Genomic DNA, 47,377 nt, shown 5'->3' on the forward strand with positions numbered 1-47,377 from the left:
GCCGGCCGCGCGCTGGGCAAGCTGATCCGCGAGCTCGACGCGAAGTTCGGCCAGGGGCCGGGCGCGCTGCAGGCGCGTTGGCGCGAGATCGTCGGCGCCGACGTCGCCCGGCGCACCGAGCCGGTGAAGCTGGTCCGCGGCCGCAACGGCGGGCCTTCGTCGCTGGAGATCCGGGTGGCCGGCCCGGCCGCGGCGATCATCCAGCACCAAGCCCACGAGATCCTGGCCCGGGTGAACCTGTTCCTGGGCGCCGACGCGGTGCAGAAGCTGCGCATCGTCCAGGGCCCGCTGCAGAACAAGTACGAACCCGCCGCCAAGCCGCGCCGCCGCCTGCCGCCGCTGGACGCCGCCGCGGAAGCCGGCCTGCAGACCGAACTCGCCACCGCGCCCGACGGCAAGCTGAAGAGCGCGCTCCTGGCGCTGGGCCGGGGCGTCCTGCGTCGCGCCCGCGCCACGGACTGACGAAACACCCGCGACGTCATCGCCCGTCGCACGGTTGGTGGCCCCGGATGGAATCGGGGTTTACTCAGCCCTTCGTAGGAGACCCTGTCCGCAATGACGTCGGCCCGACCCATCCTCGCAGCAGTCCTGGCGGCCGTGCTGGCGGCTGGCGGGCTGATGTTGGCCGGTTGCGCGAAAAAGCCGCTGGACCCCGCCTCGGTGGCCCAGGTTGGCGACATGAGTCTGGGCAATCCCGCGGCGCGGGTGAAGGTGATCGAATACGCCTCGGCCAGCTGCCCGCATTGCGCGCGCTGGGACATGGAGGTCTTCCCGGCGTTCAAGGCGAAGTACGTCGACACCGGCAAGGTCAGCTACACGCTGAAGGAATACCTCACCGAGCCGCAGGCCCTGGCCGCGGCGGGGTTCCTGCTGGCGCGCTGTGCGGGCCCTGGGCGCTATTTCCCGGTGCTGGAGGCTGTGTTCCGGGGCCAGGACGACATGGTCCGCACGGGCGATCCGCGCGCCGTCCTGGCTCGCATCGCCGCCAGCCCGGGCGGCATGACCCCCTCGCAGCTCGACGCCTGCATGCGCGACACCACCGCGGAAAAGGAACTGGCCGCACGGGTCGACCGCCACGTGCGTGTGGACAAGATCACCTCGACCCCCACCTTCATCATCAACGGCGTGCGCGTTGAGGGCGAGATGACCCTGCCCGAGCTCGACGCCGCCATCGCCAAGGCCGCAGGATAGGAGCCCCCATGCTGAACCGACGCTTCGCCCTGATCGCCGCCGCAGCCGCGCTCGCCGCCGGCGCCGCCCTGGCCGCCCCGGTCGCGGCGCCCGACGACATGAGCCTGGGCAATCCCAAGGCCAAGATCGAGATCATCGAATACGCCTCGCTCTCCTGCCCGCACTGCGGCCATTTCAACGACGCGGTCTTTCCGGCGCTGAAGGCCAAGTACATCGACACCGGCAAGGTGCGTTACACGCTGAAGGAAATGCTGACTGAGCCGGCCAATGTGGCCGCCGCCGGCTTCCTGCTGGCGCGCTGCGCGGGGCCGGATAAGTACTTCACCGTGGTCGACCAGGTGTTCCGCAGCCAGCCGCGCTGGACGCAGGGCAACGTCAAGCCGATCCTCGTCGAGATCGGCGCGGCCAACGGCGTCGACGCCGCCCACTTCGACGCCTGCCTGCAGAACCAGGCGGAGGTGGATGCGGTGGTGGGCCGCGCCAAGCGGGCCTCCGATCAGGACGGGGTCAATTCGACGCCGACCCTGTTCATCAACGGCAAGAAGATCGAGACTGTGCCGCTGACGCCGCAAGAGCTCGACGCGACCATCGCGGCCGCCACAAAGGGAGGCCGCTAGACCTCCGTGCACTTCCAGCGGCTGCGCCTTTCGGGCTTCAAGTCCTTCGTCGATCCGACCGAGTTCCGGATCGAACCCGGCGTCACGGGGATCGTCGGGCCGAACGGCTGCGGCAAGTCGAACCTTCTGGAAGCCCTGCGCTGGGTGATGGGCGCCAACTCCGCCAAGGCCATGCGGGCCGGCGGCATGGACGACGTGATCTTCGCCGGTTCCGGCAACCGGACCTCGCGCAACCACGCCGAGGTCTCCCTGACCATCGACAATTCCGACCGCCGCGCGCCGGCGGCCTTCAACGACAACCCGGTGCTGGAGGTGGTCCGCCGCATCGACCGCGGCGAGGGCTCGACCTACCGCATCAACGGCCGCGAGGTTCGCGCCCGCGACGTGCAGCTGCTGTTCGCCGACGCCTCGACCGGCTCCAACTCGCCGGCGCTGGTGCGCCAGGGGCAGATCAGCGAGCTGATCGCCGCCAAGCCGCAGAACCGGCGGATGATCCTGGAAGAGGCGGCCGGTGTCAGCGGCCTACATTCCCGCCGTCACGAAGCCGAACTGCGCCTGCGCGCCGCCGAGGCCAACTTGGCGCGGCTGGAGGACGTGGCGCGCGAGCTGGAGACCACGCTCGGCCGTCTGAAGCGCGAGGCCCGCCAGGCGGAACGCTATAAGAAGCTGTCGGCCGAGATCCGTGCCTTGCAGGGCGCAGTGCTCTATGCCCGCTGGGCCGAGGCCAAGACCGCGGCGGAACGCCTGGGCGCTGAGGCTGCCGCGGCCATCCGCGCGGTCGAGGACACCGCCGGCGCAGCGGCTGCCGCGACGACCCGTGCCGCCGCCGCCGAAGAGGCCATCAAGCCCCTACGCGAGGCCGAAACCATCGCCGCGGCGATCCTGCACAAGCTGGCCATCGACAAGGACCGGCTGGACCGCGAGCACGAGGCTCACGCCGCCGAGCTGGAGCGCCTGACCGGCGATCTGGCGCGCATCGACGCCGACCGCGCCCGCGAGGAACATATCGTCGAGGACGCCGGCGCGGCGCTGCGACGCCTGGCCGACGATCTCGAAGCTCTGGAAGCGGCGATCAAGGTCGCCCCGGAACGCATCCCCGAGCTGGAAGCCGCTGCCAAGGCCGCCGAAGCCGCGCGCGCGGCCGCCGACGCCGAGGTCGAGGCCCTGGCCGCCCACCTCGCCGCGCAGGAAGCCGTCCGCGAGGCTGCCGCTCATCGGGTGGAAGAGGCTCAGGCGCGCCTCTCGCGCACCCGCCGCGCTCTCGACCAGGCCAAATCCGAGCGCGAGGCCCTGGCCGTCGCTGCCAATCCGCAGGCCGCCCAGGCCAAGGCCGAACTGGACGCCGCGGAAGCGGCGCTCGCCGCCGCCCGCGCTGCCCTCGACAAGGCCGAAGACGACCGCACCGCCGCGCAGGCCGCCGAGGCTGCGGCTCGCGAGGCCGCCCGCAAGCTCGACGAACAGCTCGGCCGCCTGACCGCCGAGGCCCGCGCCCTGGCCGCCCTGGTGGCCCAGGCCAAGCGCGGCGGGTTCGCGCCGGCGCTGGATGCGGTGTCGCCGGACCGCGGCTACGAGAAGGCGCTGGCTGCGGCCTTGGGCGATGACCTGGACGCCGCCCTCGACAAGACCGCGCCGGCCTTCTGGGGCGGCCGCGACGCCGAGGCGCCGGCGTGGCCCGCGGGCGCGACTCCGCTCAGCGGTCTGGTCAAGGCGCCCGCGGCGCTCGGCGCGCGCCTCGCCTTCACGGCCCTGGTCGATCGCGCCGACGGCGACGCCCTGCAGGCGGGCCTGGCGCCCGGTTGCCGGCTGGTCTCCAAGGAAGGCGACCTCTGGCGCTGGGATGGCTTCACGGCCCGCGCCGATGCGCCCAAGGCCGCCGCCGTGCGCCTGGAACAGAAGACGCGCCTGGCGGAAGTCGAGGCCGAAATCGAAGGCCTGACGCCCAAGGTGGAAACCGCGCGCACCGCACAGAAGGACGCCGCCGCCAAGCTCGCCGCCATCGAGGAGACGCTGCGCGCGGCGCGTCGCGAGACGCCGGCCGCCGAGCAAAAGGCGCTGGCCGCGCGGACAGCTCTGGAACGCTTCGATCGCGAGGCCGCCCGCAAGGAAGCCCACGCCGCCTCCCTCGACGACGTCATTGCCCGCTTCTCTGCTGAGATGGCCGAACTCGAACAGGCGCTGGCCACGGCCGAGGCCGCCGTCACAAACGAGACCGATGGCGAGGACCTGGCCGAGCGCCTGACCGCCGCCCGTGCCGCCGCGGGCCCGGCCCGCGAGGCCGCCGCGGAGGCGCGAGCGGCCCTCGACGTGGAGGTCCGCGAGAAGGGCGGCCGCGCACGGCGCCTGGAGGCGCTGACCGCTGACCGGGAAGACTGGACCAAGCGCTCCGTCGCCGCCGCCAAGCGGCTGGAGGCCCTGGCCTCCGCCCGCGCCAAGTCCGAGGCCGAGCTCGCCAAGGCCAAGGCCGCTCCGGAGACCCTGGAGACCCGCCGCGCGACCCTGCTGGACGAACTGTCGGTGGCCGAGGCCCGACGGGCCAAGTCCTCCGACGCACTGGCCGGCGCCGAGCACGAGCGCGCCGAGGCCGACCGAGCGCTCCGCGCTGCCGAGGCCGCCGCTTCCGAGGCCCGCGAAGTCCGCGCCAGCCTGGCCGCCCATTCCGAGGCCGCCGCCGCCCGCCTCTCGGAGGTCTCCGCTCAGATCCACGAGACCGCCCGCATCGAACCCGAGGCCCTGGCCCAGAAGCTGGCCGACGAGGCGGTGGCCATCCCCACCGACGCCGGCGGCATCGAGGCGCACCTCTACAATCTGGAGCGCCAGCGTGACGGCATCGGCCCGGTCAACCTGCGCGCCGAAGAAGAAGCCGGCGAGCACGCCGCGCGTCTGGAGACCATGCAGGCCGAGCGCAGCGACCTGACGGGCGCGATCGCCCGCCTGCGTGAAGGCATCAACGAGCTGAACAGCGAGGGCCGCGAGCGCCTGCTGGCCGCCTTCGAGGTGATCAACGAGCATTTCAAAACGCTTTTCCAGGCCCTATTCCAGGGCGGGCAGGCGGAGCTGCGGCTGGTCGAGTCGGAGGACCCGCTCGAAGCCGGTCTGGAGATCTACGCCTGTCCGCCCGGCAAGCGCATGGCGACCATGAGCCTGATGAGCGGCGGCGAGCAGGCGCTGACCGCCACGGCCCTGATCTTCGCGGTGTTCCTGGCCCAGCCGGCGCCGATCTGCGTGCTCGACGAGGTGGACGCGCCCTTGGACGACGCCAACGTCGACCGCTTCTGCAACATGCTGGATGAGATGCGCCGGCGCACCGAGACCCGCTTCATCGCCATTACACATAACCCCGTCACCATGGCCCGTATGGACCGCCTGTTCGGCGTCACCATGGCTGAGCGTGGCGTGTCCCAGCTGGTCAGCGTCGACCTCTGCCAGGCGGAGGCCATGGCGGCGCAGTGAGGCAGAGCTGACGCGGGGGCAGGCGGCGCCTCGTGAGCCCAGGTCGCGGACCATGTGTCGCGACCTCACAAAACTCCTTTAAAAACAATATGATAAACTGTGTTCGCCCAGCCTTGACGCGCCGCAGCACGGTCTATAGGTTCCGCGCGACCAAAAAGCCCCCACCGTGGCGGCGACGTCGCGGTCACTAGGCCTTCCGACGTATGCCACACCCCCATGAGCCGCCAGATGAGGCCCTAGCCAGCCTCGATCAGCGCTTGGGAGCGGCGGAGGCCGCGCAGGCCCGCAAGGTGAGTCCCGAGACTCACGCGGCCATGGCGCAGGGTTACCGCTTCGTGGGGGAAGTGGTTGGCGGGGTGCTCGGCGGCGTCGGCCTTGGCTGGCTCTTGGATCACTACGCAAAGGTAACAGCGCCCTGGGGCGTGGTCGGCGGCCTGCTGATCGGCACGGGGTTCTCGATCTTCACCGCGGTCACGGCCGTGGGAAGGGCGAACAAGATAGCACTGGGCGCGAGCGGGACGGTTCCCGGCGCGACCGACGACAAGGACGAGGACTAAGGCCCTTATGTCGAACCAACCGGCCATCCAGCCGATGGAACAGTTCATGGTCCACAAGATCGTGGACCTGCCTGTCGTGCATATCGGCGGCATGGCTATCGACATGTCGATCACCAACTCCGTGGCCAGCATGATCGCCGGCGCGGTGATCCTGGTGCTGTTCTTCGCCTTGACGGCGCGGCGCGAGATCGTGCCGAACCGCGGCCAGGCGCTCGCCGAGAGCCTCTACAACATCATCGACCGCGTGTTGGTCGGGCCGATTATCGGCCACGAGGGCAAGCCCTACGTGCCCTACATCTTCTCGCTGTTCCTGATCATCCTCGTGCTGAACCTGATGAGCGTGGTGCTGGCAATCTTCAACGTCGGTGGCATGGAATTGACCTTCGCGGTGACGGCGCAGCTGGCGATCACCGCGACGCTCGCGGTCCTGACCTTCTTCAGCATCTTCATTCTGGGCTTCGTGAAGCACGGGCCGAAGTTCGTGACGCTGTTCGCGCCGTCGGGCATGCCCAAGGTCATGCTGGTGTTCATGGTCCCGATCGAGATGCTGTCCTACTTCGTCCGCCCGGTGACCCTGGCCATGCGTCTGTTCGGCAATATGCTGGGCGGCCACGTTGTGATGAGCCTGTTCGGCTCCTTCGTGGTGGCGCTGGGCATCCTGGCGCTGTCCGGCGGCGTGGCGACCCTGGCTTTCATTCCCAGCGCGCTCTCCTTCTCCATGATCGTGGCGCTCACCGGACTGGAGCTGGTGGTGGCGATCCTGCAGGCCTTCGTCTTCGCGGCGCTGGCCACTGTCTACCTCAACGAGGTCGTGAACTTCGGTCACGGCCACTAACCCAACCCGAAATCTTCAAGAGGACTATCTGACATGAACGCGGTCGCTGACTTCCACACCTACAAGCTGATCGGCGCGGGCCTCGCCGCCATGGGCATGATCGGCGCCGGTGTCGGCCTGGGCGTGCTGTTCGGCTCCTACCTGCAAGCCGCCATCCGCAATCCGGCGGGCGCCGCCAGCCAGCAGACCATGCTCTTCCTCGGCATGGCGCTGACCGAAACCATGGGCCTGTTCGCTTTCGTGGTGTCGCTGATCATCCTGTTCGGCTCCTAAGCCCGACTGTTTGAGAGGCTGATCGCCGATGGCGACCGAGACCCAAGAAAGCACGGCCCCGGCGGAACACGCGTCCGCCGGCCTGCCGCAGTTCGACTTCCAGTGGTGGCCGGGCCAGATCATCTGGTTCCTGGGCGTCTTCCTGTTCGTCATCCTGTTCGTGCGCCTGTTCGCCGCGCCGCGGGTCGGCGGGACGATCGACGCACGTGAGGGCAAGATCAGCGGTGATATCGCCGATGCTCGCCGCCTGAAGGACGAGGCTGAGGCCCAGGCCGCCGCCGCCGCCGCCGAGACCGCCCAAGCTCGTGCTGCGGCCCAGCGCGTGGCCGCGGAGGCGCGCTCCAAGGCCCAGGCCGAGGTCACCGCCAAGCTCGCCGTGGAAGAAGCCAAGCTCGCCGAGAAAGGCGCCGTGGCCGAGGCCCGGATCGCCAAGTCGAGAGACGCGGCCATGGGCAATGTCGCCGGCATCGCCGCCGAAGCGGCCGGCGCCATCGTGGCCAGGCTAACCGGCCGGGCCGCATCGGCTGCGGAGCTTTCCGCGGCCAAGGGATCGTAGCGACGATGGAACTCCTGACCTCCGCTCATTTCTGGGTCGGCGTGGCCTTCGTGGTCTTCGTGGTGATCCTGGTGGTCGCCGGCGTGCACAAGTTCGCGTGGAAGGCCCTGGGCGATGCGGGCGAGAAGGTCCGCGCCCAACTGGACGAAGCCAACCGCTTGCGCGAAGAGGCCCAGGCCCTGCTGGCTCGGATCCAGGCCGACCGCGAGCAGTCCGAGAAGCTGGCCGCCGAGATCATGGCCAACGCCCAGGAGCAGGCCCAGCGTCTGCAGGCTGAGGCCCAGGAACGCCTCGCCGAGCAGATCGAACGCCGCGGCCAGCTGGCCGAGCGCCGCATCGCCACCGCCGAGGCCCAGGCCGCGGCCGAGGTGAAGGCCGCTGCCGGGGAACTCGCCGCCCAGATGGCCGAGACCATCCTCACCGCCCGCATCGCCGGCGCCAAGAGCGACCCGCTGATCGACGCGGCCATCGGCCAACTGGCGGGCAAGCTGCAGTAGGACCGCCGCTCGGCTGAGCGCAAAAAAACGCCCTGGAGGCATCTCCGGGGCGTTTTCGTATCTGAGTACGTCGGCCGGTTAGGCCATCTTCCGTTTCATCCGCCGGCCAAGGGCGCGGCGGCTGCGGCCGGCGAAGCGGACCCGCTTGGGCAGCACCAGCCGCTCCAGACGCAGGTACTGCTGCCACATGACCGGGATAATCTCCGGGTCGCGGCGCATCAGGCGCCGGATCGGGAACACCATCTTCGGGTGGGCATGCTGCATACGCAGGAACTGCCGCTTGGCGCGGAACGAGTTGCGCAGCACGATCATCAACCCGATCACCAGCAGCGGCAGGCCGATGTGCCCCGGCAGGGGCGCGAGGATCAGGCCCGCGATCATGATGATCCCGCCCAGCCCGAGCAGCAGCCAACGCGCCACGCGCGAGGCCAACTCGCGGGCGAACTCGTCGGAGGCGCGATAGACGCGCAGGGAGGGCATGGCGAAAGTCACTGGCGCAGGAACCTGGGAACGCGCGCACGGCCCAAAGGGAGGCTCGAACCGCCGCTGCGCAATCTTGATATGCGAACGACCTTTAGAGTCGTAAAGGCGCCGGCCGGGTTAAATTTCGCTCATATCGCCTATTCGCGACGGGATGGCGCCGGCGCCACAGTTGCGATGCAAGCGGGTCACGAAATCCTCGCGCGGGACGCGACTTCTCCTTCCGTTTACGGAAAGGTCTACTCCGCGGCGAGTTGCGCGTCGGCTTCCGGCCGCCAGGTGAGCTTGGGCTTGCGGGCCGCCAAGGTTTCGTCGAGCCGGCGCAGCGGGGCGAGGTAGGGCGCGCCGGTAAACCGCTCGACATCGCCGGCCTTGGCCGCCTTGGCCAGCGCCAGCAGGGCGTCGCAGAACCGGTCGAGTTCGCGCCTGGACTCGGTCTCGGTCGGCTCGATCAGCATCGCGCCATGCACCACCAGCGGGAAGTACATAGTCATCGGGTGGAAGCCTTCGTCGATCATCGCCTTGGCAAAATCGAGCGTGGTGACGTGCGTCCCCTCCAGCCAGGCGTCGTCGAATAGCGCCTCGTGCATGCAGGGCCCGTCCGGGAAGGCCGGCGTCATCTCGGCCGAGAGGCGGGCCTTGATGTAGTTGGCGTTCAGCACCGCGTCCCCGGCCACCTGGCGCAGGCCGTCGGAGCCGTGGCTGCGCATGTAGGCATAGGCGCGGACGTACATGCCCATCTGGCCGTGGAAGGCGCACATGCGGCCGAAGGCCTGGGCGGCTTCGCCCTTGGCTTCCTCGACCAGCTCCAGGCCGTCCTCGCCGTGGACGAACCAAGGGGCCGGCGCGAAGGGGGCCAGCGCCTTCGACAGCACCACCGGGCCTGCGCCGGGACCGCCGCCGCCGTGCGGCGTGGAGAAGGTCTTGTGCAGGTTGATGTGCATCGCGTCGACGCCGAGATCGCCGGGGCGCACGCGGCCGACGATGGCGTTGAAGTTCGCTCCGTCGCAGTAGAAATACGCCCCCGCATCGTGCGTAAGGCGGGCGATTTCGATGATGTCACGTTCGAAGAGGCCGCAGGTATTGGGGTTCGTCACCATAATCGCGGCGACGTCATTCCCCAATTTTTGAGTGAGGTCGGCGAGGTCGACGCGGCCGTCGGCGGTCTGGGCGATCTCGGTGACCGAGTAGCCGACGAAGGCGGCGGTGGCGGGGTTGGTGCCGTGGGCCGAGGTCGGCACCAGGACCGTGCGGCGATGGCCCTGGCCGGCGGCCTCGTGGGCGGCGCGGATGCAGAGCAGGCCGCAGAGCTCGCCGTTGGCGCCGGCCTTGGGCGTCATGGCGACGGCGGGCATGGCGGTGAGCGTCTTCAGCCAGTGGGCGAGGCGGTCGATGAGCTCCAGGGCGCCTTGCGTGGTCGAGACCGGCTGCAGGGGGTGTAGGTCGGCGAAGCCCGCCAGGCGGGCCATCTTCTCGTTGAGGCGCGGGTTGTGCTTCATGGTGCACGAGCCGAGCGGATAGAGCGCCAGGTCGATGGCGTGGTTCATCTGCGAGAGGCGCACGTAGTGGCGCATCGTCTCGGGCTCGGAGAGGCCGGGCAGGCCGATGGGCGCCGACCGCACCAGGTCGCCGAGGTCGCTGGCGTCGTGCGCCGGCGGATCGAAGTCGACGCCGGTTTTGTCCCAGCCGCCGAGTTCGAAGATCAGCGGCTCGTCCTGCAGGAGGCCGCGGCCGCCGGTCAGGGAGGTGAAGCCTTCGGAGGAGCCTTCGCCGGGTTGCGTGGGGCGGCCCACGTTGGACATGGCCATCAGCCGATCCTCCCCTTCAGGGCGGCAGCCAAGGCCGCGATATCCTCGCTCGTGGTGGTCTCGGTGGCCGCCAGCAGCAGGACGTCGTCCATGCCGGCCTCGGGCGCGAGGCGCGAGTAGGGGACGCCGGCGACGATGCCTTGCGCCAACAGGTCCTCGACCACGTGCGCGGCGTCCGGCACGCGCACGGCGATCTCGTTGAAGAAGCGCGGGGTGAGGATCTCGACCGTGCCTTTCAGCGCACCGGCCAGTTCGCGGGCGCGGCTGTGGTTGATCGCCGCCATCTGGCGCAGGCCGGTCTCGCCCAGCAGCGACAGGTGGATGGTGAAGGCCAGAGCGCAGAGGCCGGAGTTGGTGCAGATGTTGGAGGTCGCCTTCTCGCGGCGGATGTGCTGCTCGCGGGTCGACAGCGTCAGGACGTAGCCGCGGCGGCCCTCGGCGTCGACGGTCTCGCCGCAGAGGCGGCCCGGCATCTGGCGCACCAGCTTCTCGCGGCAGGCGAAGAGGCCGACGTAGGGGCCGCCGAAGTTCAACGCATTGCCGATCGACTGGCCCTCGGCGACGGCGATGTCGGCGCCCATCTCGCCGGGCGATTTCAGGAGGCCGAAGCTGACGGCCTCGGTGGTCACCACGATCAGCAGGGCGCCGGCGGCATGGGCGGCCTCGGCGATCGTGGAGACGTCGGTGACCACGCCGAACACGTTGGGGGTCTGGACGACGACGCAGGCGGTTTCGGCGTCGATGGCGGCGATCACCGCGGCCTCGGCGTCGAGGGCCGCGGCCTGGCGGACGATCTCCATGCCCTCGGCGTGGGCGATGGTCTGGGTGACGGCGGCGTAGTGCGGGTGCAGGCCGCCGGAGAGGATCGCCTTCTCGCGGCGGGTGACCCGCTGGGCCATCATCACGGCTTCGGCGCAGGCCGTGGAGCCGTCGTACATCGAGGCGTTGGCGACCTCGAGGCCAGTGAGCGCGGCGACCTGGGTCTGGAACTCGAAGAGGACCTGCAGGGTGCCTTGCGCGATCTCCGGCTGGTAGGGCGTGTAGCTGGTCAGGAACTCGGACCGCTGGATGATGTGGTCGACGCTCGCCGGCACATGGTGGCGATAGGCGCCGGCGCCGCAGAAGAACGGACCGTCGCCGGCCGGCCGGTTCATGGCGGCCAGGCCCGCCAGTTCGCGCTCCACGGCCATCTCGCTGGCCCGGGTCGGCAGGTCGAACAGGGCCGCCTTGCGCGCCGCGGCCGGCACGTCGGCGAACAGGGCGTCGATATCGGGCGCCCCGATCACGCCCAACATCTGGGCGCGGTCATCGGGTGTCAGGGGCAGGTAGCGCATGCGGGAGTCACTTCACAGGGAAAGAGGAGGAACCACGAACCCACACGAACCCACACGAACAGGCCGGCGTAGCCGGCGATCCTGTCCTGGGGTCTTGCCGGCCTGATCGAGCCTTCGGCTCATCTGCGGCCTGTTCGTGTCCGTTCGTGTGGGTTCGTGGTTCGATCAAAGGATCAGAGCGTCTGCAGGTAGGCTTCGTAGGCGTGGCGATCCATGAGGGCGTCGACTTCGGCTCGGTTGGCGAGTTTGACCTTGGCGAACCAGCCGGCGGCTTCCGGGGCGGCGTTGACGGTCTCGGGGGAGCCGGAGAGGGCGCCGTTGGCCTCGACCACTTCGCCGGAGATCGGGGCGTAGACGTCCGAGGCGGCCTTGACGCTCTCGACCACCGCGAAGCCGTCGCCGGCCTTGACGGTCTTGCCGACGTCGGGGGTCTCGACGAACACCACGTCGCCCAGCTGTTCGGCGGCGTAGGCGGTGATGCCGACGGTGGCGACGTCGCCGTCGACCTCAACCCACTCGTGATCCTTGGTGAAGCGCATCAGTGGGACCTTTCCGGAGGCAGGTTGGAAATTAAGACCGCTCGTCCCGGCGAAAGCCGGAACCCATGCGGCGAGTCGGCTTGGACCCCGGCGTTCGCCGGGGAAATCGGAAGAGGGGTGAGCGCCGCGCGCATCAGCCGACCTTCCGCACGTAGCGATGCGGGACGAACGGCGCCTTCACGACCTCGCAGGCCTGGGGTTTGCCGCGGACGATGACTTTCAGCTGGGCGCCGGGTTCGGGGTTCGCGCCTGAGACGAAGCCGATGGCGATGCCGCACTTCAGGACCGGGGAGAAGCCGCCGGAGGTGACGACGCCGATGACATCGCCGGAGGCGTCGGCGATCTCGGCGCCTTCGCGGGCCGGGGCGCCTTCCAGGACCTTCAGCGCCACGCGGCGGCGCGGCGGCCCCTCGGCGAGTTCCTTGACGATCCGCGCGGCGCCGGGGAAATCGCGCTGCTCGCGGCGGTTCTTGTTGATGGCGAAGGCGAGGTCGCCTTCGACGGGTGAGGTGGTCTCGTCCAGGTCGTGGCCGTAGAGCGGCAGGCCGGCCTCCAGGCGCAGGCTGTCGCGGGCGCCCAGGCCGATCGGCTTGACCCGATGGTCGGAGAGCAGCTTGTTCCAGACGTCGTCGGCGGCCTCTTCCGAGACCGAGATCTCATAGCCGTCCTCGCCGGTGTAGCCGGAGCGCGAGACGATCAGGTCGACCCCGAAGGCGGTCATCAGGCGCACGTCCATGAACACCATGGAGGCGGCCTCCGGCGCATAGTGCTGGAACACCGCCGCGGCCTCGGGGCCTTGCAGCGCGATCAGGGCGCGGGTCTCCAGCCGTTCGATCTGCACCTGGCCGGCGAGTTCGCTCTCGATGACCTTGAAGTCGTTGTCCTTGCAGGCCCCGTTGACCACCACGAAGAGACCGTCGTCGCCGGTCCCGGCGGAGTTCACCGGGCGCGCGGCCATCAGGTCGTCGACGATCCCGCCGGTGCGATTCAGCAGGACTGAGTATTTCTGCTTGCCGGGCTTCATGCCTATGAAGTCGCCGGGGACCACCTCCTCGAAGGCGGCCAGCGGATTGACCCCGCGCAGGCGCGCCTGGCCCATGTGCGAGACGTCGAAGATGCCGGCGTGCTCCCGGGTCCAGAGGTGCTCTTTCAGCACGCCCTCGGTGTACTGCACCGGCATGTCGTAGCCCGCGAAGGGGACCATGCGCGCGCCCAGCGCCAAGTGCGCCGCGTGCAGCGGGGTGGTCTTGAGAGGGGCGTCGGTGGGCGACTGGGCCACGGGGAGGACTCCGGCTGACGATGGGGCGGCCAGCCAGGGCACATCCCTGGCGTCCCGCGCCCCCGCTGTCCTTGGGCCTGAGAGATTTCGGACCGCCCTGGTTCGGCGTGTCCCCTGCTCCTTCGGCGTCCCTACTTCGCTCTGGCGAGCTACGAAGGGCACTTTCCAGCGTGCATCAGCTCTTCGCGGTCCGTTTGCCTGAGCGTTTCCGGGGCGGTTGCGCCTTCGGCTCCGGGGTGGGGATTCAAGAGGCGAATCCCGTCCCGATCTCTCCCGCGAGAGTTGGCGGAGGGATGCGGGATTGGGGGTGGGGAGTCAAGGTTGGGGTGTGCCGAGGTAGGGAGTCATCGATCACGTGGGAAGGAGTATGCTTGCCGCGCAAAACTCAAGGTCACTGGGCGATGGCCACACTGTTCATGCTCTGTGGACTGCCGTGCTCCGGGAAGTCGACCCTGGCCCGCGAGATCGAGGCCGAACAGGGTGCGCTGCGCCTGCTGCCCGACGAGTGGATCGTACGCCTTGGCCTGGACCCCCGCGATCAGGGGCGCCGCTCCGAGATCGAGCGCATCCAGGTCGAGATCGCGGCGCGGGTGCTGGCGAAGGGCTGCGACGTGATCCTGGAAGCCGGCTTCTGGCATCGCTATGAGCGCCAGGAGGGCCGGGATATCGCCAAGGCCGCCGGGGGCGCCGCCAAGCTGATCTTCCTCGATGTCCCGTTGGAGGAGCTGCAGCGCCGGGCGAGGGTGCGCAACGCGGCCCTGCCGCCGAACACCTTTCCAGTTGAGGAAGGCGAACTCGAAGCCTGGCTGGCGGAGTTCGAGCGCCCGACCGTGGACGAACTCGGTTGAGCTGAGCGCGACACATTCGGGTCGGGATTGTTCCGTATTTGTTCTTGATTTCCGCGCGCGCTGGCGCGAGATTTTTGGGATCATGAGGGTTTGCGTCCTGAGCGCCCCTTTCCGCTCATCCCCGCGCAGGCGGGAACCCAGGGGTTTTGTGTTTCTGAGGGTCCGGTCGCGCGGCCTCGTTCCAAGCCAGCTCAGCTACGAAAAAGCCTGGGTCCCCGCCTGCGCGGGGATGAGCGGGGCCGTGGGTGCGGTGGCTTGCCCCCACCATCCGCTCTTCGGCGGGCGGTCCCCCCCGCCACTTCGCGGGGGAGGTAGGGTCGCCTAGCGGGGCTGCGGATCGCCGCTGGCTGCGGCCTTTGGCGGCGCCGAGGTGCGGAACACCGGGCCGCCGCTGTAGCTGAAGTAGAGCTTCCCCTGGCTGTTGGCGACATAGACGTGGTGGGCCATGAAGAAGTCCGCGCCGATCAGGACGTCGAAGTCGTTGGCGACCGACTCGCCGATCGCCAGCTTGCCGTTCTTGATCTCCTCGTCGCCGATCTTGATGCTCGCGAACGCGCCAACCCAGGTCTTGGTGTCGCCGTCCAGCCCGTGGCTTACGCCGACCAGCGTCACGCCGGGGTCGGTCGTCCTGACGCCGGCCTTGGCGGCGGCGTGGGCGGTGATGAAGGAGGTGCTGGCCCCGGTGTCGAAGTAGGCGCGCATCATCTGGCCGTTGATGGTGATCAGGGCGACGTTGTGGGCGTTGGTGCGCGCCTCGCCGTCGAGCGGGATCATCGAATAGGTCTCGCCGGGCTTCACCCAGTAGGCCAGCGCCGTCGTCTCGCAGTCCTGCGGCCGCACCAGGCGCAACAGGCCGTTCTTGAAATCGTATTCGTCGTCGGAGGTCTTCAGCAGATTCTGCCCGACCAGACCGGCGGCGCCGCCGATGTCGCGGATGGTCAGGAACCTGACGTTCGGGAAGACCGAGCCGCCGAACTCGAAGGTCGGGGCGACGACGATGCCGGTCATCGTGTCATGGCCCACGACGCCCGAGGTGACGGTCGAGGCCGAGCTCGGCACCAGGGACCCGATCGGTTTCGCCGTGATGGACGCCAGCTTCTCCTGCGCGGCGAAGGTGGCGGTGAGCGAGCTGCCGAAGGCACCGGAATCCAGGAGGAGCCTGACCGGCTTGCCGCCGATCTTGGCCGCCACCAGGGGACGCAGGCCCTCCATGGTCACCGGCACGTCGGCCGTCACCAGCCGGCAGGCGGCCTGGGCCTGCAGCGGCAGGACAAGCGCGGCGGCGAGCGCCGCGAGGGGTAGGATTTTCATGAGAGGTCCGGGCGCCCGATCAGATGTCGACAACGATCTATCACGCCCCGGGTGGGTGATTAGGACGCCGGGCGCGAGATTTCGCCATGGCGCGGTGTCTCAGGTGAGTTGGGGGTGGGTTTAAGGCGGGGTGTGTGCCCTGCGGGGGAATCTTGAGCCGCTAGCGCTTTCGGCCGGCAGTTTGAAGCGGATGGGCAGGTTGATGAACTGGCCGGGCCGGATCGTGCCGCGGTCGGCGGGCGGCAGGGTCATGAGGGTGGCGACCTGGATCGCGGCCGCGCCGAAGCCGTAGGACGGCGGGGTCTCGGAGGTCACCTGGCAGTCCTTCACGCCGTAGGCCGGGGTGACCCGGCAGCGCAGGGTGGCGTGGCCCTCGACCTTCTTCGCCACGGCGGCGCTGGGATAGTAGCCGGCCATGCGCTGGGCCAGCGGCAGTGGGACCAGGGCGCGGTAGGCCATGAGGACGGCCACCGCGGCGAACCCAGCCAGCACGGCGCTGTAGATGATGACGCCGGTCAGGAACAGGCCCGGCGAGTCTGCGTAGCGGATGACATTGCCGCGCGCCGCGAACTCACCGCGGGTGCGGGCGCGCCAGAGCTGCCAGGCGGCGACGCCCATCACGACCGGAAGGATCAGCAATTCGACGTTCGTGACGGGGCGCATGTGGCGCCGATCTTACGAAGATTTGGGGTGGGGCAGAAGGGGATGGGCTCTCCCGCCGCGCTACGCGTCGGGGGAGAGGAGGTTGGCCAACAGCGGGCGGTAGTGGTCAAGCGGCGGGACGGGGAGGCCGGGGGTCTTGCCGGTGTCGTCCCAGCGGCGCAGGCGCACGGCGTCTTCGGCGAAGCGGGTGCGGGCGAAGCGGGCGCACTGCACTGGGGTGAAGGCGCCGCCCTGCAGGGTGAGGCTGAGCTGGGACGCGGGGCTGAGGGCGGCGGCGTAGGCGGGAACGGTGGCGCAGAGGTAGCGCTTGGCCAGCACGTGCAGGGCGACGGGGCCGAAGACCTCCGGCCCGAACCAGCGGCGCAGCGCGCGGGCGCCGTGGATCTCGTGGCGGGCGTCGCGTGCCTGGTGGGCGGCGGCGTCGCCGCGGTCTTCGGAGAGGTGGCCGAAGTCGTGCAGCAGGGCCGCGGCGATCAGCGGCGGCGGCGCGGCGTCCCGCTCGGCCAGCGCGGCGCATTGCAAGGCGTGGTCGAGCTGCGAGACGTCCTCGCCGTAGCCCTCGCCGCCACGCTCGGCGAAGGCGGCGAAGATCGGGGCGAGGGGGTCGCAGGACATGGGGCGCCTCGCGGGGGCTACATCCGCTCGGGGACGGCGATGCCGAGCACGTCCAGGGCGCGTTCGAGCTGGGCGAGGGTGGTCGTGGCCAGCGCCAGGCGCGAGGCGCGGGTCGCGGGCTGCGCCTGCAGGATCGGGCAGGCGGCGTAGAACTTGGAGAAGGCCTGGGAGAGGCGGTAGGCGTGCTCCGCCACCGCGTTGGGCGCCTGGCGGTCGTAGGCCTCGGCGAGCGCGGTCTCGAAGGCGTCGAGGGTCAGGACCAGCTCGCGCTCGGCGGGTTCGGCGACGGCGATGGGGCCGGGCTGGACACCCTCCTCGGCGGCGCGGCGCAGCACCGATTTCACGCGGACGGCCTGGTAGAGCAGGTAGGGGCCGGTCTTGCCTTCGAAGCTGGTGAAGCGGTCGAGGTCGAAGACGTAGGAGGTGCCGCGGAAGTTCTGCAGGTCGGCGAATTTCAGGGCGGCGACGGCGACCTTGCCGGCGATCTCCTCGAACTCGCCGGCGGGCAGGTTTTCGCCGAGGCCGGCCTCGTGCAGGCGTTCGCGGGCCTTTTCGCGGGTCATCTCGATCATGTCGGCGAGTTTCAGGACGCCGCCCTCGCGGGTCTTGAAGGGCTTGCCGTCGGTCCCGTTCATGGTGCCGAAGCCGACGTGGTTGAGCTGGCCCTCGGTCGCGTAGCCGGCCAGGTAGGCGGCGCGAAAGACGATCTCGAAATGGTCGGCCTGGCGCTGGTCGACGCAGTAGATCACCAGGTCCGGATTGAAGCTGCGCTTACGGTCGAGGATCGTGGCCAGGTCGGTGGTGCCGTACATGGCCGAGCCTTCGGAGGAGACCACCAGGAGCGGCGGCAGCTCCTTCTTGTCGCCGTCGCGGGTGACGCGGATGATCCGGGCGCCCTGGTCGAGGGCGAGGAGGCCCTTGGCGTCGAGCTCGGCGACCATGGGGTCGATCAGGTCCTCGACGTCGCTCTCGCCCTTCCAGAGGTCGAAGTCGACGCCCAGCGCATGGAAGTCGCGCTGCAGGGCCACCTGGGTCACGTCGCGGAAGCGTTGCCACAGGGCGAAGTAGCCGGGGCGCTTTTGCTGCAGAGCTGCGGTGATCTTGCGGGCGCGGTCGCGGTAGTCGGTGTCCGCCTTCCCCTTGGCGGCGGCCTCGGGGTAGAGCCGGTCGAGGTCGGCCAGGGTCACGAGCTCGAAGACTCCGGTGTCGGCCGGCTGGCCTTCGTTGAGGGTCTCGACGGCCGCGCGGATGGCCGGCATTTCATCCATCACCGCGCCGATCAGGAGGCCCATCTGGTAGCCCCAGTCGCCGAAGTGGGCGTCGCCCAGCACGGTGTCGCCGCGGAAGCGGTAGAGCCGCTTGATGGATTCGCCGATGATCGAGGCGCGCAAGTGCCCCACGTGCATCGGCTTGGCGACATTGGGGCCGCCGTAGTCGACCAGCACGCGGCGCGGCGACGCCACGGTCTCGGCGCCCAGGCGCGGGTCGTCGGCGATCTCCTGGGCGCGTGCGGTCAGCGCTGCGTCGGTGAGCTTCAGGTTGATGAAGCCGGGGCCGGCGATCTCGATGGACGCCAGGCGCGGGTCGCCGGCCAGGGCCTCGGCGACGGCGGTCGCCAGCTCGCGCGGGTTCTGGCCCACGCGCTTGGCGGCGGCCAGCGCCCCGTTGGACTGGAAGTCGGCGAGGTCGGGGCGGTCGGAGGCGGTGACCCGGCCCAGCTCTGGCGGCAGGCCAAGGCCCGCGAAGGCGGCCTGGACCGCTTCGCTTAAGGCCGCTTTCAGGTCGCTCATTTGCGGGTCGACGTATCCCCGGCCGAAGCCACCGCGGTGACGCCGGCGTTGACGCGGAAGCGTTTGCCGAGCCGGTTGAACTCGGCCATCTGCGGCGTCACGTCGAAGCCCACCAGCACCTCGAAATTGGCGCCGGAGGTGGTGTTGGTGCCGCGCGGGATGACGATCTGGTTGATCGCGTCGTTCATGTAGACGCGGTCCTTGCCGGCCGGGAAGGTCACCGGCAGGTCGAACATCTGCCGCGTGATGACCTCGCGGTTCCGGTCGGTGATGGCGATCCAGTAGTGATAGGTCTTGGTGGAGCCGGTCGCCTGCGGGCCTTTGCCGAGCTCGAACAGGATGTCCATGGTCACCTTGATCGGCTCGTCGTCCTTGTATTCGCAGCCGGCGGAGATGCCCTGGATCTCGCCGGAGAAGCCGACATTGGCCGAGGCCTCGCGGGCGTCCTTGAACTCCACGTAGCGGCTCGCGTCGTAGAGCGTCTTCACAAAGGGGCAGGGGCCCGAGTTCTTCAGCGCCGGCAGAGCGGCCTTCGAGTCGCCCCACTCCTTGTCGCGCTTCTTCTTCTTGGCGTCGTCCTGGCCCTGGTCGGCGCCGCCGCCGGGCGCGCCGCCGGGACGGCCGCCACCGCCACCGCCCGGCCCGCCGCCGCCGCCGCCGTACTGGGCGTGGGCCGCGAAGGGGGTGGCGACCAGGGCGGCGCAGGAGGCGAGGATCAGGGAGCGGCGCATGACGGGCGTCCGTGGCTTTCGAAAGCGGCGCGCATGAGAGTGCGGGCCAGTTGGCGCCTAAGTACAGCCTGACGAGTGTGGCGGCAACGCGGCTGGCGGCCACAGCCCGGACCCCTTACCCTGGCGGCGATGTCGCCCACACTGTCCAGCCGTCCGCCGCTCACCGTCCTGCTCGCCACGCCGAGAGGATTCTGCGCCGGCGTCGACCGGGCGATCCAGATCGTCGAGCGGGCGATCGGCAGGTTCGGGGCGCCGGTCTATGTGCGCCACGAGATCGTCCACAACCGCCATGTGGTGGAGCGGCTCAAAGGCCTGGGCGCGATCTTCGTCGAGGAGCTGGAGGAATGCCCGCCGGACCGGCCGGTGGTGTTCTCCGCCCACGGGGTGCCCAAGTCGGTGTCGGCCGAAGCCAAGCTGCGCAAGATGATCTACCTCGACGCCACCTGCCCGCTGGTCTCCAAGGTGCATGTGGAGGCCGGCCGCCATTTCGACGCCGGGCGCGAGATCGTGCTGATCGGCCACGCCGGGCACCCGGAGGTGGTGGGCACCATGGGCCAGCTGCCGGCGGGCGCGGTGACGCTGGTCCAGTCGGTGGAAGACGCCCGCACGTTCACCCCGAAGGACCCGGCCAATATCGCCTTCGTCACCCAGACGACGCTGTCGGTGGACGACACCGCCGAGATCGTGGCGGCTCTGAAGGCGCGGTTCCCGGAGATCGCTACGCCGTACAAGGAGGACATCTGCTACGCCACCACCAACCGCCAGGAGGCGGTGAAGACGGTGGCCGGCCGCAGCGACGTCCTGCTGGTGCTGGGCAGCGCCAATTCCTCCAATTCCGTGCGCCTCGCCGAGGTCGGCGGCCGGGCCGGCGCCCGCGCCTATCTGATCGACGACGCCGACGGCCTGGACCTGGCGTGGCTGGCGGGTGCGCAGACCGTGGGCGTCACGGCCGGCGCCTCGGCCCCGGAGGTGCTTGTGCAGGGGGTGATCGATCGCCTGGCGGAAAGCTTCGAGCTCTCGGTGGAAGAGATCGACGCCCAGCGCGAGACGGTGATCTTCAAGCTGCCGCGGGTGCTGGCTTAAGGGCCCCATCCCGCGGAGATACGGCGGTTCGGAACGTCAGTCTTCCGGGCGAACCCGAGTATCGGCCACCGACTGAGGCGGGCGTTGGGAGGCAATCGGCGATCGACCGATTCTTTGCGCTATTGACTGACCTCATTCGGTCGAAGATGGCTGGTTGCGTTTTCCCGTTTGGGTTGTGTGTTGGCCGAACCGTCCATCTTCTTCGCCGAGGTCAACGAACGGCAGGGGGTCTTCCACCGCCGGGCGTTCATGCTGGGCGGCATCGCGGGTCTGGGCCTGGTGGCGCTGGGGGCGCGGCTGGCGCACCTGCAGCTGATCGAGACCGAGCGCTATACGAAGCTGTCGGCGTCCAACCAGTTCAACTTCCGCCTGACCCCGCCGCCGCGCGGCCTGATCGTCGACCGCAACGGCGTGGTGCTGGCCTCCAACCGGCCGAACTTCCGGCTGATGGTGGCCAAGGACAAGGGCATCGACCCGGCCCAGACGCTGAAGACCCTGGCCGAATTCGTGCCGATGGACGACGGACGCCAGGCGCGGCTGTTGCGCGAGATTTCCAACGCGCCGCGCAAGTCGCCGGTGCAGATCATGGAGGACATGAGCTGGGAGCAGTTCAGCGCGATCAACATCCGCGCGCCGGAGCTGCCAGGCGTCACCGCCGACATGGGCGAGGTGCGGGTCTATCCCTACGGCGGGGCCTTCGCCCACGTCATCGGCTATGTGGCCAAGGTCAACAAGACGGACCTCAGCGACACCGGCCCCAATGCCGACCCGATCCTGCTCAACCCCGGCTTCCGCATCGGTAAGCAGGGCGTAGAACAGGCCTTCGACCTGGCGCTGCGCGGCAAGCCCGGCGCCCAGAAGGTGGAGGTCGACGCCAACGGCCACGAGGTGGCCACCGACCCGGCCGGCGATATCAAGGCGACGCCGGGCAAGGAGATCGTGCTCACCCTCGACGCGGACGTCCAGAACCGCGCCATGGAGGTGTTCGGAGAGCAGTCGGGCGCAGCAGTGATGATGGACTGCCGCTCGGGCGACATCCTGTGCATGTACTCAGGCCCGACCTTCGACGCGAACAAGTTCGTCCGCGGCCTGACGGCGATCGAGTACAAGGAACTCGCCCAGTACGACCACAAGCCGCTGTTCAACAAGGCGCTGACCGCCACCTATCCGCCGGGCTCGACCTTCAAGACCATGGTGGCTCTGGCGTGCCTGGAGAACGGCTATGACCCGGCCACGGTGCATGTGTGCAATCGGGTTTTCACCTACGGCGGGCACGTCTGGCACTGTGACAAGACCCACGGGGCCCTGGACCTGAAGGGCGGCATCGCGCAGTCCTGCGACATCTATTTCTACCAGGCCGCGCTCACGGTCGGGCCGGACAAGATCGCGGCGGTCGCCCGCAAGTTCGGCCTGGGCGAGATCTTCGACATCGGGATTCCCGGTCAGAAGGCGGGCTTGGTGCCGGACACGGCTTGGAAGCGGCGCACCTACCGGAGGGATCCCGTCTGGCGCCCTGGCGAGACAATCAACATTGGGATTGGCCAAGGTTATCTGCATCTCAACCCGCTGCAGCTCTGCATTCAGGCCTCGCGCCTGGCAAATGGCCGCAAGGCGCTGCATCCGCGGCTGGTGAAATCCATCGGCGGCGTAGAGCAACCGTCCGGCGCCGCCTTCGGTGACCTGCAACTCCAGGCCAAGCACATCGACTTCATCAAGGACGCGATGGTGGCGGTGAACACCTCCGGCACCGGTGCTGCGTCGGGCCTCGCCGACATGGGCCTCGGCAATATCAAGATGGCCGGCAAGTCTGGCACCGCGCAGGGATTCAACTACGCGAGCGGCAGGGGTCAGAAGGGCGCGACCGGCGATTGGAAGAACCGTGACCACGCTTGGTACATTGCCTACGCGCCGACCGATCAGCCGCGGTATGCCGTAAGCGTGCTCGTTGAGCATGGCGGGTTCGGCGCCAGCACAAGCGGCCCGCTCGCCCGCGAACTCCTGCGGGTGGCCTTGCTGAAGGATCCCGAAATTCGCGCCAAGATCGAGAAGCCGTTGCCGATTCCCCAAGCTCCAACCGTGGATTCAGACCCTGACGTGGTTGATCCACCAACACCAGCGGCGGCGGCCATTCAGGCGGCACAACAACCGACATGATGTGCTCAGCGCGAGCGGCGCGCCCGCTAGCGGCAAAGTCCGCGCGCCACCCTTATCGGACCATCACCGGGTCCGCCTTCAGCCCGGTGATGCGGCGTCCGTTATCCGGGCCGTAGGCTACGACCGCAGCCGACCAAGGCGTTGGGCGCGGATGTTATACCGGAAGTCGACTTGACCGCTCCGGCGACCTCGCCCATCCCGGCGCCATGGCGGTCTACACCGATATCACCGACGAGGAGCTGGCGACGCTGCTGGCCGACTTCGACCTGGGCGCGGCGCTCAGCCTGAAGGGCGTGGCGGAGGGGGTGGAGAACTCCAACTTCCTGCTGGAGACCGAGGCCGGGCGGTACTTCCTGACCATCTATGAGCGGCGGGTGCGGGCCGATGACCTGCCGTTCTTCCTGGAGCTGCTGCGTTGGATCGCCGGGCGTGGGTTTCCCAGCGCCACGCCGATCGCCGACCGGGACGGGCGCATCCTGAAGTCCGTGCGCGGCAAACCCTGCGCCATCGTCTCGTTCCTGTCCGGTCTGGCGGTGCGCCGGCCCACCGCCGCGCATTGCCGCGAGGCCGGCGCGGGCCTGGCGGACCTGCACTTGGCGGCAGAGGGCTTTCCGCTGACGCGGGCCAATGACCTGGGCCAGGCCGCCTGGGCGCCGATGTTCGCGGGGCTGACGGCGGCGGCGGAGGGGCTGAAGCCGGGGCTGGCGGCGACCATATCGTCCGATCTCGAACTACTGGCGTCGCGGTGGCCGAAAAGCCTGCCGGAGGGCATCGTCCACGCCGACTTTTTCCCCGACAACGTGTTCTTCTCGAAGGGAAAATTCGCCGGCGCCATCGACTTCTATTTCGCCTGTGTCGATGCGCTGGCCTATGACGTGGCCATCGCGCTGAACGCCTGGTGCTTCGAGCCGGACGGCAGTTTCAACGTCACCTGCGCGCGCCAGTTGGTGGCCGGATACGAGAGCCGACGGCCTTTGTCCGATCTCGAACGATGGGCGCTGCCGATCCTGGCGCATGGGGCGGCGATGCGGTTCTTCCTGACACGGCTTGCCGACTGGGGGGCGACGCCGGCCGGCGCCCTGGTGAGGCCCAAGGACCCGCTGGAGTACGAACGCAAGCTGGCGGTGCATCGGGCCTCGCCGGACCTGGTGCTGTTCGGGGCGCCCGCATGATCCTGCTTCGCCAAGGCTTCGCAGGACTGGCCCGGGACTGTGTCCTGCGAAGCTCCTTCGGGAGCGAAGCAGGATGACGCCGAAGGTGGTGATCCATACGGACGGCGCCTGTTCCGGCAATCCGGGCCCCGGCGGCTGGGGCGCGGTGCTGCACTATGGCGATAAGGAGAAGGAGCTGCGGGGCGGTGACCTTCAGACCACGAACAATCGCATGGAGCTGATGGCGGCGATCCAGGCGCTGGAGGCGCTGAACAAGCCCTGCAAGGTCGAGCTGCATACCGACAGCCAATATGTGATGAAGGGCATCTCGGAGTGGATCCACGCCTGGAAGCGCCGCGGCTGGAAGACCGCCGACAACAAGCCGGTGAAGAACGACGACCTGTGGAAGCGGCTGGACGAGGCCCGGCTGCGTCACGACGTCGACTGGCGCTGGGTGAAAGGGCATGCCGGCCACGAGTTCAACGAGCGCGCCGACGCCCTGGCGCGGCAGGGCATGGAGGACACCCTGGCTCTCGCCGGAAAATAGTTTGATATCGAACTTGTTATTGGGCCAAATCGGCGTATCGTCGTTCAGATTCGAACGATGGGAGGCTGGCATGGCCGCCGAACCTGAAGACCACCCCGACGTCCAGGTGTTCGACGAAATCCGCTACATCGAGCATCTGGTGAGGACCGCGATCGCGCGCAAGCTCCCGGTCGGACTGAATTATCCGCAGTTCGAGGTGATGAACCTGCTGTCGCGCCGCGGCGACGGGATCACGCCTCTGGAAATCGCCCGCGCCCTACAGATGACCAAGAGCGGGCTCACCAACACCCTGCAGAGGCTGTGCGCGCGCAAGCTGACGCGCGTGGAGCACTGCGAGGCGGACGGCCGCAAGAAACGCATCTGGCTGACGGCCGAGGGCAAGCAGGCCTATTCCCAGGCCATGGCCGCCATCCGGCCGCGCATGGAAAGCCTCCGCGACGGCTTCACCCAGAAGGAGTTCCGCGAGGCCCTGCCGTTCCTGAAGGCGCTCCGCACCTGGCTGGGCGAGATGCACGAGGCGTCGGTGAGCGAGGCGTTGAAGGCCTAAGGGCCGCGCCCGCCCGGCTATAGCAGGCCGAGACGGACTTCCCGGGCCTTTTCGAGCTCGTCATCGACTTCGAGGAAGGCGCGCAAGGCTCGCTTGTAGTGCTTCTGCCCCGGCTTCTTGGCCAGGAGCGCCTTCAATCGCTCGGCCTTCGCGCCACGCAGGCGCTCGATCGCCGCCTCGTCCGTTTCAGGAGTCTGCATTTCGATTCCACCCATCGCAAGGCTCCTCGCACGGCTGGCCGAAACGCCCCACGCGTCACAGCGCCCCCGGCCGGCTTCGGGCCGGCCGGGACACCATAGCCTAGAACTTGGTCTTCACCTCAACGCCGACCGTGCGCGGATCGTTCACGAAGCCGGTGAGGTTGTCGAAGTCGATGGCGCCCTCGAGCTGGATGCGGTTGGTGATATTGCGCCCGAAGACCGCGGCCTCCCACTTGCCGCCGGCGGCGCGGTAGCCCAGGCGCAGGCCGCCCTCCAGCAGGTGCTGACCGGTGAACTCCTTGGCCTGATAGAGGAAGAAGTTGACCGAGGAGCGGTAGGCCCAGTCGGTGAAGGCGAAGAATTCGCCGTCGCCATAGGGGATCGAATAGCCGGCCGTGAAGTTGCCGATCCACCGCGGGGCGTTGGGCAGGCTGTTGCCGTCGATGTTCACCGTCCCGGGAAGGGCGCCGGCCGGATCGAGCACGGTGCAGCCGTCGCCGCAGGGCTGGGTGGTCAGGTGCGGATCGTCGATCTGGGTGTGGTTGTACGAAAGGCCGGCGGTGAAGATCAGCCGCTCGATCGGCTGGGCCTCGCCGTTGAACTCGAAGCCGTAGCCCTCGGCGTGGGCGGCGTTGATCAGCCGGTTGAAGTTGGCCCCGCCGCCGACCGCGGTCAGCTGCAGGTTGTCGACCTTGTAGTAGAAGGCGTCGGCGTCGACGCGGACGCGATGGTCGAAGAGGTACGACTTGAAGCCGCCCTCATAGGACATCAGCGTCTCCTTGGTGGCCACCGAGATGGTGTCGCCGAACAGCAGGCGCCCCTGGATCGACGGCGCGCGATAGCCCTTGGCGGCGCGGGCGTAGAGGTTGGTGTCGTCGGTGAGGGCGTAGGTCGTGTTGACGTTGAAGCTGACGTCGTCGCTGTTCGGATTGGCGCGCAGGACGGGCGTGGCGCCGCCGCCGATCGGCGAGATGAAGCGCTGGGCGAGGAAGTCCTTGCTGTCGTTGGAGTAGCGAAGGCCGCCGCCGACGGTCCAGGCGGAGGTCAGCTTGTAATCGGCGTTGCCGAACAGCGCCCAGGAGGTGGTCTTCTGGTGCTGGATGGCGAAGCCGTCCAGCGCGCCATTGGCGAGGGTGTTGTAGTCGAAGCTGTCGATCTTCACGTCTTCGAAGAAGTAGAAGGCGCCGACCGTGTAGCTGAGCGCGTCGTGCTTGCCGGCCAGGCGAAGCTCCTCCGACCACTGGGCGTGGTAGGGCAGGCCGTCGGCGCTTTCCGACGGGAACGGAATGAGGCCGGGACCGGACGGCGGGGCGAAGACCGCGCCGAAGCCGCCGTCGATGTCGCCGTGCGACAGGGTGGTGACGTGCTCGTAGGCGGTGATCGAAGTGAGCACCGGGCCGCCGAAGTCGTAGTTCATCTTCAGGCTGCCGCCGACTTCCTTGACCTTCTGGAAGGAGCGTTTCTGGGCGTCCTGGGCGATCTTTTCAGGGTCGAAGCCGGGGACCAGATTATCGGTCCCGGGGGTGATGATGTTGGCGCGGAAGATCTGCGGCGTGCCGTCCAGGTGGAAGTAGTGGAGGTTGGCGAGCGCGTTGAAGTTGGGCGTCGGGGTGAGCAGCAGCTGGCCGCGCAGGGCGTACTCGTCGTAGCCGCCGGTGGCGTTGTTATCGTGGGTGAAGGTGTTGTCGATCCAGGCGTCGCGGTGCTGGTAGAGCGCTGAGATCCGGCCTGAAAGCGTGTCGGCGATGATCGGGCCGCCGACGGCGCCTTCGGCGTTGACGGTGCCGTAGGTCGCCCCCGAGGCCTCGGCGTAGCCGCCGAAGGTCTGGCTGGGCTTCACGGAATCGAACTTCAGGACGCCGGCCGGGGTGTTGCGGCCGAACAGCGTGCCCTGGGGTCCGCGCAGGACTTCCACCTGATCGATGTCGAACAGCGGTACGCCCTTCAGAATCGGGTTTTCCAGCACCACGTCGTCGTAGACGAAGGAGACCGGCTGCGAGGCGTTGAGGTCGAAGTCGGTGTTGCCGAGGCCGCGGATATAGGGCCGCGGGAAGGTCCGGCCGAAGCTCGATTCCAGCAGCAGGCTGGGCACGCGGGCCGACAGGACACGGATGTCGCCGCCGGAGGAGCGGATCACGTCCAGCTTCTCGCCGCCGATCGCGGTCAGGGATTCCGGGACGTCGTTGATGTTCTCCGACCGCTTCTGGGCGGTGACGATGATCTCGCTGAGCGCTGTGGCAGAGGGCGCCGCATCGGCGGCGAAGACCGGCGTGGCGAACGCGCCGGCCAGCAGGACGGCGGCGACGGCCGAGCCGGCGGCGAGACCCGCGCGGTGGGAATGGATGACGGACATGAGTGGCCCCCTTTGCCATGTGATCGCCAACTCAACGGCGACGCTTCAGGGGTCGTTACACATTCGACACAGAACCGTCATGTGCGGCGCGCCGGAAATCGAACGCTGCGCTGAAGCGTGACCAAAAAGCCATCAGGGGTTGTCGTCGGCGCGGATTGCGCCAACCCGTCGCCTATCGCGCGGCGGTCGCCCGCCCGCGATCCACCGCGGGCGCGTTGTCGCGCGTTTCCACGGCCGCGGCGATCGCCTGCAGCAGCTGGGCGACCTGGATTGGCTTGGCGACCAGGCCGTTCATGCCGGCGGCGCGATAGGCCTCCGCCTGGTGGCCCATGGCGTTGGCGGTGAGCGCGATGATCGGGGTCGCGCGCCGCCCGATCTCGGCCTCGCGGCCGCGGATCTCGCGGGTGGCGGTGACGCCATCCATCACCGGCATCTGGGCGTCCATCAGGATCAGGTCCCAGTCGTCGCGTTCCCAGGCGGCGACGGCCTCAGCGCCATTGGCGACGATCACGGGCTCCAGGCCGAACTGACCCAACAGCGTCTTCAGGACCAGCTGGTTCACCGCGTTGTCCTCGGCGGCCAGGATGCGCAGGGGTCGTTCCTCGCCGGCGGGCTCCAGGCCGGCGGTCGCCGGCGCGGCGGGGCGGCGCTCGCCGACGCGCGCCAGGGGAAGGCGCGCCGTGAAGCAGCTGCCGCGACCGAGCTGGCTTTCGGCCTGGATGTCGCCGCCCATGGCGCCGCAGAGCTCGCGGCAGATCGCCAGGCCCAGGCCGGTCCCGCCATAGCGCCGGGTGGTGGTGGAGTCGGCCTGCACGAACTTGTCGAACAGCCGCTCGATCTGGTCGGCGCCGATGCCGATGCCGGTGTCGCTCACCGTGAACATCAGGCCGCCGTCGAGCGGGTCGACGCGGACCGCCACCGAGCCGGCGGCGGTGAATTTCATGGCGTTGGAGATGAGGTTGTAGAGGACCTGGCGCACGCGCACGGCATCGCCGCGGTAGGTTCCCACCGCGGCGGCGGCAAGCTCGACGGTGAACGCCAGGCGCTTCGCGTCGGCCAAGGGCTGGAAGGTGGTCTGGGCGCTGCGCGCCATCTTCTCCAGGTCGAAGTCCCGGATGTCCAGCTCCAGCCTGCCAGCCTCGATCTTCGACAGGTCGAGCACATCATTGACGACGGCCAGCAGCATTTCCCCGGACTGGCTGATCACCTGCAGGCGGTCGCGCTGGCGTTTGGAAAGACGGTCCGCCGTCATGGCCTGGGCCATGCCCAGCACACCGTTCAGCGGCGTTCGGATCTCGTGGCTCACGGTCGCCAGGAATTCGCTCTTCGCCTGGTTGGCGGCGTCGGCGGCCTGGCGCGCCTCGTCGACCACCTGGCGGCTGGCATAGGCGCGGCGGATGTAGAGCTCCTGGAAATAGCCCGAGAACAGCCCGACCGCCGACGCCATACCCAGGAAGAAGTCGTTGCTGATCAGCATGGTTCGGGGGATCGGATTGAGCCAGATCGCCGAGACCTGATAGCTGACGACCAGGAGGATTGTGGCCAGCACGCTGTAGCGGTACTTCAGCCGGATCAGCGTGCCGCAGTAGATCACGACCATGATCACGCCGGCGTAGTACTCGCTGTTGAACGGCGCCTGCATGATGGCGGTCATGGCCACGACGCCCAGACCCGACGACAGCAGCGACGTGGTCAGCGCCGCCTGGCCGACGCGCAGGAACAGCGGCTTGCAGAAGGTCAGGCCGAAGATCGCCAACAGGATCGGGCAGACCAGACCCCAGCGGATGGCGAGCATGGCGGGCGTGCTCGACCCGCCGACCGCGATGTCGAGGAATCCGAACGCGCCGTAGAGCGCCGTGCCGGCCAGCAGATAGATGCGAATGAAGCCGATGGAGTCGAGGAAGGTCTGGCGCGTGAAGGTGCGCTCGACCTCAGGGTCGCGGAACCGCAGCCAGGGTTCTTTCAGATCAAAATGCTGCCCGTCCATCGCCGGCGTCACTTGCAGCCCGCGCTAGACATGGGCGCACAGGCGTCTCGGCGGGAACATCGCGTCTGGAATGGATCGCATAGGACGCGTTGTGGGCCGAACTCGTTAAGGCCGGGCAAGGATTGCGCGCGAATTCCCCTACGGAACGGCTCAACCCCCGGGGTAATTTGCCGCAGCCAGGGCGTGGATCTCCGGCTCGTCGGCCTTGAGGATGAAGCCGCCCCTGATGGCCTGGGCGAGCGAGGCGTCGAACTTCCTCAGATAGTCCGCCTTGCCGCCCGGATAGAGCCTGGCTAGCGCGGCGGCGTCATAGGGTTCGGTCGTGCCAACCAGGAAGCCGAACGGGCCGCCGGTGTTGCCGAAGCCGGAGAGCCTGGCGGTGGGCGCATCGACCCAGGGGGTGCGGATGCCGCCCTTGGCGTTGCCATTGGCGTCGAGGACCAGCTTGGGCGTGTCGCCGGGACTGGCGGTCGCGGTCAGGTCCAGGCGCGGCGCCTTGGGCGGGACCTTGCCGGCGCGGACCCAGCTGTCGAGCGCCGAGAGCGCGGCCATGGCGACGTAGTGGTGCTGCGGCCCGGCGTTGATCGGCTTGGCCATCTTGGCGCCGAAGAGGGCGTCGGTGGGCTTCCAGAGCGGGGCGATCTTGTCCATCGGCGCCGAGCCGTTGTCGAAGCCGCCGATGAAGAACATGTAGTTGTCGACGTGGGACGTGCCCGGCATCTCCCAGATGCGGAGCTTGTCGTTGTCCGGCTGCTGGGCGGCCCAGAAGCCGGAGAGGCCCGAGCCGATCAGGTCGGTCTCGGAGATCAGCGTCATCACCGGCACGCGCAGGTTCGGGCGCATCAGGACGCCCGCGGGTCCCTTGGCGTTCGGCCCGCCGCGCATGGCCGCGGTCTCCGGCGCCGGCGCCCCGCCGAACCGGGAGTGGATGTAGAAGCCGTCGTAGACGCGGGCCAAGGGATCGATGGCGTCGACGTAGGTGGTCATGAACACCGCCGACTGGGACTCGCCGGTGGCCAGGACGTGCTTGGCGCTCAGTGACCCCAGCACCTTGCCGCGCTTCACCGCCTCGCCCGCCTGGGACAAGATGTCGAAGGAAAAGGCGTCGCCGGGATGGACGAGGGTCCCGTAGCGGGCGGGATTGGCCTTCTTCAGCGGCATGCCGGCGCCGCCCAGGCTCTGGCCGCCCTCAACGCCGACCTTCTGGGCCGAAACCCCGACATAGGCCATGCCGCTGCGCAGCATCTCGCGGTGGCTGTAGGTCCAGTCCGGGCCGGCATCGACGCCGCCGGTGACGTTCAGCCACTCCACCGCGGCCGTGCCGCTGAACCTTTTGGGCTCCTTCGGCCGGACCACGACGATGCGGGTGGCGTAGGGCGCGGTGGCCGCAGGCTCAGCCGTCCAGGCGCCGTCCGCCGTGGGCTCGCCCTTCAGCTTGTAGGAGGTCGCGGTCCCGGAGATGAAATACTCCTCGACCACATAGCCGAGCGCGCCCAGGTCGAAAGCGCCCAGGCCCAGGAACGGCGCGCCGGCCGCCGGCGCCGGCTGGATCGTGGGCAGGGTGGCGGCCAGAGCGCCAAAACCCGACAGCCCCAGCGTCAGTCCGGCCACGATCGCCGCGAGCTTGTTCTTACCTTCGAACATGATTTCCCCCGGTCGCGTTCTTGAGCCCGGCGTCCCGGCCGGCGATGCGATTGTGCGGACCCTAGACCCGCGCCGGGGCGCTGAACATCATCCCTGGCCGGGCCGACGCGGGTCCATCCGCATCGCCTTCAAAAATGTGCACTTGATAACGACGGTATTCGGATCAAGCTCGTTGGCCATGCCACATCGGCAGCTGCCAAGGGGGACGATGATGCACGCGTTGAAGACACTGACCGGCGTGGTGGCCATGTCGCTCGCGATGGGTGGCGCGGCCCTGGCGGTCGATGCGCCGCCGGCGGCGCCCGCAGTCACGCCCGCCGCGCCCAGCGACAAGGCCCAGATCGAGGCGCTGGAAAAGGGATTCGTCGCCGGCTTCAACGCCAAGAACACCAAGAAGGTGATGTCCTACTACGCCCGCCAGGGCCTGTTCGTGTTCGACGTTACGCCGCCGCGCGAATACGTTGGCTGGCCCGCGTACAAGAAAGACTTCGACGATCTGTTCGCCGCCTTCCCCGGGCCGCTCAGCCTCAAGATCGCCGACGTCAGCATCACGGTCGTCGGTGATGTCGCCTACGGCCACAGCATCCAGGACACGCACTTCACCGCCAAGGACGGGAGCAAGGTCGAGATCGTCGTGCGGGTCACCGACGTCTACCGCAAGATCGACGGCAAGTGGCTGATCGTGCAGGAGCACGTTTCGATCCCCGTGGACCTCGACACGATGAAGCCGGACCCGCTGTCGAAGCCGTAAGCATGGGGCGGCGAACCCGCCGGACCCGCGCCGTCATCGGCGTCGCCGTCGCCGAAGGGCTTGCAGGGGGCAGGGCAGCGCTGTGCCTTGCCAGCCCGGCGCCGCCCTCTAAGGTCGCTCGCAGAGTCTTGGGGGATAGTCGCGATGTTGAAGACCTTTGCCGTGTCGGCGATTCTGTTCGCCGGCGCGAGCGGCGTGGCGCTGGCGCAGGGCGCCGCCCCGCGTCCCGACCAGCTGGAATACCGCGCGCTCTACAAGGAGCTGGTGGAGACCAACACCTCGCTGTCGGCGGGCAGCTGCACGGTGGCGGCCGAACGGATGGCCGCGCACTTGAAGGCGGCCGGCTTTCCCGATGCCGACCTGCACCCCTTCGCCGCGCCGGACCATCCGAAGGAGGGCGGCCTGGTGGCGATCCTTCCGGGGCGCGATCCCAAGGCCAAGGCGGTCCTGATGCTGGCGCACCTGGACGTGGTGGAGGCCAAGCGCGAGGACTGGACGCGGGACCCCTTCACGTTGGTAGAGGAGAACGGCAACTTCTACGCCCGCGGCGCCGCCGACGATAAGGCCATGGCCTCGATCTGGGTCGACACCCTGGTCCGCTACAAGGAGGAAGGCTTCAAGCCGCGCCGCACGCTGAAGATGGCGCTGACCTGCGGCGAGGAGACCAACGGCGCCTTCAACGGCGCGGAATATCTGGCGAAGAACAAGCGCGACCTGATCGACGCGGCCTTCGCGGTCAATGAGGGCGGCGGCGGCCTGCTGGACGCGGCCGGCAAGCCGGTGTTCCAGGGCATCCAAGTGGGCGAGAAGCTCAGCCAGAACTTCACCCTGGAGGTGACCAATCCCGGCGGCCACTCCTCACGGCCGGTGCCGGACAACGCGATCTATCACCTTGCCAATGCGCTGGTGAAGATCCAGGGCTACCGCTTCCCGGTGATGTTCAGCGACACGACGCGGGATTTCTACACCCGGATGGCGAAGACGCGGACGCCGGAAGAGCAGGCGGCCATCGCCGCCCTGCTGAAGAACCCCAAGGACGAGGGCTCCCGCGCGGTCCTGGAGAAGGATCCGGACAACAACGCCATCCTGCACACCAACTGCGTGGCGACCATGCTGGACGCCGGCCACGCCACCAACGCCCTGCCGCAGCGGGCGCGGGCCAACGTCAACTGCCGCATCTTCCCAGGCACCAGCACGGCGGAAGTCCAGAAGACCCTGGGGGATGCGATCGGCGACCCGAAGGTGAAGGTCTCGATCCGCGAGATCCGCAACGCCGTCGCGCCGCCGCCGCCGCTGGACCCCAAGGTGCTGGGACCGGCCGAGAAGCTGGCCGCGGAAATGTGGCCGGGCGTGCCGCAGGTGCGCGAGATGTCGGCGGGCGCGACGGACGGCGCCTTCCTGACCCCGGTGGGCATCCCGACCTACGGTATCAGCGGCGACTTCGGCGACCCGGACGGCGACGGCGTCCACGGCCTCAATGAGCGCATCCGGGTGAAGGTGCTCTACGACAGCCGCGACTACCTCTATCGGCTGATGAAGATCTACGCCGAGCAGCCGGACTGACCGTCGCGCACGCTCAGTCGGCGGGTTTTGCCGCCGCCTTGTCCGCGGCCTTCGGCGGTGGAGGGGCGCCGGCGTCGAGATGGTCCCAGTTGAGGATGGCGTTGAAGCCCAGGAAGTAGGAGCCCTGCGTCTGCCAGCGCCAGTAGGGGCGCAGGCCAAACAGCACCATGTGGCCCTTGCCGTCCGGCACGTCGACGATCAGCGCCTTGCGGCTGAGCGCCTGGCCGCCTTCCAGCATGCCGGAGAGCAGGATCGTGTCCGCCTGGGCCGGGAAGGCCATGACCGTCCGGGGTCGCTGGGTGGGCTCCGCGCCGCCCTGGCGCGAGGCCGGCGGGGCGGTCTCGACGGGCGCGGCGGGCTCGGCGTCGCGCTTGGCCGGCTGCTCCGGCGTGGGCCAGGGCGAGACGTGGCCCGGCACGGCGTTGGGCGTGATGTTCTGGGCGATGCGCGCGCCCGCGCCGCCGGCCTGGCCGCCACCGCCGCCGAAGCCGCTCTGGCCGGGCGTGGCGATAGTGATCACCGGCGCATCGGCGAAGTAGATCGGCAGCTCCTTGCCGACGTAGCCGTAGGCGATCGGGCTGGCCTGGTCGGTGAAGACGCCGCGCATCAGGGCGCCCTTGGTGTAGAGCTCCGGCGGGACCGCGGTGGTGACACCGGCGGCGATGCCATAGTTGGCCAGCATGTCGACCGTCGAGCCGTCGCCGATCAGGGTCCCGCCAGCCTTGACGAATTTTTGCAGCTCGGCCAGGCCGTCGGCGCCCAGGCCACCGCGGATGTCGTCGGCGCTGTCGAGGACGCCCAGGTTCGGGGTCAGCTCGGACTTCTTGTAGGGGATCGGCACGTCGCCGTTCATGGCCACGCCCACCACCTGGTCGCGGGCGCTGGAGCCGACGGTCGGGTAGATGATCACGTCGAACTTCTTCCGAAGGTCGCCGGCGCGGGCCTTGGTGTCGGCGAGGTAGGCATAGGGCACGCCGTAGTGGTCGAGCGCCGCGCGCCACCAGCCCTCGTCCTGGGTGCGCAGCCATGAGTGCAGGTAGCCGATGCGGGGCAGGGTGAGCGCGTGGCTCTTGACGTCCGGCGCGGCCGCGACGGCCTCGCCCTTCAGGCCCAGGTCGGCGGCGGCTTTCTCCACCACGGCGCGGGGTGCGTTGGGGATGATGAAGGTCCCGGCGGCGTATTGCTTGCCGCCGGCTTCGAAGGCCTTCTCGGCGGCCAGCATCTTCACGTCCTTCAGCCGGAAGCGGAAGGTGACCAGCTCGTTGTCGCCGGTGTGGTTCACCAGGATCGTTGAGCCCGCGCCGGAGATCGCGCCCTTGGGCGTCACGTCGGCGGTGAGCAGGGTCATGGGCTGCTTCAGGACCGCCGGATCCTTGACGGTCTTCATGGCGACGTTGCGCATGTACTGCATCGTCCAGCCGGTGTCGTCGTAGGGCCGGGGGTTGGCCGCCGGGTAGTTCTGGATGCTGAAATAGAGGTCGGCCAGCGTCCGGTAGGGTTGGTCGGCGCGGATCACATAATCGCCCTGGGCGACCTTGACGCCGCCGGCGGTGAAGGCTGCGTCAGCCGTCGAAACTTCCAGGCCTTGGCGGCGGACGTCGTTGATCATGTCGACGACGTTGAGCTTGGCGGTCTGGTCGGCGGGGATCACCCAGGCGTTGACCGTCCCGGTCCTGCCGCCATCAACGGCGTGCTGGTTCTTCACATAGTAGGTGTCGAGATAGACCTCGCGGTCCTTCGCCACCCGGTCCAGCGCGAACAGCAGCGCCGATTCCTGGATGTTGGTGTTGTTGCGCGGGCCCCAGTCGACGGACGGCAGCGGCGGGTTCTGGCGATACCACTCGCGGCTGGTGGTGGTCGGAGGCAGCTTTAGGTCCTTCTGGATGTCTGGGCCGTAGCTCTGCACCTCGTAGAAGCGGCCGAGCGAGTTGTGGGCGTTGGCGATCCAGAACAGGTAGTTCGGCACCCAGCCGTCGTAGTAGCCGTAGGTGAAGACGCCCGGGACCTTGCGCTTGGCCATCTCGGTCAGCTCGGTCTCGCCCAGCAGCCACCATTCCTGCGACTGCACCGGGTCCAGCTCCGGATTGTACGGCCCTGTGCCGGTGGAGACGTAGAGGTAGGACTGCGCCTCGTGCAGGTCGTGCAGCACGGTGGGATGCCACTCGAGCACGCCGGCGGTGATGTTCTGGGTCAGCTTCAGGTACTGGCCCATGCCGTCACGGTTGTTGTCGTGGGCGACGTACTTGCCCCAGTAGACCAGCGGCGGCTTCGGCTTGCCGGTCTTCTTGCCGTAATAGTAGGTGTCGACGATCTTCTCGCGGCCATCGACCTCGACCACCGGGGTGATGAAGGTGATGACGTTGTTGCGGATGTTCTGGACGAGAGGTGTCTCCTCGATCGCCAGCCTGTAAGCCAGTTCTATGAGCATTTCCGGCCCGCCGGTCTCCGGCGAGTGGATGCCGCTGGTGATCCAGTAGATGGGCTTGGCGGTCTTGATGATCGCCTTGGCCTCAGCGGGCGTGGTCTTGCGCGGGTCGCCCAGGGCGGCGAGCTGGGCCTTGTACTTGTCGAGGTCCTTCAGCGTCGCTTCGTCGGCGATGGCGATGACCACCTGATCGCGGCCTTCCTCGGACTTGCCGACCGTCCAGAACTTCACCCGCGGCGAGGTCTTGGCCAGCTCCTGGTAGTAGCGCTCGATGTCCTTGGCGTAGGTCAACTCGCCGGGTGTGCCGGGGATGCGGCCGAAGAACTTCAGCGGCGAGGGCACGGTGTCCGAGGCCGGCATGTGGTCGACGAGCTCGGTGGTGAAGCGCGGGTCGACCAGGTGCTTCTTGATCAGCGCGGTGTAGGCCTCGTCCTGCTTCTGCGGGACCGCGTCCGCCGCCGAAGCCTGACCTGTCAGCCCGAACAGCGCCAACGCCATCGCGCAGGCGACCACCTGAAATCCACGCATGTTACTTGCCCCTCAGCCGAGCGCGGACTTAGCCCGAAATTCCGGGGACCGCGCAAGACCCGAGGCTCAGGTCGCGGGCCGCCAGCCGCTCTTGGCCATGAACGCCTTGGGGTCGCGGATGTCGAAGATCTCCCGCAGCGCCTGATGCTTGTCGGGCGCGCGGTCGTAGTAGGATTTCACGATGCGGTGACCGACCCAGTAGGCGAGGTCGCCGGGCTTGTCGGGTGTTCCCGGTCCGTTGTTGAGCCAGGCCGACACGTCGGTCTTGTCCCGGTCGGCGACGAAGGCCGCGTCGATGGCGGCCTCATGTCCGCGGGTCCAGGCCTTCAGCTGGTAGTTGCCGACGGCGCCGCTGATCAGCTCGGCGGTGAATTCGGCCGCGCCCTCGATCAGCGCCACGCGCAGCAGGGTGGCGCCCGGCATGCCGACCTCCAGGGCCTGGGTCTCGGGTGACTGCTGGATGTGGCCGTACTCGTGGGCGATGTTGTGGACGAAGCGATCCTCGATGTCGGGGTCCATGAAGTCGGCGGCGCACAGGGCTTCCAGGCCGATAGAGACTCCGGACGGATTGGTAATGCCGACGGGGCGGCCGCGGCCGACCAGCAGGGTCACCGGCGGAAACTTCGCCTCGGGATAGAGTCGCGCAAGCTTGCCGAAGGCTACGGTCAGGCGCTGCTTCACGCCGGGCAGCGCCGTCAGGCAGCGTCGCGCGCCGGTGTAGACCTGCGGCGTCTTTTCGTTGGTCTCGGCGATCCGCGCGCCGGTGACGCGGCGCAGCTGCGCGAACTCGTGCAGGCCGGCCGTGCCGGGCGCGAGGTAGTCGCGGTCGAGCTGATCGGCGCCCGGATGGCCGCTGGCGGCGTCGTAGATTTGGAAGAAGCGGGTGACGTCCTCGGTGCGGATATCGGGCCTCTGCGGCGCGGCTGTCGCCGGGCAGCAGACCGCGACCGTCAGCCAGAGCCCCGCCGCCAGGCCGGCCGGCGCCAGTTTTCCAAACGGCATTCGTAACGGTCCCCGCATGTGGCGCCTGGGCCTATTTAGCCGCGATCCCGCGCCGTCCAAACAGCCGTCGAGACCTACAGGCGGGCCGCCAGTCGCTCGGCAATCAGCCGGCGCGCCGCCGCGGCGGCCACCGGCGTGGCGTCGATGGCGACGCGCGGCGTGGACGGCGCGGCTGCGCCGAGCGGCGCGACGATGGCCTTGTCCACGAGCGCCTGGAGAAAGCGGCTGTGGCGGCGTCCGGCGGGCAGTTGGAAGATCGACACGGGCGCGGAGGCCGCGAGCGCTTCGGAGATCATCGAGACACTGTCGCTGGTGACCACCAGGCGGTCGGCCCGCGCCAGGATCGCGACGTAGGGATTGGGGCCCGCGCCGTCCCAGAAGCGCACCGTCTGATCGGCGAGATAGCGGGCGCCCAGGCCTCCCAGGACGGCCGGCGGGGTCCGCCGCGAGGGCGTGATCAGGAGCGAGCCGCCGATCTCGCCCCGCAGCGCATCGAGCTGGTCGGCCAGGCGCAGAGCGTCCTCGACGGCGAAGGGCTGGCGCCGGGTGGAGCCGCCCAGCAGCACCCCGGTCCAGGGGCGCGGCAGGCCCGCGAACCAGGGATCCTCGCCCGCCGCGGCGGCGGCCAGGATCGCCGGACCGATCGCGTGCAGGGCGGTGTCCACCCGCAGGACATTGGCGCCGTCCAGCCGGTCGTGGGGCATGACGATCACCAGATCGAAGGCCTCGGGGTAGGTGGGTGGCTGGATGTGGATGCAGACCATGGGCGCCGGGTTGCGCCGGCGGATCGCCATGGCGACGAGGGCGCTGCGGCGACCGCAGCTGACCAGGACGTCCGGCCACGGCGGTTCGAGCCGGCCGGCCAGCGGCGTCACGGCCGCGGGCGAAAGGCCTATGAGGGCCCGCGGGACCAGGGCCGCCCAGATGCGGCTGACGCGGACCAGGCGCTCCTCGGCCCGCGGCGACAGCGCCGTCGCGAGGCCTCGCGCCTGCTGACGCGTGCCGGTCTCGCCAGTGGTCAGATGCCAGACCCGCAGGTCTCCCGGCGCCCGGGAGGCGGCGTTCGCCTGCACTAGGCCACGAGCTGCTTGGCGAAGGCAGACAGGCGGTGGCGCACCTCGCCAACCAGAGAGGCGCGGGTGGTCTGCAGGTAGTTGAGCTGCAGGGCCCGACGCTGCCCGACGAACGGGGCGTGGCCATGCCAGGAGTTATCGGCCCGCCGGAACGCCACCATGGAGCCCAGTGTGGCGGGGATCTCCACCGGAGCGGTGTCGAAGCCGTCAGCCCGGTTCATCAACCGCAGCTGGGCGTTCCGTCCGACCCACTCATGGTTCAGGTAGATCAGCAGCGACAGGACCTTCGAGCGGGAGTCGGTGTGGACGCGGCCGTCGCGCGCCGAGCACTGACCCCGCAGCGTCACCAGCGCGGGTCGGTCCTGCAGGTCCATCTGGAAGATGCGCGCCATCTGGGCGCGGAAGCGGTCCGACAGCAGATCGTCGATCAGGTCGCTCAATACCGGCCCCGGCGGCGCGTCGACCAGGGAAAAGGACCCGGGGCTTTTTATGTCCGGGAACTCGCCGGGGACGGCTGCGGCGCAGCCGGGTTCAAGGACTTGCGGGATCGCAATGTGATCGAAGGGCTCGCGAACCAGTGTCGCGCCCTCAAGAGTCTGCCAATCGAGACCGGGCATTTGCAGCCTTCCGTCTAGCTGCCCCCCGGCCGCACTGAACAGACGACATGGCGCCGGCCCCGCCTCAGGCTTGGGAGGTCGCGATCGCGAAATTCCCTAAGATTCGCTCGCGCGTGACGCCTTGCGCCCTAACCGTCCCACGGTGCTAGAAGATCGGCCGCGCCGGCGCGGCCGACGCTACGAGGTGGAGATGTGGCCGAATTCGATCTGAAGACTGCGCGCGGTCGCCTGTTCGCCTACCTGGATTTCCTTTGGCGCGACCACGCCTATCTGCGGCTGGGGTTCCAGAACGCGCACTGGGTTTCCGACGAGCTGGTGCGCAGCAACCAGCCTTGGCCGCACCAGCTGCGCGCCTGGAAGCGGCGCGGCGTGCGCACCGTCGTCAACCTGCGCGGCGGGTTCGACGCGAGCTTCCACGCCTTGGAAAAGGATGCCTGCGCCAAGCTCGGCCTGACCTTGGTCAACTTCACCTTGACCTCACGCGACGCGCCGGACCGCGCGCAGATGCTGGCGGCCCGGCGGCTGTTCGAGACCGTGGAGTATCCGGTCCTGATCCACTGCAAATCCGGCGCGGACCGGGCGAGCCTGATGAGCGCGCTCTATGTCCATTTCCGCCGGAGCGACGATATCCCCACGGCGATGCGCCAGCTCGACCTGCGCTACCTGCACCTCAAGCACGGGCGCACCGGAATCCTCGACTACCTGTTCGAGCGCTACCTGGCCGAGGGCGCGCCGCAGGGCCGCAGCTTCACCGAGTGGGTCGAGAGCCCGGCCTACGATCCCGCCGCGATCAAGGCGGCGTACCAGGCGCGCACGCGAAAATCCCGGCTCGCCGACCTCGTGCCGCGGGAGTGACGGGTCGCGCCGCTACTTCCCGACCACCAGGATCGAGAAGGAGCCGGGCAGCATCGGGCCGCGGCGGGGCCGGGGCGGCGGCGCGCCGGCGACGGGCGCGGGGGCCGGCGGCGGTGGGCCATATTCGGCAGTGATCAGCAGGACGTGGCCGGTCTTGGCGTCCAGCGTCAGGGTCTTGGCGCCCGGCGCGGTCTGGACGGTCTGTTCAACCGTGAAGGTCGTGGGCGTGAGTTCCTTGATGACGGTGAGCGTGCCGTCGCCCTGCGAGCTGAAGGCTTCCTTGGTGGCCGGGTTGAAGGCCGCGCCATCGCTGCCGACGCCGATCGGCAGGACCGAGAGGATCTTGCCGGTCTCGGAGTCCAGCATGGCCATCACCGCCGGGTTGCGGCAGGCGACGAAGAGCACGTGGGCCTTGGGGTCGATCGCCAGACCCGCCGGCGTGCCGCACTTGCCGTCCAGGCTGTAGGCGCCGGTCTTGGTCATGGTCTTGGTGTCGACCACCGCGACGGCGTCCTTGTCCTCCAGATCGACGAAGAGATGGCCCTTGCCGTCCACCGCCGACTGTTCGGGCGCGCCGCCGACGTCGACGGTCCCGGCGATCGAGCCGTCCGCGGCGTTGATCACGGTCACGTTCGGCGCGCTGTGGCTGAGGATATAGACCCGACCGCTGGCCGGATCGCCGAGGATGCCGTCAGGATTGCCCTGCACTTCGACGGGCTTGCCGGGCGCGAGGGTCTTGGCGTCCCACATGCCGATCGGCTTGGAGCTGGCGAAGGCGTGACCCGACTTGGGGTCGACCGCCACACCGTGGCCGCTGACGCCGGCGACCTCGCCGGCCGGCGCCAAGGTGTCCAGGTCGAACACCGTGATCTTGCCCGTCGGCCCCAGGCGCGGGACGTAGAGCTTGCGGCCGCCCACGTCGGCGTAGACATAGTCGAACCCGCCGTCGCCGCCGACCTTGACGGTCTTCAGGACCTTGTAGGGGCCCGCGGATTGGGCCGAGGCCACGGACGCGATCAGGCCGATCGAAAGCACGCAGGCCGCCAGAAGAGGTCGCATCGCAGAGTCTCCGTGAATCGGCTCCGCTTGAGCCGTTGGGGTGGATTCGCCGGCACTCTGCGTTCAGTTGGTCGCGGACGCCACCGGCTTTCGGCGCCGGCGCGCGCAAAGCGCCCGGCCGAGCCCCATAACACCCGGCCAGGCGCGTTCTTTTCCTAGCCCTGAGGCTGGATCGGGATCCGCCGGGTCTTTTCCTGAGCCCTCTCGTTCTTCGGCAGGGTCACCGCCAGGACGCCGTTCTTGAAGCGGGCCTCGACGCGGTTGGGGTCCACCTCGGCGGCCAGCGGGATCGTGCGCTCGAACCGTCCGTAGGTCCGCTCGACATAGGCGCGCGCGCCGTTGTTGTCCTTGTATTCCTTCTTCTTCTCGCCGCTGATCGTGAGGGCGTTGTCGTGCAGTTCCAGCTCGATGTCGTCGAGCGCCAGGCCCGGCAACTCGGCGGTCACCGTGACGGCCTGGCCGGCGTCCACCACATCGACGTTGGGCCAAAGGCCGTCGCCATTGGCCGCGCCGAAGCTGCGGCCCTCCGCCGGGGCGTAGAAGTCGCTGAGCAGGCGGTCCACCTCCCGGCGGAACGAGGTGAAAGGATCGCGCGTGTAGGGCGCAAGGCCGCGACCGCCCGTGAAAGGCGTGAGATCACGATTGAGCATCGCCGTTCTCCATTCCAGGGTGCGCCGCCCGCTTGCTCGGGCGACGCTTAACAACCGGCCGGGCGCGGGAATGTTGCCGCGCTGAGCAAGTTGTGAACGCCGTGAAGCTTCCGGGCGGCCGCTACGGCTGGTCGGCGTAGATCTTGACCAGCTTGTAGAGGAAGTCGCGGCCCTCGTAGAGCGAGGTCACGCCGATGCGTTCGTTCAGGCCGTGGATGCGGCCGAGGTCGGGCTCGTAGAAGAGGCCCTGCACGCCATAGGTCGGGATGCCGCCGGCGGTCAGCGCCTTGCCGTCCGTGGCGCCCGCCTGGAGGATCGGCACCACCGGAATGCCCGGCCACATCTCGGCGGAGACCTTCTCGATCGGTCCCAGCACCTTGGGCGTCAGCGGCGGAGCGGGCGCCTCACCGCGCGGACCGGCGACGGCAGTCTTGGAGACGCTGACCTGGGGATCGCCGATGATCTCGATCAGCTTGTTGCGCACGTCATCGCGGCTGACGCCCGGGAAGATACGGCAGTTGATGTTGGCGGTGGCGCGCTGCGGCAGGGCGTTCTGGGCGTGGCCGGCGCTGAGCATGGTGGCCACGCAGGTGGTGCGCAGCATGGTGTGCAGGCCCGGGTCGCGCGACAGGAGGGCGTCGGCCTTGGCGTCCTTGGGGTTGGCCACGAGCGCGGTCATGGCCGCACCCTCCTCGGGGCCGACCACCTTGGACATCTTGGTCAGGTAGGCGCCGTTGGCGTCGTTGATCATCACCGGGAACTCGTAGCCGCGGATCTTTTCGAGCGCGTCGGCCAGACGGTAGATGGCGTTGTCGGGCACCGGCCGCGAGGAGTGGCCGCCCGGGTTGGTGACTTCCAGGGTGAAGCTCTGCGAGGTCTTCTCGCCCGCTTCGATGGTGTGGGCGACGCGCTTGCCGTGGTCGTCGAGCTGGCCGCCGGCGCCTTCGTTGAGCGCGAACTCGGCGTCGATGAGGTCGCGCTTGTTTTCCACCAACCAGGAGGCGCCGTTGAACGGGGCGCCGCCTTCTTCGCCGCAGGTGAGCGCCATCTTGATGGTGCGCCTGGGATGGAAGCCTTCCTGGCGGTAGCGGATCAGGGTGTCGACCCAGATCGAAGCCTGGGCTTTGTCGTCGCTGGCCCCGCGGCCGTAAAAATAGCCGCCCTCTTCCACCAGGGTGAAGGGATCGCGGGTCCAATCCTCGCGCTTGGCCTCGACCACGTCGATGTGGGCGAGCAGCAGGATGGCCTTCGCCTTCGGGTCTGCGCCCGGATAGACCGCCACGAGGCCGCCGTTCTTGGGCAGGTCCGGCTTGAAGAAGATGGTCAGGTCCTTGTCGGGAAAACCTGCGGCCTTGAGGTGCGCAGCCATCTTCTGGGCGGCCAGGGTGCAGTCGCCGACCGAGGCGGTGGTGTTGGTCTCCACCAGTTCCTTGTAGAGCGCGCGGAAGGCGACCTGGTCGGGCCGCGTCTGGGCTTGCGCCGAGGTGGCGAGCAACGACGTGACCGCGACGAACGCGGCGGCGAGCTTGAACATGAGTAACCCCCGATGACCTGCGGCGGGGACTATTTCAGGCAGGCGACGGCGCGGCAAGTCGCGGCTCTTGACCTTGATGCTGGGGAAGCGTTGCCTGGGGCCATCGTCATCCGGGAGACCGACGATGCGCCTCAGCGCCCTTGCCCTTGTAAGCGCGGCCGCTCTGGCCCAGGCGGGCCTGGCTCAAGCTCAGGGCGACATGATGAACCAGCCGGTGCAGGCCCACGATCAGCAGACAGTGATGCCGCCGCTGCCGACCAAGCACGACCGCTATCTGATGAAGCTCGCGGCGCTGCGCGAGAAGACCATCAAGACGAAGGCAAGAGACGGCGGTCAGCTGACGCCGGAACACAGCGCGGCCCTGCAGCGCGAGTTGGACGAGTTGAACAAGCAGTTCGGGGTCGGCGCGGGGTAGGTTGCTCTGGGGCTTGCGCCGGTCGAAAATGGCTGTCCACGCGGGGAGCTGATTTTGCGGGACGGCGTCGAACAAACCTATCCGGACCATCCGCGTCCGAAACTGACCTATCCTTTCGAGCACGGGCCCAGGACCGGCGAGGCGGTGGACGTCGGGCCTGGCGTGAAGTGGCTGCGGATGCCGCTGGGCGGGGCGCTGGCCTTCATCAATGTCTGGGCGATCGAAGAGGCCACCCCTGATGGAAAGGGCGGCTGGGCCATCGTCGACACCGGGATGGGCGGGACGGCCACCCGCGACGCCTGGCGCACGGCCTTCGCTGGGCCGCTGGCCGGCAAGGGGGTGAGCCGGGTGTTCGTCACCCACATGCATCCCGACCACATCGGCATGTCGGGCTATCTGACCCGCAAGTTCGATGCCAAGCTGTGGATCACCCGGCTGGAGTTCATGACCTGCCGCTCGCTGGCGGCCGACACCGGGCGCGAGGCGCCGGACGACGCGGTGCGCTTCTTCCGCGCCGCCGGATGGGACGACGATGCGCTGGACAACTACAAGGCCCGCTTCGGCGGGTTCGGACGCGCCCTGCACGCGCTGCCGGACAGCTTCCACCGGCTGAACGACGGCGACGAGATCGCAATCGGCGGGCGGACCTGGCGGATCGTGGTGGGCTCCGGCCACAGTCCCGAGCACGCCTGCCTCTACTGCCCCGAGCTTAAGCTGATGATCAGCGGCGACCAGGTGCTGCCGAAGATATCCTCCAACGTCTCGGTGTTCCCGACCGAGCCGGACGGCGACCCGCTGACCGACTGGCTGACGTCGCTGGCGCGGATCAAGACCAAGATCCCCGACGACGTGCTGGTGCTGCCGGCGCACAACGACCCGTTTCACGGTCTGCATGCGCGGATCGACCACCTCATCGGCGGTCATGAGCGCGGGCTGAAGCGCTTGTACGACCTGATCGCCGAGCCGAAGCGGGTGGTGGACGTCTTTCACGTGCTCTTCCGGCGCACCATCGACCAGAACCTGCTGGGGCTGGCGACCGGCGAGAGCCTGGCGCACCTCAATTGCCTGATGGCGCGCGGCCAGGCGGTGCGGACCCGCGATGACAACGGCGTCGACTGGTACCGGGCCGTGGCCTAAAGCCGTAGGCCGCAAGACTTCGAAGGGACTCCCATGAGCCTTGAATCTTTACTCAAGGAGACCGCTGCCAACTTCCTAAGTGATTGGAGCTGAGACGATGTCGCTTTCGGGCAAGACCCTGTTCGTCACCGGCGCCAGCCGCGGCATCGGCCTGGCCATCGCGCTGCGCGCCGCGCGTGACGGGGCCAACGTCGCCATCGCAGCCAAGACTGCCGAGCCGCATCCGAAGCTTCCTGGCACGATCTACACCGCCGCCGAGGAGATCGAGAAGGCGGGCGGCAAGGCCCTGCCGCTGATCGTCGACGTGCGCGATGAGGCCTCGGTGATGTCGGCTGTCGAACAGACCGTCCAACGCTTCGGCGGTATCGATATTTGCGTCAATAACGCGTCGGCGATCTCGCTCACGGGCACCCTGGCCACCGACATGAAGCGCTATGACCTGATGAACCAGATCAACGCGCGCGGCACGTTCCTGACCTCCAAGGCCTGCATCCCGCACCTTAAACGCGCGGCCAACCCGCACGTGCTGATGCTGTCGCCGCCGCTGGACATGAGCCCCAAGTGGTTCGCCGGGCACACGGCCTACACCATGGCCAAGTTCGGGATGAGCATGTGCGTGCTGGGCATGGCCGCGGAGTTCAAGGCCGACGGCATCGCGTTCAACGCGCTGTGGCCGCGCACCGGCATCGCCACGGCGGCGATCAGGTTCGCGCTCGCCGGCGACGAGGGCCTGCGCCGCTGCCGCACCGTGGAAATCATGGCCGACGCGGCGCACGCGATCTTCGAGAAGCCGGCGCGCGAGTTCAGCGGCAATTTCCTGATCGACGACAGCTTCCTCTATGGCGAGGGCGAGCGCGATTTCGACAAGTACAAGGTCGATCCGACGGAGCCGCTGATGCCCGACTTCTTCGTGCCGGACTCGATGCCGCCGCCGCCCGGGGTCGTTATTGGCGGCGGGAGCCCGGCCAACGCATGAACGCCCTTCAGCCCCCGATCTCGTCCAAGGTCCAGGTGCGCGTCGCCTCGTCCGCTGACGCCCCGCTGATCCTGGAATTCATCAAGGCGCTGGCCGAGTACGAGCGGCTGGGCCACGACGTGGAGGCCACCGAGGCCGACATCCGCCGCGACCTGTTCGGCGAGAACCCGCGCTGCTTCTGCGACATCGCCGAGGCGGGCGGCCAGCCGGTGGGCTTCGCGCTGTGGTTCTACAACTACTCGACGTTCCGCGGCCGGGCGGGGATCTATCTTGAGGACCTCTTCGTGAAGCCGGAGGCGCGCGGGCTGGGGGCCGGCAAGGCCTTGCTGCGCCGGCTGGCGCAGCGGTGCATGGACGCCGATCTCGGCCGCCTGGAGTGGTCGGTGCTCAATTGGAACACCCCGGCCATCGAGTTCTACGACAGCCTGGACGCGGCCTCGATGGAGGAGTGGACGGTGCGCCGCCTCTATGGGGAGGCGTTGCAGAAGCTCGCAGAATCATGAGCGCTCCGCCGATCACCGTCCTGACCGCGAGCCCTGAGGAAGAGGCGGCGATCATCGCGGCGGTGCGGGCGGCGGAAGGACGGCTCGTCGCCGGGCCGGAGCACGTGGACGGGCTGCTGGCCCTGTTCCTCGACCCGCAGGTGTCGGACCCGATCTACGACCTGCCGCGGCCCTTTACCCGCGACAGCGTCGCCGCCTGGGTGGCCGAGAGCGAGGCGTTGCGCCAGCAGGGGCGCTGCATCCTCAGCGTCAATCTGGACGAGGCCGGCGGCGTGGCCGGCTATTCCCGGGTCACAGTCTGGCCGGAACGGTCATCAGGCGAGCTGGCCGGGGCGCGGCGCGCGGACCTGCAGAACAGCGGCGAGGGCCGCCGCGGCGTGGCGCAGTCCGTCGCCTGGATGTTCGAGGTCCTGGGCTTGAGGCTGATCGGCCTGACCGCCGCCGTGGACAACATCCGCTCCGCCAAGGCCATCGACGCGGCGGGGTTCAAGCGCATGGGCGAGATCGAGAGCGTGCGGCCCGACGGCGCCACGCGGCGGTCGCTCTACTGGGAGCTGACGCGGACGCAGTGGGAGCGGATGCACCGGCTCTAAACATCCCTCTTCTTTAGGGGAGGGACAGGCCGCGCCAGCGGCCAGGGTGGGGGAGTCGCGTTCAAGCTCGGACCTTGGAGTCCTGGCCCACACACCCCCACCCGACCTCGGCTTCGCCTCGGCCACCCTCCCCTGAAGAGGAGGGATGATCAGTGGCTCGGAATGATCCAGGGGATCAGGAACTGCTGAGCGGCCACCAGGGCGCCCAGGATCACCGTCAGGACGATGCTGTGCGGGAAAGTGCGCGCGAAGATCTCGCCCTCCCGGCCGCTCATGCCGGTCACCGAGACCCCGGTGGAAATGTTCTGCGGCGAGATCATCTTGCCCATCACCCCGCCTGACGAATTGGTGGCGGCGAACAGCACCGGGTTCAGGTTCAGCTGATTGGCGGCCACCACCTGCAGGTTGCCGAACAGGGCGTTGCCGGAGGTGTCGCTGCCGGAGAGAAACACCGCGACCCAGCCCAGGAAGGCCGAGAGCATGGGGAAGGCCACGCCCGCCGAGGCCACGGTCAGGCCGAGCGTATAGGTCATGCCCGAATAGTTCATCAGATAGGCCAGGCCGACGATCAGCATCACGGTCACGACGGCCTTCCAGGCCTGGCGCACCGTTTGCACCGCGCAGCCCACGAAGGCGGACGGCGACAGGCGGACGGC

The 47,377-nt window shown here is 68.7% G+C and carries 45 protein-coding genes and 1 riboswitch; of the genes, 23 read left to right on the forward strand and 22 right to left on the reverse strand.

The features are described 5' to 3' along the window. From VHS75_RS05020 to VHS75_RS05060, 9 genes are all read left to right on the forward strand, one after another. Positions 1-462 (forward strand): DUF721 domain-containing protein (locus VHS75_RS05020; RefSeq protein ID WP_329637511.1); only part of this gene is annotated, 462 nt, incomplete at its 5' end. Between the two features lie 93 nt (positions 463-555). Further along, complete coding sequence (locus tag VHS75_RS05025) at positions 556-1,191, forward strand: DsbA family protein (RefSeq protein ID WP_329637512.1); 636 nt, start codon at positions 556-558, stop codon at positions 1,189-1,191. A gap of 8 nt (positions 1,192-1,199) precedes the next feature. Further along, positions 1,200-1,808, forward strand: a complete 609-nt coding sequence (locus tag VHS75_RS05030) for a DsbA family protein (protein ID WP_329637513.1) — start codon at positions 1,200-1,202, stop codon at positions 1,806-1,808. Positions 1,809-1,814: 6 nt separating this feature from the next. Next, positions 1,815-5,258: a chromosome segregation protein SMC gene (gene smc / locus VHS75_RS05035; protein WP_329637514.1), complete on the forward strand. Its 3,444-nt coding sequence runs from the start codon at positions 1,815-1,817 to the stop codon at positions 5,256-5,258. Positions 5,259-5,548: 290 nt separating this feature from the next. After that, entirely contained in the window at positions 5,549-5,815 is a 267-nt protein-coding gene (locus tag VHS75_RS05040; RefSeq protein WP_329637515.1) for a hypothetical protein, read from the forward strand. 7 nt (positions 5,816-5,822) lie between these two features. After that, positions 5,823-6,650, forward strand: a complete 828-nt coding sequence (locus tag VHS75_RS05045; protein WP_329637516.1) for a F0F1 ATP synthase subunit A — start codon at positions 5,823-5,825, stop codon at positions 6,648-6,650. A 33-nt stretch (positions 6,651-6,683) separates the two neighbouring features. Then, the gene (locus VHS75_RS05050) at positions 6,684-6,923 is read left to right on the forward strand and encodes a F0F1 ATP synthase subunit C (protein WP_325554026.1); all 240 of its coding nucleotides are present in this window, start codon (positions 6,684-6,686) and stop codon (positions 6,921-6,923) included. 28 nt (positions 6,924-6,951) lie between these two features. Then, on the forward strand, positions 6,952-7,479 hold the full coding sequence (locus tag VHS75_RS05055) for a hypothetical protein (protein ID WP_329637517.1): 528 nt from the start codon (positions 6,952-6,954) through the stop codon (positions 7,477-7,479). A 5-nt stretch (positions 7,480-7,484) separates the two neighbouring features. Further along, positions 7,485-7,976: an ATP F0F1 synthase subunit B gene (locus tag VHS75_RS05060; RefSeq protein WP_329637518.1), complete on the forward strand. Its 492-nt coding sequence runs from the start codon at positions 7,485-7,487 to the stop codon at positions 7,974-7,976. Between the two features lie 78 nt (positions 7,977-8,054). Here the strand turns inward: VHS75_RS05060 and VHS75_RS05065 are convergent, their stop codons facing one another. The 5 genes from VHS75_RS05065 to gcvT all read right to left on the reverse strand — a co-directional run bounded on the left by VHS75_RS05065 (position 8,055) and on the right by gcvT (position 13,416). After that, positions 8,055-8,456 (reverse strand): hypothetical protein, encoded by a 402-nt coding sequence (locus tag VHS75_RS05065; RefSeq protein ID WP_329637519.1) that lies wholly within the window; start codon positions 8,454-8,456, stop codon positions 8,055-8,057. Between the two features lie 239 nt (positions 8,457-8,695). Continuing rightward, on the reverse strand, positions 8,696-10,264 hold the full coding sequence (gene gcvPB / locus VHS75_RS05070) for an aminomethyl-transferring glycine dehydrogenase subunit GcvPB (RefSeq protein ID WP_329637520.1): 1,569 nt from the start codon (positions 10,262-10,264) through the stop codon (positions 8,696-8,698). Continuing rightward, a complete protein-coding gene (gene gcvPA / locus VHS75_RS05075; RefSeq protein WP_329637521.1) occupies positions 10,264-11,598 on the reverse strand; it encodes an aminomethyl-transferring glycine dehydrogenase subunit GcvPA in 1,335 nt (444 codons plus the stop codon). The genes gcvPB and gcvPA overlap by 1 nt, the downstream gene beginning before the upstream one ends. Positions 11,599-11,771: 173 nt before the next feature. Beyond that, positions 11,772-12,137, reverse strand: a complete 366-nt coding sequence (gene gcvH, locus VHS75_RS05080; protein WP_329637522.1) for a glycine cleavage system protein GcvH — start codon at positions 12,135-12,137, stop codon at positions 11,772-11,774. A 133-nt stretch (positions 12,138-12,270) separates the two neighbouring features. Further along, positions 12,271-13,416 (reverse strand): glycine cleavage system aminomethyltransferase GcvT, encoded by a 1,146-nt coding sequence (gcvT, locus tag VHS75_RS05085; RefSeq protein WP_329637523.1) that lies wholly within the window; start codon positions 13,414-13,416, stop codon positions 12,271-12,273. Between the two features lie 176 nt (positions 13,417-13,592). Continuing rightward, positions 13,593-13,702, reverse strand: a riboswitch (glycine riboswitch). A 115-nt stretch (positions 13,703-13,817) separates the two neighbouring features. Here gcvT and VHS75_RS05090 point away from each other — a divergent pair. Beyond that, on the forward strand, positions 13,818-14,264 hold the full coding sequence (locus VHS75_RS05090; RefSeq protein ID WP_329637524.1) for an ATP-binding protein: 447 nt from the start codon (positions 13,818-13,820) through the stop codon (positions 14,262-14,264). Positions 14,265-14,585: 321 nt separating this feature from the next. Here the strand turns inward: VHS75_RS05090 and VHS75_RS05095 are convergent, their stop codons facing one another. The 5 genes from VHS75_RS05095 to VHS75_RS05115 form a co-directional block, all read right to left on the reverse strand. Next, a complete protein-coding gene (locus VHS75_RS05095; RefSeq protein WP_329637525.1) occupies positions 14,586-15,575 on the reverse strand; it encodes a retropepsin-like aspartic protease in 990 nt (329 codons plus the stop codon). A 120-nt stretch (positions 15,576-15,695) separates the two neighbouring features. Next, positions 15,696-16,238 (reverse strand): TonB family protein, encoded by a 543-nt coding sequence (locus VHS75_RS05100; protein WP_329637526.1) that lies wholly within the window; start codon positions 16,236-16,238, stop codon positions 15,696-15,698. 60 nt (positions 16,239-16,298) lie between these two features. After that, positions 16,299-16,853: a phosphonate degradation HD-domain oxygenase gene (locus VHS75_RS05105; protein ID WP_329637527.1), complete on the reverse strand. Its 555-nt coding sequence runs from the start codon at positions 16,851-16,853 to the stop codon at positions 16,299-16,301. A gap of 17 nt (positions 16,854-16,870) precedes the next feature. Beyond that, positions 16,871-18,643 carry an arginine--tRNA ligase gene (gene argS / locus VHS75_RS05110; protein ID WP_329637528.1) on the reverse strand — a complete coding sequence of 591 codons (1,773 nt, stop codon included), beginning with the start codon at positions 18,641-18,643 and terminating at the stop codon, positions 16,871-16,873. Further along, positions 18,640-19,374 (reverse strand): Tat pathway signal sequence domain protein, encoded by a 735-nt coding sequence (locus VHS75_RS05115; RefSeq protein WP_329637529.1) that lies wholly within the window; start codon positions 19,372-19,374, stop codon positions 18,640-18,642. The genes argS and VHS75_RS05115 overlap by 4 nt, the downstream gene beginning before the upstream one ends. Before the next feature lie 129 nt (positions 19,375-19,503). Here VHS75_RS05115 and ispH point away from each other — a divergent pair, with 129 nt between their 5' ends. The 5 genes from ispH (at position 19,504) to VHS75_RS05140 (ending at position 24,856) form a co-directional block, all read left to right on the forward strand. Beyond that, complete coding sequence (gene ispH / locus VHS75_RS05120; protein WP_329637530.1) at positions 19,504-20,457, forward strand: 4-hydroxy-3-methylbut-2-enyl diphosphate reductase; 954 nt, start codon at positions 19,504-19,506, stop codon at positions 20,455-20,457. 180 nt (positions 20,458-20,637) lie between these two features. Next, positions 20,638-22,611 (forward strand): penicillin-binding protein 2, encoded by a 1,974-nt coding sequence (gene mrdA, locus VHS75_RS05125; RefSeq protein WP_329637531.1) that lies wholly within the window; start codon positions 20,638-20,640, stop codon positions 22,609-22,611. A 206-nt stretch (positions 22,612-22,817) separates the two neighbouring features. After that, a complete protein-coding gene (gene thrB, locus VHS75_RS05130) occupies positions 22,818-23,783 on the forward strand; it encodes a homoserine kinase (protein ID WP_329637532.1) in 966 nt (321 codons plus the stop codon). Positions 23,784-23,856: 73 nt separating this feature from the next. After that, a complete protein-coding gene (rnhA, locus tag VHS75_RS05135) occupies positions 23,857-24,309 on the forward strand; it encodes a ribonuclease HI (RefSeq protein ID WP_329637533.1) in 453 nt (150 codons plus the stop codon). A 70-nt stretch (positions 24,310-24,379) separates the two neighbouring features. After that, the gene (locus VHS75_RS05140; RefSeq protein ID WP_329637534.1) at positions 24,380-24,856 is read left to right on the forward strand and encodes a MarR family winged helix-turn-helix transcriptional regulator; all 477 of its coding nucleotides are present in this window, start codon (positions 24,380-24,382) and stop codon (positions 24,854-24,856) included. Positions 24,857-24,873: 17 nt separating this feature from the next. Here VHS75_RS05140 and VHS75_RS05145 read toward each other — a convergent pair whose 3' ends face one another. The 4 genes from VHS75_RS05145 to VHS75_RS05160 all read right to left on the reverse strand — a co-directional run bounded on the left by VHS75_RS05145 (position 24,874) and on the right by VHS75_RS05160 (position 31,040). After that, entirely contained in the window at positions 24,874-25,056 is a 183-nt protein-coding gene (locus VHS75_RS05145) for a hypothetical protein (RefSeq protein WP_329637535.1), read from the reverse strand. Positions 25,057-25,156: 100 nt separating this feature from the next. Then, positions 25,157-27,409 carry a TonB-dependent receptor gene (locus VHS75_RS05150; protein WP_329637536.1) on the reverse strand — a complete coding sequence of 751 codons (2,253 nt, stop codon included), beginning with the start codon at positions 27,407-27,409 and terminating at the stop codon, positions 25,157-25,159. A 172-nt stretch (positions 27,410-27,581) separates the two neighbouring features. Then, positions 27,582-29,396, reverse strand: coding sequence for an ATP-binding protein (locus tag VHS75_RS05155; RefSeq protein ID WP_329637537.1), 1,815 nt, complete (start codon positions 29,394-29,396; stop codon positions 27,582-27,584). Between the two features lie 150 nt (positions 29,397-29,546). Continuing rightward, positions 29,547-31,040 (reverse strand): alpha/beta hydrolase domain-containing protein, encoded by a 1,494-nt coding sequence (locus VHS75_RS05160; protein WP_329637538.1) that lies wholly within the window; start codon positions 31,038-31,040, stop codon positions 29,547-29,549. A 220-nt stretch (positions 31,041-31,260) separates the two neighbouring features. Here VHS75_RS05160 and VHS75_RS05165 point away from each other — a divergent pair, with 220 nt between their 5' ends. Both VHS75_RS05165 and VHS75_RS05170 read left to right on the forward strand, forming a co-directional pair. Further along, the gene (locus VHS75_RS05165; RefSeq protein ID WP_329637539.1) at positions 31,261-31,791 is read left to right on the forward strand and encodes a YybH family protein; all 531 of its coding nucleotides are present in this window, start codon (positions 31,261-31,263) and stop codon (positions 31,789-31,791) included. Positions 31,792-31,935: 144 nt separating this feature from the next. Next, the gene (locus VHS75_RS05170; RefSeq protein WP_329637540.1) at positions 31,936-33,354 is read left to right on the forward strand and encodes a M20/M25/M40 family metallo-hydrolase; all 1,419 of its coding nucleotides are present in this window, start codon (positions 31,936-31,938) and stop codon (positions 33,352-33,354) included. A gap of 13 nt (positions 33,355-33,367) precedes the next feature. Here VHS75_RS05170 and VHS75_RS05175 read toward each other — a convergent pair whose 3' ends face one another. The 4 genes from VHS75_RS05175 to VHS75_RS05190 all read right to left on the reverse strand — a co-directional run bounded on the left by VHS75_RS05175 (position 33,368) and on the right by VHS75_RS05190 (position 38,999). Further along, positions 33,368-36,307 (reverse strand): M14 family zinc carboxypeptidase, encoded by a 2,940-nt coding sequence (locus VHS75_RS05175; protein ID WP_329637541.1) that lies wholly within the window; start codon positions 36,305-36,307, stop codon positions 33,368-33,370. 66 nt (positions 36,308-36,373) lie between these two features. Further along, positions 36,374-37,309, reverse strand: a complete 936-nt coding sequence (locus tag VHS75_RS05180; RefSeq protein WP_329637542.1) for a DUF2268 domain-containing putative Zn-dependent protease — start codon at positions 37,307-37,309, stop codon at positions 36,374-36,376. 74 nt (positions 37,310-37,383) lie between these two features. Continuing rightward, positions 37,384-38,382 carry a mitochondrial fission ELM1 family protein gene (locus VHS75_RS05185; RefSeq protein ID WP_329637543.1) on the reverse strand — a complete coding sequence of 333 codons (999 nt, stop codon included), beginning with the start codon at positions 38,380-38,382 and terminating at the stop codon, positions 37,384-37,386. Further along, on the reverse strand, positions 38,382-38,999 hold the full coding sequence (locus VHS75_RS05190) for a 2OG-Fe(II) oxygenase (protein WP_329637544.1): 618 nt from the start codon (positions 38,997-38,999) through the stop codon (positions 38,382-38,384). Before VHS75_RS05190 ends, VHS75_RS05185 begins: the two co-directional genes overlap by 1 nt. A gap of 192 nt (positions 39,000-39,191) precedes the next feature. On the opposite strand from VHS75_RS05190, the gene VHS75_RS05195 reads away from it, so the two are divergent. Beyond that, positions 39,192-39,854 (forward strand): fused DSP-PTPase phosphatase/NAD kinase-like protein, encoded by a 663-nt coding sequence (locus VHS75_RS05195; RefSeq protein WP_329637545.1) that lies wholly within the window; start codon positions 39,192-39,194, stop codon positions 39,852-39,854. Positions 39,855-39,866: 12 nt separating this feature from the next. Here the strand turns inward: VHS75_RS05195 and VHS75_RS05200 are convergent, their stop codons facing one another. The 3 genes from VHS75_RS05200 to VHS75_RS05210 all read right to left on the reverse strand — a co-directional run bounded on the left by VHS75_RS05200 (position 39,867) and on the right by VHS75_RS05210 (position 43,097). Next, entirely contained in the window at positions 39,867-40,913 is a 1,047-nt protein-coding gene (locus tag VHS75_RS05200; protein WP_329637546.1) for a hypothetical protein, read from the reverse strand. A gap of 155 nt (positions 40,914-41,068) precedes the next feature. Beyond that, on the reverse strand, positions 41,069-41,563 hold the full coding sequence (locus VHS75_RS05205; protein ID WP_329637547.1) for an Hsp20/alpha crystallin family protein: 495 nt from the start codon (positions 41,561-41,563) through the stop codon (positions 41,069-41,071). 121 nt (positions 41,564-41,684) lie between these two features. After that, entirely contained in the window at positions 41,685-43,097 is a 1,413-nt protein-coding gene (locus VHS75_RS05210; RefSeq protein WP_329637548.1) for a M20/M25/M40 family metallo-hydrolase, read from the reverse strand. A 124-nt stretch (positions 43,098-43,221) separates the two neighbouring features. Here VHS75_RS05210 and VHS75_RS05215 point away from each other — a divergent pair, with 124 nt between their 5' ends. The 5 genes from VHS75_RS05215 (at position 43,222) to VHS75_RS05235 (ending at position 46,721) form a co-directional block, all read left to right on the forward strand. After that, positions 43,222-43,512 carry a hypothetical protein gene (locus VHS75_RS05215; protein WP_329637549.1) on the forward strand — a complete coding sequence of 97 codons (291 nt, stop codon included), beginning with the start codon at positions 43,222-43,224 and terminating at the stop codon, positions 43,510-43,512. A 54-nt stretch (positions 43,513-43,566) separates the two neighbouring features. Next, positions 43,567-44,649 (forward strand): MBL fold metallo-hydrolase, encoded by a 1,083-nt coding sequence (locus VHS75_RS05220; RefSeq protein WP_329637550.1) that lies wholly within the window; start codon positions 43,567-43,569, stop codon positions 44,647-44,649. Between the two features lie 97 nt (positions 44,650-44,746). Further along, a complete protein-coding gene (locus VHS75_RS05225; RefSeq protein ID WP_329637551.1) occupies positions 44,747-45,625 on the forward strand; it encodes an NAD(P)-dependent oxidoreductase in 879 nt (292 codons plus the stop codon). Continuing rightward, positions 45,622-46,128: a GNAT family N-acetyltransferase gene (locus tag VHS75_RS05230; RefSeq protein WP_329637552.1), complete on the forward strand. Its 507-nt coding sequence runs from the start codon at positions 45,622-45,624 to the stop codon at positions 46,126-46,128. Before VHS75_RS05225 ends, VHS75_RS05230 begins: the two co-directional genes overlap by 4 nt. Then, positions 46,125-46,721 carry a GNAT family protein gene (locus tag VHS75_RS05235; RefSeq protein ID WP_329637553.1) on the forward strand — a complete coding sequence of 199 codons (597 nt, stop codon included), beginning with the start codon at positions 46,125-46,127 and terminating at the stop codon, positions 46,719-46,721. The genes VHS75_RS05230 and VHS75_RS05235 overlap by 4 nt, the downstream gene beginning before the upstream one ends. A gap of 149 nt (positions 46,722-46,870) precedes the next feature. Here the strand turns inward: VHS75_RS05235 and VHS75_RS05240 are convergent. Next, the coding region (locus VHS75_RS05240; protein ID WP_329637554.1) for an L-lactate permease at positions 46,871-47,377 on the reverse strand (507 nt) is incomplete at its 5' end.

Origin of the sequence: Phenylobacterium sp. (genome assembly GCF_036264965.1) — a bacterium.
Taxonomy (GTDB): domain Bacteria; phylum Pseudomonadota; class Alphaproteobacteria; order Caulobacterales; family Caulobacteraceae; genus Phenylobacterium.

Excerpts from the sequence above, each read along its gene's own strand:
- VHS75_RS05210 (WP_329637548.1), bottom strand. The coding sequence starts at position 43,097 with ATGTTCAAGCTCGCCGCCGCGTTCGTCGCGGTCACGTCGTTGCTCGCC.
- VHS75_RS05225 (WP_329637551.1), top strand. The coding sequence starts at position 44,747 with ATGTCGCTTTCGGGCAAGACCCTGTTCGTCACCGGCGCCAGCCGCGGC.
- rnhA (WP_329637533.1), top strand. The coding sequence starts at position 23,857 with ATGACGCCGAAGGTGGTGATCCATACGGACGGCGCCTGTTCCGGCAAT.
- gcvPA (WP_329637521.1), bottom strand. The coding sequence starts at position 11,598 with ATGCGCTACCTGCCCCTGACACCCGATGACCGCGCCCAGATGTTGGGC.
- VHS75_RS05170 (WP_329637540.1), top strand. The coding sequence starts at position 31,936 with ATGTTGAAGACCTTTGCCGTGTCGGCGATTCTGTTCGCCGGCGCGAGC.
- VHS75_RS05230 (WP_329637552.1), top strand. The coding sequence starts at position 45,622 with ATGAACGCCCTTCAGCCCCCGATCTCGTCCAAGGTCCAGGTGCGCGTC.
- VHS75_RS05025 (WP_329637512.1), top strand. The coding sequence starts at position 556 with ATGACGTCGGCCCGACCCATCCTCGCAGCAGTCCTGGCGGCCGTGCTG.
- VHS75_RS05065 (WP_329637519.1), bottom strand. The coding sequence starts at position 8,456 with ATGCCCTCCCTGCGCGTCTATCGCGCCTCCGACGAGTTCGCCCGCGAG.
- VHS75_RS05090 (WP_329637524.1), top strand. The coding sequence starts at position 13,818 with ATGGCCACACTGTTCATGCTCTGTGGACTGCCGTGCTCCGGGAAGTCG.
- VHS75_RS05115 (WP_329637529.1), bottom strand. The coding sequence starts at position 19,374 with ATGCGCCGCTCCCTGATCCTCGCCTCCTGCGCCGCCCTGGTCGCCACC.
- argS (WP_329637528.1), bottom strand. The coding sequence starts at position 18,643 with ATGAGCGACCTGAAAGCGGCCTTAAGCGAAGCGGTCCAGGCCGCCTTC.
- gcvH (WP_329637522.1), bottom strand. The coding sequence starts at position 12,137 with ATGCGCTTCACCAAGGATCACGAGTGGGTTGAGGTCGACGGCGACGTC.
- VHS75_RS05050 (WP_325554026.1), top strand. The coding sequence starts at position 6,684 with ATGAACGCGGTCGCTGACTTCCACACCTACAAGCTGATCGGCGCGGGC.
- VHS75_RS05095 (WP_329637525.1), bottom strand. The coding sequence starts at position 15,575 with ATGAAAATCCTACCCCTCGCGGCGCTCGCCGCCGCGCTTGTCCTGCCG.
- VHS75_RS05055 (WP_329637517.1), top strand. The coding sequence starts at position 6,952 with ATGGCGACCGAGACCCAAGAAAGCACGGCCCCGGCGGAACACGCGTCC.
- VHS75_RS05215 (WP_329637549.1), top strand. The coding sequence starts at position 43,222 with ATGCGCCTCAGCGCCCTTGCCCTTGTAAGCGCGGCCGCTCTGGCCCAG.
- VHS75_RS05180 (WP_329637542.1), bottom strand. The coding sequence starts at position 37,309 with ATGCCGTTTGGAAAACTGGCGCCGGCCGGCCTGGCGGCGGGGCTCTGG.
- VHS75_RS05155 (WP_329637537.1), bottom strand. The coding sequence starts at position 29,396 with ATGGACGGGCAGCATTTTGATCTGAAAGAACCCTGGCTGCGGTTCCGC.
- VHS75_RS05045 (WP_329637516.1), top strand. The coding sequence starts at position 5,823 with ATGTCGAACCAACCGGCCATCCAGCCGATGGAACAGTTCATGGTCCAC.
- VHS75_RS05145 (WP_329637535.1), bottom strand. The coding sequence starts at position 25,056 with ATGCAGACTCCTGAAACGGACGAGGCGGCGATCGAGCGCCTGCGTGGC.
- VHS75_RS05200 (WP_329637546.1), bottom strand. The coding sequence starts at position 40,913 with ATGCGACCTCTTCTGGCGGCCTGCGTGCTTTCGATCGGCCTGATCGCG.
- VHS75_RS05205 (WP_329637547.1), bottom strand. The coding sequence starts at position 41,563 with ATGCTCAATCGTGATCTCACGCCTTTCACGGGCGGTCGCGGCCTTGCG.
- VHS75_RS05190 (WP_329637544.1), bottom strand. The coding sequence starts at position 38,999 with ATGCCCGGTCTCGATTGGCAGACTCTTGAGGGCGCGACACTGGTTCGC.
- VHS75_RS05140 (WP_329637534.1), top strand. The coding sequence starts at position 24,380 with ATGGCCGCCGAACCTGAAGACCACCCCGACGTCCAGGTGTTCGACGAA.
- VHS75_RS05105 (WP_329637527.1), bottom strand. The coding sequence starts at position 16,853 with ATGTCCTGCGACCCCCTCGCCCCGATCTTCGCCGCCTTCGCCGAGCGT.
- ispH (WP_329637530.1), top strand. The coding sequence starts at position 19,504 with ATGTCGCCCACACTGTCCAGCCGTCCGCCGCTCACCGTCCTGCTCGCC.
- VHS75_RS05175 (WP_329637541.1), bottom strand. The coding sequence starts at position 36,307 with ATGCGTGGATTTCAGGTGGTCGCCTGCGCGATGGCGTTGGCGCTGTTC.
- VHS75_RS05030 (WP_329637513.1), top strand. The coding sequence starts at position 1,200 with ATGCTGAACCGACGCTTCGCCCTGATCGCCGCCGCAGCCGCGCTCGCC.
- VHS75_RS05160 (WP_329637538.1), bottom strand. The coding sequence starts at position 31,040 with ATGTTCGAAGGTAAGAACAAGCTCGCGGCGATCGTGGCCGGACTGACG.
- VHS75_RS05060 (WP_329637518.1), top strand. The coding sequence starts at position 7,485 with ATGGAACTCCTGACCTCCGCTCATTTCTGGGTCGGCGTGGCCTTCGTG.
- VHS75_RS05150 (WP_329637536.1), bottom strand. The coding sequence starts at position 27,409 with ATGTCCGTCATCCATTCCCACCGCGCGGGTCTCGCCGCCGGCTCGGCC.
- thrB (WP_329637532.1), top strand. The coding sequence starts at position 22,818 with ATGGCGGTCTACACCGATATCACCGACGAGGAGCTGGCGACGCTGCTG.
- gcvPB (WP_329637520.1), bottom strand. The coding sequence starts at position 10,264 with ATGGCCATGTCCAACGTGGGCCGCCCCACGCAACCCGGCGAAGGCTCC.
- VHS75_RS05235 (WP_329637553.1), top strand. The coding sequence starts at position 46,125 with ATGAGCGCTCCGCCGATCACCGTCCTGACCGCGAGCCCTGAGGAAGAG.
- VHS75_RS05100 (WP_329637526.1), bottom strand. The coding sequence starts at position 16,238 with ATGCGCCCCGTCACGAACGTCGAATTGCTGATCCTTCCGGTCGTGATG.